Below are 55735 nucleotides of genomic sequence, written 5' to 3' on the forward strand. Positions count from 1 at the left end.
CGTGACCGGAAATCCGGTGGAACGGACGCGCCGGGGCGGGCAGGGTGCGGGGTATGACCACTCCCCTGCCCGCACCCTGGCTGCACCTCGGGATCCGGCGTCCCGGCCCGGACGACCACCTGCCCGTCCTGGCCCTCCTCGACACCTGGTGGGGCGGCCTCGGCGGCGAGGAAGGCATGCGGCAACGGGCCCTCCTCCTGCCGAAGCTGATGTTCCAGCACTTCGGCGACAGCAGTTTCCTGGTGACGTCGGGTGACCGGATCGTCGCGTTCCTGATCGGGTTCCTGTCGCAGTCGCGGCCGGACGAGAGCTACATCCACTTCGTCGGCGTCGACCCCGCCGAGCGCGGGTCCGGCCTGGGCGCGGAACTGTACGAGCGGTTCTTCGCCCACAGCCGGGCGCACGGGCGCTCGGTCGTCCGGGCGATCACGTCGCCGCAGAACGGTGGTTCGCACGCCTTCCACACCAGGATGGGGTTCGTGACCGAACCCGGGCCGAAGGAGTTCGAAGGACGGCCGGTCCAGCCCGACTACGACGGGCCCGGGCTGGACCGGCTCTCGTTCCGGAAGGACCTCAGCCCGACAGGCTGAAGGAGCGCACGCCCAGGCCGGTCTGGCCCTGCCACGGCTCGAAACCGAACTGGACGCTCGTCAGGTACCAGGCGTCGCTGATCTTGCCGCGGCCCACGGCGTCCCGGGTGAAGTCCGTGAGGTTGACGTCGAGGCTGTCGGTCCCGCCGGTCCGGACGTAGGAGATGACGTTCCAGCCGATGTTGCCGAACCAGACGTTCCAGGTCGCCCCGGCGAGCTGCACGGTGCCGATGACGCTGCCGACCGGCTGCGGGGCACCGCGGTGGTTGCCCCAGATCATCACCTCGGCGCCGGTGTTCTGCCCGGCCGGGTTGGGATTCGGGTCGTACCAGACGTCGTAGGAGGCGTCCCACTGTCCGGCTTGGACGGTCGTGTAGTCCACCCGGGACGTCAGCGAGCCGAGCGAACGGACCTGCCGCGGCAGGCCGCTGCCGGTGCTGCAGTTGCCGTAGTGGCAGCCGGCGTAGACCGACGGGTAGCTGCCGGGGGCGCCGTTCGTCGGCCGGTTGTGCGACGCCGTCGTCACGCTGAAGCCGGTGGCCGACACCGAGAGGCACTGGGTCGTGTCGTCACCCCAGTTGTTGTTCTGGACGATGTAGCGGCCACCTTGGATGCGCAGCGAGCCGTACTTGTCGCACAGCTGCGTGTCGGCGGCCGCCGGTGGCGCGGTGAGCACGACACCGCCGGAGAGCAGCACGGCCGTGGCTCCGAACGACGCCAGTGTGGCCCGTAGCCGGTTCTTCATGGGGGTTCCTTCCGGTCGGGGACGGGTGGAAACCCGGGCCGGACGGCGGCTGCGCAGGCACCGCCCGGCCCGGGAGATCGGTTACTGAATGGCCGGGTAGGCGTTCTGGACCAGCTGCTCGAACTGGGCCTGGAACCACTTGCCGGACAGCGGCGAGTTCGGCAGGGCCCCGGTCAGGTTCCCGCCGTTCGCCTGGTCGGTGCCGTGGTAGGTCGGGTCGCACATCCGGTCGAAGCCCTTGCCCTCGTCGTTCGGGATCTGCGAGCTCGCGCCGTCGGACTCACCCGGCGGCTTCACCCAGACGTAGGCGTCGAAGTGCGCCGCGGGCGACGCCGTCGGCCGCGCACCCAGCCCGGCCCCGCTCTGGTTGCACCAGTTGCCGCGGTGCAGCCGCAGGTCGACCCGGCCCGAGTTCACGTAACTGTCCACGGTGGACCCCGAGGCCCCGGTCGGGCGGGCCGCGCCGCCCCAGCCGTTGCGGGAGGTGTCGATCAGCATGCCGATGCTGCTCGGCAGGCCCGCCGCAACGAACGCGTTGTACATCGCGGTGGCGAACGGCGCCTCGGCGAAGTACGGGTTCCACTGGTAGAACGTCGCCGACTTGATCTGCTGGCCGCCGACGGTCAGGTTCGGGTCCGGCAGGTTCGGCTCGGTGGTCGGGGTGTAGTTCGCCGTGTCGCTGATGAAGCCGTCCAGGCTGTTCACCCCGGCCGTCGTCCCCTGCAGCGTCTGCTTGACCAGGTTGACGAACGGGCCGAAGTTGCTGTCCCAGCCCAGCCACGCCGAGTGCGCGATGTCGAGGTAGTTGTAGACGTTCGAGATCGCGTGCAGCTTGTTCAGCGCGTACTGGATGCCCTGGGTGTACGCCCCGCTGGACTGCGCCTCGGCGCACTTCGCCTGCGCGGTGTTGGTGATCAGGTTGGGCAGCGAGTCCGGTTCGACGATCGCGACGACCCGCAGCGGCGCGTACTTCGCGTCGGACAGGATCGAGGCGATCGGGTCGATGTACTCGGACTTGTAGCGGGCCAGGCCGTTGGAGGCGACCTGCAGCTCACCGTTGGACGCCAGCGCCGCGCAGTCGCGGTTGGGCAGGTCGTAGACGACGATCTGGATCGTCACCGGCGTCCCGCCGCTCTGCTGGGCCAGGGCCGCGTCGAGGTGCCCGCGCAGGCCGCGCGCGCTCGACGTGCCCTCGATGGCCGCGATCCGGTCGAGCCAGACGGCGGTCGAGGTGTTCGCCACCTTGGCCATCTGGGTGCCGAGCGTGCCGCCCTTGGCCGCGGCCGCGGCGGTCACCTCCGCCGACCAGTCCGGGTTCACGTACCCCTTGGCCCCGGCGTACGGGTTGTCCACGTGCGATCCCGCCGGCGGCGGGGTGGTCGTCGTGGGCGGGGTGGTGGGCGTCGTCGGGGTGGTCGGGGTCGTCGGGGTGGTGGTCGGGGTGCCCGTGCTGCCGTCGCAGTGGACGCCGTTGAGGGAGAACGAGGCCGGGACGGCGTTGCTGCCGTTGTACGTGCCGTTGAAGCCGAGGCTCGCGGTTGCGTTGGTGGCCAATGTGGGGCCCCAGCTGGGGTTCTTCGCGCTGACGTGCTTGCCGGTCTGGCTGAACGTCGCGCTCCAGCCCTGCGTGACCTGCTGGTTGCCGCCGAAGTCCCATTCGAGGTTCCAGCCGGAGGTGATGGTGTCACCCAGGTTGGTCACCGTGACGTTCGCGGTGAACCCGGGCTCGTACTGGTTGACGGTGTAGGTGACCTTGCAGCCGCTGGCGGCGGCCGCCGGGCTGCCGCCCGCCACCACCAGGCCGGCCACGACGGCCGCGGCCGTCACCGAGGACGCCACGGCGAACCGTGCTTTCCTCTTCGCGGACCAGAATTCACTCTTCATCGAGTGCGCTCCTTCGTGTCGGTGGATCAGGAAGTGCAAGGGGTGGCGCCGACGGCGAAGCCGGACGGCGTCCCGCTCGAGGCGCCGGTCGCCTGGAAGCCGATCGACGTCGAAGCGCCGCCGGCCAGGTCGGGCGCCCAGGTCGGCGCCTTGGCGGTCGCCTGCGTGCCGGACTGGGTGACGGTGGCGCCCCAGCCGCCGGTGATCTGCGTCCCGGACGCCGCGGTCCAGCCGAGCGACCAGGCCTTCAGCGGGGTGGTGCCGGTGTTCTTCAGCGTCACGGAGGCGACGAAGCCGCCCTGCCACGCGTTGTCGACGTGGTAGGTGACCGCGCAGCTCACCGCGGGTGGCGGGTCGGTCGTCCCGCCGCCGCCCGAACCCGTCGGCGGGATCAGGTACGGCTGCAGGATCGCCTGCTTGGCCTGGTTGACCGTGGTCCAGTCGTCGTTGAGGATGCCGCCGGTGTCGCCGGAGTTGGGGTTCCACGACCAGTACGTGAAGCTCATCCCGGTCGCCCCGGTCCCGGCGTACTTCATCAGTTCCTGCAGCCAGACCTTGTCGCGCGGGTCGGCCAGCGTCGTGCCGAACTCACCGAGCAGCACCGGCGCGATGTTCTGCTTCTGCAGGTAGCCGAAGAAGTGGTCCCACAGCGCGGGCAGGTTCGCCGGGAACGCCGGGTCCGAGAACCACGGCTGGGCGAACACGGACGTCGCGTACTCGTGCGCCGAGTAGACCAGCTTGTCCGCTTTGGACAGTCGCACCGGGAACTGCCGCGCGCCGGAGAGGTTGCCGCCCCACCAGCCGCACTGCGGGTCACCGGTGCCGCTGACGCAGTCGACGCCCTCGACGATGACCAGCCAGTCCGGGTTCGCGGCCAGCACGGCGTTCCCGCCGCGTTCGGCCGCGAGCCGCCAGTCGGTCGCGGTGTCCCCGCACCCCCAGCACGCGCCGCCGCCACCCTGGATCGAGTGCGGCTCGTTGTGCAGGTCGGCGCCGATCACCGTGGTGTTGCCCTTGTAGTGCTGGGCGAGCATCGTCCAGTCGGACAGCCAGCGGCTCTCGGGGTAGGCGCTGGTGTACCAAAGCGCCGACTGCGCGCCGGAGTCCGGCCGGTGCTGGTCGAGGATCACGCGCATGCCTTTGGTGCCGGCGTAGGCGATGATCTTGTCGAGCACCTGCAGCCCGGAAAGCCCCTGCAGGTCCGGGTTCTGGACGGCGTCGATGCTGTTCGGCTTGACGCCCGGGTCGAAGAGCTGGTTCGAATACGGCAGCCGCAGCGTGTTGTACCCGAGGCTCGCCATCTGGTCGAGCATGTCCTGGTAGTTGCGGCTCCAGAGGCCGTGCGGCGAGTAGTTGCCGGTCTCGGCGCCGAACCAGTTGACCCCGGTCATCCGGACCGGCGCGCCGGTGGCGTCGACGAGCTGGGAACCGGACGCGTGCCAGTAGCCGGTGCCGGTGCCTTGTGCCACGGCCTGTGTCGTGGCTTGCGGGGCCGCGGTGGCCGGGGACGCCGTGAGAACGGCGCCCCCGACCAGTGCGGCGACCGCGAAGGCGAGCAGTCGCTTCATCGAATGCCTTTCAGCCGAACAGGGCGACGTGCGCGGCGAACGCCGTGGCGATCTCCGACTGCGCCCAGAACCGGTGGTAGGTGAACGTCGGCGCGGCGCCACCGTCCAGATAGGACTGGACCTTCGGCCACTGCGGGTCGCTCTTGTAGAAGGAGCGGATCGAGGTGAACGTCGAGGAGGCGTTGATCGGGTCGCCGTTCGGCATCGTCCCGGTCCAGCCCGACGGGACGTAGAGCCCCTGGTCCGTGGTGGCGTTGTAGGTGTCGTCGAACCGGTTGTAGTCCGTCCGGGTCTCCGGCACCGCGATGCCCTGGGTGTCCGCGTTCGCCGACAGCGCCGTCAGCAGCTGCTCCCCCACGGTCTTGGCCTGGGCGTTGCCCGAGCCGGCGGCGTAGTAGAGCAGCGTCTTCGACAGCGAAGCCGCGACACCGACGTCGGTGCTGTAGTTCTTCACCGTGACGTGCAGGCCGGTGTTGCTCCCCGGGCTGGTGGCGTTCCAGGTGTCCGGCGCGCCGCTCCAGGTCAGGTCGGACGGGACCTGGAAGCTCCCGCCGGCGCCGACCGTGGTGCCCGCGATGGCCCACGGGACCCACTTGTCGAGGATCTTCTTGGCCCGGGCGTCCTTCGTGGCCTGGTAGTACTCGGCGATGCGCTCCATGCCCCAGGTCTGGAACCCGAACCACTGGTTGCTCGGCGGGTCGTGCCAGACCGGCTGCTGGTCGTAGAACATGCCGTAGAACGTCGGCGTGCCCGACGGCGGCGTGCCGTACTGGCCTTCCCAGCTGTTGGTCGCGCCGCCGGCGAGGCCGCCTTCGGACGACTGGAGCCACTGCAGGAACTCCATCTGACGCCCGAGGCTGGTCGCCCAGTCACTCGCGCCGGTCGCCGACGTCACCTTCAGGCCCGGATCGGTCGACAGCGCGTACGCGGCGAGCGGGTTCTGGTAGCCCTGGTGGGCCGCGCCGTCACCGATGCGCCACGCCCAGGCGTTCTGGTCGAGCGAGCCGCCCCAGGCGTAGTACCAGGAGACGAGGTAGTGCTCGCTGTCCTTGCCGGTGCCGGCGGGGCAGCTGCTCGGGTTGACGCAGTTGCCGATCTTCTTGAAGTACTTGTCGAACAGCGAGTACCGCAGGTAGTCGCCCATCTTCGAGGCCTTCTTGACGACGGCCGCGACGTCGGCGCTCTTGCCCTGTTCCTGCGCCCACTTCTCGGCCTGGAAGGCGACCTGCACGGCGCGGGCGTCCGCGTCCGGCGCGTCGGTGTACTTCCACTGCTTGGCGTAGGCCGAGTCGCCGGTGAACAGGTCGAGGTACCCGTTCTTGCCGCCGTACTTGAGGGTGTCACAGCTCGGCTGGGTGACGGTCTCCCAGACCGACTCCTGCGAGCCGCGCTGGAAGGTGTTGATGAACGCGGGCGCGGTGTTCGTGCCGTCCTCGCAGTGGCCGAACTTGTAGATGTTGTCGACGTCGAGCAGCCAGTGCATGCCGTAGACGTCCGGGGAACCGTAGGCCGCCTTGAGCTCGGCCGCGATCGGGTCCTTGCCGACCGACACGCCCGACTGCAGCTGCGACGGGTACGACTTCGGGCTCGGGTACTCCGCCGCGTACGTCGCCGGCTTGCTCGCGTCGTAGCCGGAGTTGCCGCTCTGGTCGGCCGCCGACGGGATCGCGTACGTCTCGATCGACGTCCACGCCGCGTTGAACGGCGCCCAGTCCCCGGTGACCCGGCCGTAGCCCGCTTCCAGCCAGAGGTAGTAGCTGAACGCCTCCGACGTCGTCTCGTGGCCGTGGTCGGGCGCCTCGACGATGAGCGTCTCGATGGAGTGGTAGGGCACCAGGATGTTCCCGAACTTGCGGAAGTAGCCGTTGTTCGGGTCCTTGATCTTGTTGTACTGCTTGAGGAACTCGACCTGGTAGTCCGATGTGGACGGCGAGATCTCGGTGACCGTGACGCTCGCCGCGGTGTAGCCGTTGCTGCTCGCGGTGAAGGTCGCGGTGCCGAGCGCGCCGCCGTTGTCGGCGCTCTGCACCGTGACGTTCTGGGCGGTGCTCCAGTTCGACGGCGTGAAGGTGAGGCTCGCGGGGGTGGCCGTCAGGTCGGCGCTCCCGGTTGTCTTGGCGATCGCCACAGTGACGGGGCTCGTCGGGGCGCCGGCGAGGGTGACGCCGAACGTCGTCGTGCCGCCCTGCTTGACCTGCGCGGTCGCCGGGGCAGCGACGATCGTGGGGCCGGACAGGACCTTGACGCTGACCGGGTTCGAGCTGGTGGAGGCGTTCTTGTTGTCGTAGGCCTTCGCCGTGATCGAGTAGGTCCCGGCCGGGACGTTGCCCCAGCTGCCTTCGAACGGCGCGGAGGTGTCGGTCGCGAGCAGCGTGTCACCGGCGTAGAACTCGACCTTGCTGACGGTGCCGTCGGTGTCGGCGGCGGTCGCGGCGAGCGGGATCGTGGCCGGGGCGTAGTAGGTGCCGGTCGAGGTCGGTGACGTCAGGCTGACGGTCGGGGCCTTGTTGGCGCCGGTGCACGCGGAGCCGTTGACGGAGAAGTCCGCCGGCGGGCGGTTGGCGGATCCCTTGGTGCCGTTGAAGCCGAAGCTGGTGCTGGCCCCCGTCCCGAGGTTGCCGTTGTAGGAGAGGTTCGTCGCCGTGACCGCGGCGCCGGTCTGGGCGAAGGTGGCGCTCCAGCCCTGCTGGACCTTCTGGCCGTCGGGGAAGGTCCAGCCGACCTGCCAGCTGTCGAGGGGTGCACCGTCGTTCCGCAGTGAAACGTTGGCCGTGAACCCGGTGTCCCAGTCGTTGGTGGTGTAGGTGACGGAGCAGGCCACGTCGGCGGCGAGCGCCGGTGGCACGGGGACGAGCAGGGCGGCCAGGACCACCGAACTCGCGACCAGCGGCAGTACGCCGGCCTGGATGGGATGAGGGGAACGCATGGCTGCGGAACTCCTTTGTCCGTAGGGAGCCAGCGATCTGGGAGCGCTTCCAGGCGCAGACGGTAGCCAGCGGGAAACGTGCCTGTAAAGAATCGAGTCAGAAGCACACGCGACACCCGGCCGCAACCGTCAGCGACCCGCGAGTAGCCAGCCCGCTGAACACTCCTGAACGGCGGCGCCCGTCAGTAGCCCCACCACCCGTTCAGCCCAGCGACTCAGTCACCCACCGTGCCCTTGGGTACCCGGCTTGCGCCAAAGGCGTACACCTGAACCAGGAGCGCTCCCAGACCCCGTCGAAGCATTCGACACACACCCACTTCGTGTCGTCCCCCCGGTACGCGAGTCGTCCACCGGTGCACGCGAGTCGTCCATCCCGGCACGTGTCGTCCATCCGGGCACGCGTGTCGTCCCTCCAGGTACGTGTGTCGTCCATCCCGGTACGCGGGTCGTCCATCCCAGTGCGCGTGTCGTCCCCCGGATCACACTTGTCGACCCTCCAGACACACGTGCCGACCTTCCAAGCACGCGAGTCGACCCTCGGATCACACGAGTCGACCTTCCAGACACACGAGTCGACCCTCCAGACACGCATCTCGTCCCCGAATCACGCGAGCCGACCCTTCGAGCACACGAACCGACCCTCCAAGCACGCGCGCCGACCGCCGGGACACGTGGACCGACCCCCTCCAGATGCGCGAGTTCACCCCTTCCCGCCGTGCGGGAAGGGGCATCACCCGTGATCAGCGGGGCATCACGTGTGATTGGGGCGGCATCACTCGTGATTGCGGAGGCATCACTCGTGATCAGAAGGTCGACACACGTGATTGCCGCGACGACACGCGTGCTTGTGGGGTCGACACGCGTACCGGGATGGACGACACGCGCACCCCGGCGGCCGACTCGCGTACCTGGACGGACGACACCCGTACCTCGGCGGCCGACTCGCGTACCCGGACGAACGACTCGCGTACCTGGGTGGACGACACGCGTAACCCGCGGACCGGGGGCGGGGTGTGGGGGGCGGAACCGGGGGTCAGCTGGAGGCGCGGATGGCCAGCGAGACCGGGAGGACCTGCTGGCGGGGCTTGAGACCCTGGTCGTCGAGGAGCTGGAGCATCGTCTCGACCATGGCGTGGACCTGCTCGCGCGGGTCCTGGTGCACCGAGGTCAGGGGCGGGTCCATGGCCGGGGCGAGGGTGGCGTTGTCGTCGAAGCTGACCACCGCGATGTCCTCCGGGATGCGGCGCCCGGCCGCGTCCAGCGTGCGCAGCGCGCCCACCGCCATCATGTCGCTGGCGACGAAGACCGCGTCGAGATCGGCGTGCCGGGCGAGCAGGGCGGACATCGCGTTCGCGCCGCCCGAGAGCGTGAAGTCGGCCTCCGCGGCCAGGTCGGCGGGGTCGAGACCGGCGTCGAGCAGCGTCTTGCGCCAGCCGGCGAGCCGGTCGATCGCGGCGCTCTGGTCCTGCGGGCCGGCGATCGTGCCGATCTTCCGCCGCCCCGCCGCGACCAGGTGTTCCACGGCCAATCGGGCACCGCCCTCGTTGTCGAAGTCGACGACGTGGACGCCGCGGCGGAGGCCGGCCGCCTGGCCGCCGAACACCACCGGGATCCGGAGCAGGCGCAGCGCCTTGGGCAGCGGGTCGGACCGGTGCGGCGCGAACACGAGTGCGCCGTCGACGTGCCCGCCTTCGAGGAACCGGACCGTCCGACTGAGGTCTTCGCGGGTGTCGCTGAAGATCAACACCATCTGACGGCCGATGTCGGCGAGCTCGCGATAACCGGCCCGCATGACGGCCGTCCGGTACGGGTCGTCGAGCAGCCGGGCCTCCGGCTCCGAGAGCACCACCGCGATCGCCCCGGTCCGCCGGGTGACCAGCGACCTGGCCGCCTGGTTCGGGGAATAGCCCAGGTCACGGGCCGCGGCCTGGACCTTCTCCCGCGCCGCCGCGCTGACGTAGGCGTCGTCGTTCAGCGCCCGTGACGCCGTCGACCGCGACACGCCGGCGAACGCCGCGACGTCCTCCAGCGTCGGCCGTTCTTCATCCCCTGCTCGAGGCCCCACGGCACCGCCCTCGCTCCTGCCACCACCCGGACGTCCCCAGCTTAACGTTCAACGATCCTCAGGGGCCCGGGAGCGCTCCTCGCAGGAAACGCTCCGGTTACGCCCCCTTGACACCGCCAGAACCCGCAAGCAGACTCTGCGACACCTGGGAGCGCTCCCAGAACGGCTCCCAGCAGTGAGAGCGCTCATTCCCGTCAACAAGGTGGTTGGACACGTGAGAACGATCCGGAACGGCCTGGTCCTCGCACTGGGCATCACGATGACGGCGCTCGGCGCCACGGCCTGCGGTGGCGGCGGTGACGAAACCCCGGCGGCAGCGGGTCCGAACGAGCACGTGGACCTGACGCTGGCGACGTTCACCGAGTTCGGCTACGAGGCCCTCATCCCGGAATACGAGCGGCTGCACCCCAACATCAAGATCACCCACCGCAAGACCGGCCAGGGCGGGCCCTACCACCAGGACCTGATCACCAAGCTGGCCGCGGGCTCGGGCCTCGCCGACGTCACGGCGGTCGAGGAGGGTCACCTCTCCGACGTGCTCGACAAGGGCTCGAAGTTCAACGACCTCAGCAAGATCGGCCCCGCCGACGCCTCGCCCGACCGCTGGCTCGGCTGGAAGTACGACGCCGCGAAGACCAAGGACGGCAAGGTCATCGGCTACGGCACCGACATCGGGCCGCTCGCCATGTGCTACCGCAAGGACATGTTCGCCGCGGCCGGGCTGCCGACCGACCCCGAGCAGGTCAAGCCCCTGTTCGCCTCCTGGGACAGCTACTTCGCCGCGGGCGCGGACTACGTGTCCAAGACCAAGGGCAAGGCCTGGTTCGACTCGGCCGCGCAGAACTTCAACGCGATGGTCAACCAGCTCCCCCAGGGCTACATCGGCACCGACGACAAGCTCGCCGTCGAGGGCAACCAGGGCATCAAGGACGCCTGGACGAAGGTCACCGACGCCGTCGCCAAGGGCGAGTCGGCCAAGCTCACCGCGTTCAGCAACGAGTGGAACTCCGGCTTCAAGCAGGGCGCGTTCGCCACGAAGGTGTGCCCGGCGTGGATGCTCGGCGTGATCAAGGAGCAGGCCGGCCCGGAGAACTCCGGCAAGTGGGCGGTCACCGCGGCCTTCCCCGGTGGCGGCGGCAACTGGGGCGGTTCGTACCTGACCGTGCCGACGCAGTCGAAGCACCCGAAGGAGGCCGCCGAGCTCGCGGCCTGGCTGACCGCGCCGGAGCAGCAGATCAAGGCGTTCCAGGCCAAGGGCACCTTCCCGAGCCAGGTCAAGGCCCTGACGGACCCCGCGCTGCTGAGCCAGACCGACGCCTACTTCGGCAACGCGAAGGTCGGCGAGCTGTTCGCCGAGCAGGCCAAGAAGGTCCAGAAGCCGCAGTACAAGGGCCCCGGTGACGGCCAGATCCAGGAGAACGCCTCCAGCCCGGCGCTGCAGGCGGTCGAACAGGGCAAGTCGGCGGCGGACGGCTGGCAGCAACTGGTCGACTCGGCGAAGAAGATCACCCGCTGACCTCATGACCGTCATCGACAAGGTCGCGCCGGAAGGGAGTACGGCCGGGGAGCGCAGGTCTCCCCGGCCCACCTTCCGGCACAAGCTGAGCCGGTGGGACGTCAAGGTATCGCCGTACCTCTACGTCGCGCCGTTCTTCATCGTGTTCGGGGTCGTCGGGCTGTTCCCGTTGCTGTACACCGCGTACGTCTCGCTGTTCAAGTGGAAGGCCGGGGACGACGACCCGGACTTCATCGGCGTCGACAACTACAAGGAGCTGTTCGGCGACGGCCAGTTCTGGAACGCGCTGGCCAACACGTTCAGCATCTTCCTGCTCTCCAGCATCCCGCAGCTCATCATCGCGATGGCGCTCGCGGCGCTGCTCGGGAGCCGGCTGCGCGGCGCGACCGGCTGGCGCGTCGGCATCCTGCTGCCGTACGCCGCGAGCCTCGTCGCGATCGGGATCATCTTCGCGAACCTGTTCGGGCCGAAGTACGGCCTGATCAACGGCGTGCTGCAGACCATCGGGCTGGACCCGGTCGACTGGCAGGCCAGCCGGTTCGGCAGCCACGTCGCGATCGCGATCATGGTGAACTGGCGCTGGACCGGGTACAACGCGCTGATCGTGCTGGCCGCGATGCAGGCCATCCCGAAGGAACTGCACGAAGCCGCGCTGATCGACGGCGCCGGGACGTGGCGGCGCTTCTTCAACGTCACGCTGCCGCTGCTGAAACCGACGCTGATCTTCGTCACCATCACCTCGACGATCGGCGGGCTGCAGATCTTCACCGAGCCCAAGCTGTTCGACGCCATGCCCGGGTCGAACAACGGCGGTTCCACCAACCAGTTCCAGACCGTGACGCTGTACCTGTACCAATCTGCGTTCGAGAACTACAACCTGGGTTACGCCTCGGCGATCGCCTGGGTGCTGTTCGTGATCATCGTGGTCATCGCGCTGGTGAACTTCTTCCTCACCGGCCGCCTGGCCCGCACCCCGGCGGTGAAGAAGAAATGACCACCCTCCAGAGTGGACTCCGCAGGAGCGTCGCGACGCTCGGCAAGCCGCGCAAGGCGACCTACTGGGTGCTCGCCATCTTCGTGCTCGGCTCACTGTTCCCGTTCTACTGGTCGTTCCTGGTGGCCAGCCGGGACAACGGGATGCTCACCGAGCGCATCCCGCCGTTCGTCCCCGGCGGCAACTTCTTCGCCAACGCTTCGCGGGTGTTCGACACCGTGCCGTTCTGGAAGGCCTTGGCCAACAGCGTCATCGTGTCCGGCACGGTCACCTTGACGACGGTGTTGTTCTCCTCCCTGGCCGGGTTCGCCTTCGCGAAACTCCGGTTCAAGGGGCGCAACGGGTTGTTCGTGTTCATCGTCATCACGCTCGCGGTGCCCACGCAGCTCGGCATCATCCCGTTGTTCATCGCGATGTCGAAACTGGGCTGGGCCGGCGGGCTGCAGTCGGTGATCGTGCCCAACCTGGTCACCGCGTTCGGCGTGTTCTGGATGCGGCAGTACACAGTGGACGCACTGCCGTACGAGCTGATCGAGGCCGCGCGCGTCGACGGCTGCAGCATGTTCCGGATCTTCTGGAACGTCTGCCTGCCCGCGGTGCGCCCGGCGGCGGCGATCCTGGCGATGTTCACGTTCATGACGTCCTGGAACGACTTCCTGTGGCCGCTGGTGGTGCTGGACGCGGGCAACCCGACCGTCCAGGTGGCCCTGGAGAAGTTGCAGAGCGGTTACTACGTCGACTATTCGCTGGTGCTGGCCGGCACGACCCTGGCCACCATCCCGATCCTCATCGTCTTCCTCCTGCTCGGCCGCCAGATCGTGGCCGGGATCATGCAAGGTGCCGTGAAAGGGTGACCATGTCCGTACATCCCGACAGCGTTCGGGCCGAGACCGCTTTGATGTTCCCGCCCGCCTTCGTCTGGGGCGCCGCCACCGCGGCGTTCCAGGTGGAGGGGGCCACCACGGCCGACGGGCGCACCGACTCGGTCTGGGACGTCTTCGCGCGCCGTCCGGGTGCGGTCAAGCGCGGCGACACCGGCGACCCGGCCGCCGACCACTACCGCCGCTACGGCGAGGACGTCGACCTCATGCGGCGCCTCGGCCTGGGCGCCTACCGGTTCTCGCTGGCCTGGCCGCGCGTGCGCCCGGACGGCGGCGCCCCCAACGCCGCCGGGATCGCGTTCTACGACCGGCTCGTCGACCGGCTGCTGGAGGCCGGGATCGAGCCGTGGGCGACGCTCTACCACTGGGACCTGCCGCAGGCGCTGGAGGAGCAGGGCGGCTGGACGTCGCGGGACACCGCGTACCGCTTCGCCGACTACACCGAGACGGTGCTGGCCCGGCTCGGCGACCGCGTCGCCAGCTGGTCGACGCTCAACGAGCCGTGGTGCGCGGCGATGCTCGGCTACGCGGGCGGCATCCACGCGCCCGGCCGCACCGACCACACCGCCGCCGTCGCCGCGACGCACCACCTGCTGCTGGGGCACGGGCTCGCGATGGACATCATCCGCCGCCACGCCCCGGACGTCCCGGCCGGCATCACGCTCAACCTGTACCCGGTCGCGCCGCACGACCCGGCGAACGCCGCCGACGTCGCCGCGTGCCGCCGGATCGACGGCCTGCAGAACCGGCTGTTCCTCGACCCGGTGCTGCGCGGCGCCTACCCGGACGACCTGCTCGAGGACCTGGCGCCGTTCGGGATCGGCGACGTCGTCCGGCCCGATGACAGCGCTGTCATCGCCGCGCACGTCGACTGGCTCGGCGTGAACTACTACCGCGACTACCGCGTCGCGGGCGGGCCGGTGCCGGGCAGCGAGCCGGCCGGCCCGGAGTGGGTCGGCGCGGGCGACGTCCACTTCGTGCCGGATCCCGCCGCGCCGCGCACCGATTCGGGCTGGGAGGTCCAGCCGGCCGGGCTGACGGAGTCGCTGCTGCAGGTCCACCGCGGCTACCGGCCGGTGCCGCTGTACATCACGGAGAACGGCGCGGCCTACCCCGACGTCGTCTCCGACGGCGGCGAGATCGTCGACACCGACCGCGTCGCGTTCCTCGACTCCCACCTGCGAGCGGCCCACGAGGCCCTCGCCGCCGGGGTCGACCTGCGGGGTTATTTTTATTGGTCGCTGCTGGACAACTTCGAGTGGGCGGAGGGCTACGCGAAGCGGTTCGGCCTGGTCCACGTCGACTACGCAACGCAGGTCCGGACGCCGAAGCGCAGCGCGCACTGGTATTCGAGGGTCATCGGCCTCAACGGCCTCGGCTGACTCCCACGGTGGCTGAGGGGCGGCGTCGACGTGCGCGAGCGGAGGCTCGCCGAGGCCCGCCGGGAAGTCCGTGAATGTCGCATTGAGGGACTCTGAGTCCCTCAATGCGACATCCACGGCTTTCGCCCAACCCCCGCGGAGGGTGCGTTTTCGTAGCAGCATTGACAGACTGGCCGGTATGGGACTGCGCAGCGAAGCTTGGTTCAACAACCCCGCCGACCCCGGGATGACCGCGCTCTACCTCGAGCGGTACATGAACTGGGGCCTGACCAGGGAAGAGCTGCAGTCCGGGAAGCCGATCATCGGGATCGCGCAGACCGGGTCGGACCTCAGCCCGTGCAACCGGCACCACCTGCAGCTGGCGGACCGGACGCGGGAGGGGATCCGCGAGGCGGGCGGGATCGCCATCGAGTTCCCCGTGCACCCCATCCAGGAGACCGGCAAGCGGCCGACCGCCGCGCTGGATCGCAACCTCGCCTACCTCGGGCTCGTCGAGACGCTCTACGGCTACCCGATCGACGGTGTCGTGCTGACCACCGGCTGCGACAAGACGACGCCGGCGTGCCTGATGGCCGCCGCGACCGTCGACATCCCCGCGATCGTGCTCTCCGGCGGCCCGATGCTCAACGGCTGGCACAACGGCGAGCGCACCGGGTCCGGCACGATCGTCTGGAAGGCGCGCGAGCTGCTGGCCGCCGGGGAGATCGACGACGCCGGGTTCATGGAGCTGGTCGCGTCGTCGGCGCCGTCGCCCGGGCACTGCAACACGATGGGCACGGCCTCGACGATGAACGCGCTCGCCGAGGCGCTCGGGATGAGCCTGCCCGGCTGCGCGGCCATCCCGGCGCCGCACCGCGACCGGGCGCGGATGGCCTACCGCACCGGGCTGCGGATCGTCGAGATGGTGCGGGAAGACCTGAAGCCGTCGGACATCCTGACGCGCGAGGCGTTCGAGAACGCCATCGTCGTCAGCTCGGCGATCGGCGGGTCCACCAACGCGCCGATCCACATCGGCGCGATCGCCCGGCACATCGGCGTCGACCTGCCGCTGACCGACTGGCAGCGCCTCGGGTACGCCGTGCCGCTGCTGGTCGACCTGCAGCCGGCCGGCAAGTACCTCGGCGAGGAGTTCCACCGCGCCGGCGGGGTGCCGGCCGTGGTGCACGAGCTGATGGCCCACGGGCTGATCCACGAGGACGCGCCGACCGTCAACGGCCGGAGCGTCGGCGACAACTGCCGCGACGCCGAGGCGGGCGACCGCGACGTCATCCGGACGTTCGGCACGGCGCTGGTGGCCGACGCCGGTTTCCTGGTGCTGCACGGCAACCTGTTCGACGCCGCGATCATGAAGTCCAGCGTGATCTCGCCGGAGTTCCGGCGCCGCTACCTGGCGGGCGGGGTGTACGAGGGCACCGCGGTCGTGTTCGACGGCCCCGAGGACTACCACGCCCGCATCGACGACCCGGACCTCGGCGTCGACGAGGACTCGCTGCTCGTGATGCGCGGCACCGGCCCGCTCGGCTACCCCGGCTCGGCCGAGGTCGTCAACATGCGCCCGCCCGCCGAGCTGATCAAGCGCGGGGTGCGCGAGTTACCGTGCCTGGGTGACGGCCGCCAGTCGGGAACGTCCGGCTCGCCGTCGATCCTCAACGCCTCCCCCGAAGCGGCGGCCGGCGGCGGCCTCGCCGTGCTGCGGACGGGCGACCGGGTGCGCATCGACCTCGGCGAGGGCACCGCGAACGTGCTCATCCCGGACGAAGAGCTCGCGTTGCGCCACAAGGAGCTCGAGGAGGCGGGCGGGTACCAGGTGCCCGCGTCGCAGACGCCGTGGCAGGAGATCCAGCGCTCGATGGTCGACCAGCTCTGCGACGGCATGGTCCTGCGCCCCGCCGTGGCGTTCCAGCGGGTGGCCGCGAAGGGTGTTCCGCGCGACAACCACTGAAGGCCGGAAAACCACCGCTTGGAACCGGCGCCGAACGGGTAACTCCCCGGTAGCCGAGCGAGGAGGACCCCGATGCTGCCGGACCGTGACCGCCAGACCCTGAGCGCGATCGAGGCGGAACTGCTGGCGAGCGATCCCGCGCTCGCGGACGTGTTCAGCGGTCGCGACATGCGGCAGGCCCGGCGCTGGAGCCTCCTGCTCATCCTCTCCGACATAACAGCCGTGGTGATGCTGGTCGTCGGCCTCTTCGCACGCGACGCCGCCCTCGTCCTCTGGGGCACGGTCGCCGCGGGCGGGCTGGTGGCCTGGCACATCGCCCGCGCGGAGTCGACCCGCAAGGCGCCCGCGGACGACTCCGAACCTCCCCTGACGTCGCTGCGCTGAGAGCTTCACCGCGATCTGACAACAGCTCCCCCGAGCGCGGCCTCCGCCGCGCAGGCGTTGTTGTGACCGAGTTCCGCGTGACCGCCCACCGCAGTGAACCGGTCGGCCGCTTCGCACTCCAGACCGCGACAATGCCTATGCGGCTTTCGTCGCCGATCCGACGACAGCTCCCCCGAGCCTCAGCTGAGCGTGGCCAGCGCCGCCTCGGCCGAGCCCGCGTGCTTGCCGATCTCCCGCCACGGGTCGTCCTTGCGGGCCAGCCGCTGCCGCAGCTTCGCCGGGCCCCAGCCGTCCGGCTCTGCCTTGCCCAGCTCCGGCCAGTCCAGCGGCGTCGCCGCGGCCGCACCCGGGCGCGCCCGCAGCGAGTACGGCGCGACGAACGTCTGCGCGTACCCGTTCCGGTTGGCGTCCAGGAAGATCCGGTCGCCGCGCTTGTCCTTGCGCTGGGCCGTCGTCAGGCGGTCCGGGTCGTCGGCGGCGACGCGGTCGGCCAGCGCCCGCGACAGTGCGAGCACGACGTCCGTGTCCGCCTTCGCGTCGAGGGGTGCGACGACGTGGAAGCCGCGGCCGCCGGTCGCCTGGACGAACGGCGTCAGCCCGGCTTCCTCGTAGTGGTCCCGGATCCGCCGCGCGACCTTGCGCAGCTCGGCGACCGACGTACCGTCCGGCGGGTCGAGGTCGAGCACCAGGCGGTCCGGCCGCTCCGGAGCGTCCACTGTGGACAGCCAGACGTGGAACTCGAGCGTCCCCTGGTTCGCCAGGTATTCCAGCGTCTCGGCGTCGTCGCACACGACGTATTCGTCCGTGCCGCCACCCTTGCGGGGGACGCGCTCGACGCGGATCCGGTCCGGGAAGTGCTCCCCCGGGTGCTTCTGGAACCAGCCCTGCCCGGTGATGCCGTCGGGAAACCGCCGCAGCGTCAGCGGGCGGCCGCGCAGGTGCGGCAGCATGACGTCGGCGACCGCGCGGTAGTACTCGACGACGTCACCCTTCGTGATCCCGTCGTCGGGGTAGAACACCTTGTCCGGGTGGGAAACGTTCACGGCCGCTCCCGCACGACGTCCGCCGCCTTCTTGTCCTCGCGCAGCCCGGCGAACCGCGGGTGCCGCAGCCGCCCGTCGCGCGTCCACTCCGAAAAACCGATCTGCGCGACCAGGTCCGGGCGGACCCAGTGCGCCCCGGGCTCCTTGACCGGCCCGCCGAACGGCGACCGCCCGACTTCCCGCTCCTTCAGCTGCGCGTGCAGCGAAGCCAGCAGCTTCTCGTCGAACCCGGTGCCGACCTTGCCGGCGTACTTCAGGGCGCCGTCCTCGTGGTAACCGAGCAGCAGCGCGCCGAAGCCGTGCCGCGCGCCCTGCGGGTCGGTGAACCCGCCGATGACCAGCTCCTGGCCCCGCGCGCACTTGAACTTCAGCCACTCGGGGGTCCGGCCGTGCCGGTACGGCGAGTCCGCCCGCTTCGCGACGACGCCTTCCCAGCCGCGGCGGCACGCCTCCTCGAAGAACTTCTCGCCTTCGGCGTTCCGGTGCGTAGACAGCCGGAGGGGGTCCTCGAAGTCGAAGGCGTCGCGCAGCAGGGCCTTGCGCTGCCGCAGCGGCAGGGCGGTCGTGTCCTGGTCGTCGAAGTACAGCAGGTCGAACAGGTAGTAGTAGACGCGCACGCCGGTGGCCCGGGCCCGGTCCGGGTCGGCCACGTGGATCCGGGGCTGCAGCGCGGCGAAGCTGGTGTTGCCGCTTTCGTCGAACGCGACGATCTCGCCGTCCGCGACGAACCGCGGCCCGCCCTGGGCACCCAGCGCCTCGACGAGCTCGGGGTAGGCCCTGTCCATCACCTTGTGGTTGCGCGAGTACAACGTCGGCGGGCCGTCGTCGCGGACGCAGAGCGCGCGGACGCCGTCCAGCTTGCGCTCGAAGATCCAGCCGTCGTCGGAGAAGCGGCGATCGGTGAGCGTGGCCAGGGTCGGTTCGCGCCAGCCGGGACCGGTCACGACGCCTTCAGCGCTTTTTCCAGCTCCGTCCGTGTCATCTTCGACCGGCCCTTGACCTTCTTCTCGCGCGCCAGCTTCTCGAGCTCGGACTTGGACAGCTCCGCCAGGTCCGGCGCCTTCTTCTTGGCCGGCTTCTTGCGGCTCTTCACGCTGCGTGACAGGGCCTCGAACAGGTCGACGACGTCGGCCGAGGGCTCCGGCTCCTCCTCGTGGGCGATCTCCTTGCCCGCTTCCTTGGCCTTGATCAGTTCCTCGACGCGCTCGGAGTACTCGTCGCGGAAGTCGCCGGGCTTCCACGGCGCGGTCATCTCGTCGACCAGCGAGAGGGCCATGTCGAGCTCCTTGGGCCGCGGTTTCGGCAGCTTGGGCAGCCCGCCCATGACGTCCTTGGGCTTCCGCAGGTCCGCGACGAAGTGCAGGGTGTTGAGGACCATCACGTCCTCGCCGGCGCGGACCGCGCAGAGGTACTCCTTGCCGCGCAGGACGAACTTCGCGACCCCGGCCTTCTCGCTGCGGTCCATCGCCTGCAGCAGCAGGCCGTACGCCTTGGCGAAGTCCTCCTTCGCCGGCTTCAGCCAGTACGTCCGGTCGTAGAACCACGGGTCGATCTCGTCGAGCTCCACGAACTGCTCGATGTCGATCCGCCGCGACCGCTCGGGCGCGATCTCGTCCAGCTCGTCGGGCTCGACGAGCACGTGGTCGCCGCCGCCGACGTCGTAGCCCTTGACGATCTCGTCCTGGGTGACCTCGTCGCCGGTCCGCTCGTTGACCTTGCGGTTGCGGATCCGGTCGGACGTGCCGCGTTCGAACTGGTGGAAGTGGATCGTGTGGTCCGCCACCGCGGGGTACAGCTCCACCGGGACGGTGACCAGCCCCAGGCTCAGCGCACCGCTCCACACCGGTCTGGCCATGATGACCTCCTCACCGCCCTTCGATACCCGTCCGTAGGTATCTCGAAACGGCGCGGCTCAGGCCACTTCGGTGCTCTTGCTCGTGCCGTCTCCGCGGTGCAGGCCCAGCATCTCCAGCAGCAGGGCGCAGTCGTCGGCGTCCTTCGCCCCCGCCGCGACGGCCAGCGCGGCCTTCCGGCGCGTCCGCTCCTGGTCGGGTGAGTCCCCGCCGTCCAGCAGCAGGTCCGCCACCGGGCGCAGGTCGTTCCGCTTGTCCCTCATGTCATTGCTCCCCTCCGGTCTTGCTCCTCTCGAAATCCGCGTACCCCGGATCTCGACCCCCAACACAGGAGTCACCGAACGGCGCACGGGAGACGCCGATCGTTGGGCCGAACGAGTGAATTCGGTGGGCCTGCGGCCGGGAACCGGCAAGGGTTGTGAGACCCACGTCACACCAGGAGGCCGGATGGGCACCCAGATCCGCATCAGCCGCGAGGACGACTCGCTGCCCTGCGAAGTCTGCGGGTTCCCCACGATGCACGTGGCCCAGGTCATCGCCGACGACGGCCGCATACTGGGCCGCACCCTGGTCTGCACGACCTGCTCCCGCAACCGGCCAAGGCCTGAGGCGGTCCCACAGGCGGATGCGCCTCCGGACGAGGTTCCGACCAGCTGAACCCGCGGTCCGGGCCCGCCCGGCAGCGTCGGATGCGGAGCACCTGCCCAGCCGGCGGCTGCCTGCTGGGGCGGGTTCCGGGGCGTTTGCGGAGGACTGGTGAGGGGCCACACACCGCCGGGAGCGGCGCACACACGGCCCGGAGCAGCCATCCCGCTGCCGCGAGCGGCCAGCACACCGCGCAACGGTCACGCACGGCGGCAATCGTCAGCGAGGGCCACTCCAGGCGGCGAGTTGGCCGCTCGGTCGGAGTGTCGGCCACCCCGACCGACTTGTTGGCTACTCCAGTCGGCGAGTTCGCCCTCCGGCTGGCGAGTTGGCCGCTCCAGTCGATGTGTTGCCAGTCCGGCTAGCGAGTTGGCCGCTCCAGCCGGCGTGGCAACCGCTTCAGTCGGCGAGTTAGCCCACTTCGGTCCGCGTGGTAACCGCTCCAACCGGCGAGTTGGCCGCGCCGGGCGGTGTGTTGGCCGCTCCAGTCGGCGCGGTAACCACTCCGGCCGGCGAGCCAGCCGCTTCAGTCGTCGAGCAACTCCGGTCGGTGAGTTGATCAATCCGGCCGAAGCGTCGGCCACCAGTCGGCGCGGCGGCCGCTCCCGGGCATCCGGTCCGGGCGGCACCGCCAGCCCGCAGCAAGCGGGGCAAGGCGCACCGCCGAACCAGGCCTCAAGTCGTCGTTGTGGCCACCGCCGCGACGAACTCTGCTGCCACCTCGTGCAGCTTGCGATTCCCGTCCTGGGAGCGCTTGACCAGGCGCTGGAACGCGTCCTCCGCCGTGATGCGGTGGGCCGCCATCAGAATCCCCTTGGCCTGCTCGATCACCGCTCGCGTCTCCAACGCCCGGTTGAGCTGCTCGATCAGCTCCCGCGCCGCGAAATACCTGCGCGCGCTGCGGAGGCCAAACACCACCGTCGCCGTGTACAGCTCGAGGATCTTCGTGCCCAGCTCGCTGAACCCGTGCTCACCGAAGCCGAAGAGGTTCACCGCTCCCGACATGTCGTCGGCGACCGTCAACGGTGCCGCCAGGAAGCTCGCCACTCCTAGCTGCTCGGCCGACGACACGAACTGCGGCCACAGGTCCCCTACCGCGCCGACGCCGACGCGGACCGGCTGGCCGGTCTCGGCCGCGCGCAGGCACGGGCCGTCGCCGATCCGGTACTGCTCGCGGTCGAAGTTGACCGCCCGCTGGTCGGTGCTGGCCACCGTCTCCGGTTCACCGTCCCGGACCAGGGTGATGCTCGCCATGTCGGCCCCCGGCACCACCTGCACGACGTGGTCGCAGACCGCCTGCAGCATCTGGCCGATGTCCAGCTGGGTGTCCAGCATCGCGGTCAGTGACTCCATCGCGACGGTGACCTCGTCCAACCGTGCGGTGAGCTGCTGCTCCTGGCCGCCCGTCATCCTGGTGACGCCCCTCTACTCGTTCTCAGGGCGCTCTAGACCAGGGAGGACCCGGGCGCGCGCCACAGTGGGCCGCTAGCGCTTTAACGGGTCCAGCGCGAGATTACTGCATCCCCGTGGCGGCGGGCGCAAGCGGCCACCACGTCCGCGCGCCGCGCCGCCATTCGGAGCAATGGCCCGGTCCGTCCGAAGTGGACCTCAGGCCAGGGCCGGCAGCAGCTCCTTTGCGGCGAAGTCGAGGAAGCCGTCCTGCTGGTCCCCGCCGATCTGGATCAGCGCGACGTCGGTGAAGCCCGCCTTCTCGAACTCGCGCACGCCCTCGACGATCGGCTCGACGTCCGGGCCGCACGGGATCGAGCCCGCGACGTCGTCCTCACGGACGAACTGGGTCGCCCCGGCGAAGCCGGCCGGGCCGGGCAGCTCGGCGTTGACCTTCCAGCCGCCGGCGAACCAGCGGAACTGCTCGTGGGCGCGCTTCACCGCGGCGTCGCGGTCGGTGCCCCACGACACCGGCAGCTGCGCGATCTTGCGGGACGCCGGGCCGGGACGGGCGGCGTCCCACTCCCGCGCCAGGTCCGCGTCCGGCTCGACGGCGATCATCGCGTCGGCGACCGGGGCGAACCGCCGGATCGACTGCGCGCCGGACACCGCCACCCCGATCGGGGTGCGGATTTCCGGCAGGTCCCACAGCTTCGCCGAGTCGACGCGGAAGTGCTTGCCCTCGTAGCTGAAGTAACCACCGTCGAAGAGACCGCCGATGATCTGGACGGCCTCGGCGAGCATGTCGTGGCGGACGTTCGCCGGGGGCCAGCCGCGGCCGACGACGTGCTCGTTCAGGTTCTCGCCCGCCCCGAGGCCGAGGGTGAACCGCCCGCCGGACAGCGCCTGCACGGTCGCCGCCTTCTGGGCCACCACCGCCGGGTGGTAGCGCATGGTCGGGCACGTCACGAACGTCATCAGCTCGGCGCGCTCGGTGACCTGCGTGACGGCGCCCAGCACGCTCCACGCGTAGGGCGAGTGGCCCTGTTCGGCCAGCCAGGGCGAGTAGTGGTCGCTCATCACCTCGAAGGCGAAGCCGGCCTGCTCGGCGGCGGCGGCGTACCGCACCAGGTCGTTCGGTCCCGCCTGCTCGGTCATCAGGGTGTAGCCGATCCGCATCGGAACTCCTTCCGTCGACCGGCCGCGTACCCGGCCCCGGTGATGATCAACCGCGACGTTTACCCGGTCGTGGGCCGGGTATTCGGCCGTCATCGAAGGGAGTGGGCATGCCTCAGTCGTGGAGCGGCAAGCGCGAGCGCCAGTACGAGCACATCAAGGACTCGCAGGAAGACCGCGGTGCGAGCCCGAAGCGCGCCAAGGAGATCGCGGCCCGGACGGTGAACAAGAACCGTGCCCGGTCGGGTGAATCGCGCGAAGCGAGCCGGACGTCCCTCGAGGACAAGTCCCCGCAGCAGCGCGGCGGCGAGCGCTCCGGTAACCGCAAGGGACCGGGCGGCCCGACGAAGGACCAGCTCTACAACGAGGCCAGGAAGCGGAACATCGACGGCCGCTCCAAGATGAGCAAGAAAGAGCTCGAGCGGGCACTCGGCCGGTGACGGTCCCCTCGAGTCCGCAACGCGAAGTGTCGGGGTTCCCCCAGATGGGTAGACAGTCCGGTATGGAAGAAACACGAAGTGGCACGTCGGGCGGCCAGCCGTCCGCCGACGGCCTGCTCGACGAAGTCGTGGAGCTGCGGCTGCCCGCCATGGCCGAGCAGATCCCCCTCGTCCGGATGCTCACGCACGGCATGGTCTCGCGCGCCGACTTCGGCCTCGACGCCATCGCCGACGCCAAGATGGCGGTCGACGAAGCGTGCGCGCAGCTGGTCCAGCTCGCGGAGCTCGGCACCCAGCTCCACTGCCGCTTCCGGCAGACCGCCGACGCGCTGCACGTCGTGGTCTCGGCGCGCTCGACCGACCCCCGGCCGCCCAGCGACCGGACGTTCGGCTGGCACGTCCTGACCACCCTGAGCCGCTCGGTGACCGCACACTGTGACGTTCTCCCGGGCGGGGGCGCGGGCATCATCACGATCGAGCTGGAGCTCAATCCGGGAACGAGCGCGTGAGCGCCGAGCGCAGAACGGTGCTGCACCGCCCCGACGAATACGCCCACTGCGAACCGCTGTTCGAGGAGCTGGGCGAACTCCCCGCCGACGACCCGCGGCGGGACGTCGTCCGCGGCAAGCTGGTGACCGAGCTGCTACCGCTGGCCGAGCACATCGCGACCCGGTTCTCCGGCCGCGGCGAGCCGCGCGAGGACCTGGTCCAGGTGGCCCGGATCGGCCTGATCAACGCCGTCGACCGCTTCGACCCGGCCCGCGGCCACGACTTCCTGTCGTTCGCGGTGCCGACGATCATGGGCGAGGTACGACGGCATTTCCGCGACACCGGCTGGTCCGTCCGCGTGCCGCGGCGGCTGAAGGAGCTGCACCTGTCCCTCAGCCAGGGCTCCGCGGCGCTCTCGCAGCGCCTGGGCCGCGCGCCCACGCCCACGGAGCTCGCCGAGCACCTGCAGCTCGACGTCGACGAGGTCCGGGAAGGCCTGCTCGCCGGGAACGCCTACCAGGCCCTTTCGGTCGACAAGCCGGTGCACGACGACGCCGAGGCGCTGTCGCTGGCCGACACCATGGGCGAGCCGGACCACGAGATGGCCATGGTCGAGAACCACGAGGCCCTGCAGCCGCTGCTGCAGGAGCTGCCGCCCCGCGAGCGCGCGATCCTCGTGATGCGGTTCTTCGGCGGCCTGACGCAGACCCAGATCGCCGACCGCGTCGGCATCTCGCAGATGCACGTCTCCCGCCTGCTGTCGCAGACGCTGGAGCAGCTGCGCGGCAAGCTCACCGGCGACGCCTGACGCCCGCCGGGCGGCGGCTCCCGGGAGCCGCCGCCGGCCATCGGCTAGAGCCAGCCGGGGCGCCCGCCCTTGCGGAGGCGCCGCCACTCCCCCGCGAACTCCCCGCGCAGCTGTGCCGCCTTCGCGGCGTCCTGGCCGTGCAGCAGCCCGAACGTGAACGTGTTCTGCCCTTCGCCGTGCCCGTCGACGGCCAGGTGGTGCAGGACGTCCCGGCCGACCACGGTGTCCTGGTGCGCGCCGAGCGTCTGCTGCACGGCCTTCACGTTCTTGCGCCACGCGCGCAGCTTTTTCCCGTACACCGGCTTCACGGTGTCGGCGGCGTAGCGGGCTCGCTTCGCCTTCTTGCGGACGTCGTGCAAGGCGGTCTCGAGTTCGACGCCCTCGAGTCCCCGGGTCGCGGCCTCGGCGCGGCGCAGCTTCTTCGCGGCCTTGCGGACGGGCTTGCGCAGCGCGGCCTTCGCCGGCTTGCGTCCGTGCGCGGTCAGAGCCGGGTCCTCCAGCACGGCGTCGAGCGCCCGCAGCAGGTTCCGGTACCGCTTGCCTTCCAGCGCTTCCACCGCCCGCGCCCGGCCCTGCTGCTCCTCGCGGGCGAAGTACCGGGTCAGGTACTGACGCAAGGGACCGAAGACCAGCTCCAACGGCAGGGCGTCCAGCTGCTCGCCGAGCCGCTCCTGGGTGACCTCGGTGTCGCGCGCCGGAGCCAGCTCGTGGCCGAGCCACTTCAGCTCGGCGGCGACCGGCGCCGTCGCCGATTCGTCCACAATGGACCCGAACGTGCGCAGGGCGCTGCGCAGCTTCCGGCTCGCCACGCGCATCTGGTGCACCGAGTCGGCGACGTCCAGCCGGACACCGACGTCCGCGCGCCGCAGCTGGTCGTAGTGCTCGCGCAGGGACACCAGGACGACGTCGGCGGCCGTCGGCTTCTTGCGGGCCCGACGCGGCGCGGGCACGCGGTCGCCGATCAGGCGCCGCAGCTTCGACGGCCACGGCGACGCGGACAGCCCGGCCTTGGCCAGCGCCCGGTCGAACTCGTCCAGCAGGCCGGGTTCGACGCCGGGGTCGAGTTCCAGCTCCACCTCCCGCCACTCGTCGAGCCGCGCGCTCTCCCCGCCGGCCTCGCCGGTGACGTGGTCGTCGGTGAGGGTCGCGACGGTCCGGCCCTGCCCGTCGGCGAGGCGGTGGGCGAAGCGGTCGGTGCGCAGGTGCGCGATCGGCACCAGCTTCTCCCCCAGCGTGTAGGCCCGCACCAGGCGCTTGAGGCGGCCGGGGACCTTGTGACCGTCACCGCCGAGCGGCAGCTGGATCTCCTGGCGCTCGTCGGCCGAGACCGGCAGCTTGACGTGCCAGCCCGCGTCGTGGCCGCCGACCCGGCGGCGCAGGGTGATGCCGGCCTTGGCGAGCCGGAAGGTCTGCGTGTCGTAGTACGACGCGTCGAGCATCTGCTCCACGGGTTCGTCCTGGCTCGCGACACCGGCCACGCCGAGCAGCCTCGGCACCCCGGTCCCGGGGACGATCTCGTACTTGCGTTCGCGCTCGGTCACCGATGACGGCACGGCCATGGACGTCCTCCCTGTGGTCGGGTTGCTTCCCCTCCGGTTACCCGGCGGGGACGGCGCCACACGGGATTCGACGTCCCGGCAGCGGGTAACCGCAGGAAAAACCGAATCCGGACCATGGAGCGTGCATGAACCGCAGCCAGCCCGCAACCGACCTCACCACCGTGCTCGACGGCGACCACCGGGAGCTGGACCGGCTGTGCACCGAGCTGGAGCTCGGCCAGGGCAGCCCGGAGAACCGCAAGGACCTCGCCGACCACCTCATCTCGGCCCTCGTCCGGCACGCCGTCGCCGAAGAGCCCTACCTCGGCGACGGCGGCGACCTCGCCGAAGCCGACGGGCTGATGCGCCAGCTGGAGGGGGCCGGCCCGCAGGAGCCACGGTTCGAGCGGCTGCTGGGCGGCCTGATCCGTGCCGTCCGGCGGCACGTGCGCGACGAAGGCCCCGACGCGGTGGGGCGGATCCGGCTCGGCGACTCCGCCGCCCGCCGCGAGGAGCTGGGCCGGGAGGTCCTCGACGCCCGCAAGGCCGCGGCCCGGCTGCCGCACCCGGGCCTGGCCGACCGGATGCCCCAGGCCGACCAGCTCCGCCCCGGTCCCGGGTTCGTCGACCGGGTGCGGGCGGCGTTCGTCCCGTCGGCCGGGGGAACCGGTTCCCCCGGTTGACGGTGTGACGCGGCGCGTATCACGTCCGGGTGCACACTGGGATCGGGTTGAATGACCGGTGTCCGTCCCGAGCACGAAGGCAGCGAGAACGATGAGCGTCAGTGAACACGAATGGGCCGGGGAACGCTCCCGGTTCAGCCTGGACGGCACGCCGCCCGTGGCCGGCCCGCTGGTGCGGCAGTTCACCGACCTGACCCGGACCCTGCTCGACACGACCCCGACCGTCGGCGGGGTGCTCAAGCTGGTCGTCGGCGCGGCGGTCGAGATCATCCCCGACGCCGACCTCGTGAGCATCACGCTGCGCGATCCGGACGGCCGGTTCCACACCCCGGTCGAGACGGACCCGATCGCCCTGACGCTCGACGAGCTGCAGTACGAGCACGGCGAGGGCCCGTGCGTCGAGTCCGCCCGCCCGGACGGCCCGGCGATCGGCTGGTCGCAGGACGTCGGCCGGGACCCGCGGTGGCCGTCGTTCGGCCCGGGCACCGCGGCCCACGGCTACCACTCGGTGCTGGCGACCACGCTGCTCCCGGACGCCAAGCCGCCGCGGTTGTCCGGCGCGCTGAACATCTACTCGCGCCGGCCCGGCGCGTTCGACGCCGCCGCCATCGATGCCGCGCTGCTGCTCGCGACCCACGCGTCCCTGGCGCTGGCGCACACCGAGTCCGTCGTGTCCGCCGAGCTCGAAGCCGCCCACCTGCGCAAGGCCGTCGAAAGCCGCGACGTGATCGGGCAGGCGAAGGGCATCCTGATGCAGCGCCGCGGCATCACGGCCGACGAGGCCTTCGACGTCCTGCGCCGGGCCTCGCAGGAGCTGAACGTCAAGCTCGCCGACCTGGCCAGAACCCTGGCCGACCGGCACACCGAGGTGGACCTGCCGGTTCCCGGGCACTGACACGCCGAAGGCGTCACTTTCCCGTGAAAGTGACGCCTTCGGTACGTGCGTGAGCCTTACGGAGTCGTGTAGGGCGGGTGCTGCTCCAGCGACGGGCTGACGTCCGGGTACCGGCCGTCCTGGCTCTGGACGGGCGTGACCGTCGTGACCTGCTGCTCCGGCTCCACCCGCTGCCGGCCGCCACGCTGGACGACGGCCTCGACCTCCTGCTCGCCGCGGATGCGGGCCAGCGCACCCAGCGTGATCGCGTGGGCCAGCGCCAGGATCAGCAGCAGTACGCCGACGCGGGCGATGATGCTCGGCAGGTCGCCGCCGATGTTGATCGTCGACACCAGCGCCAGCACGCCCAGCGTCGCCAGGTGGAACAGCACCGTGACCAGGCGGGACATCGACGCCCCGGCGGCCGGGTCGCCGTAGGAGTTTTCGAGGTAGCGGCGGCCGCTCCGGTAGATGATCTGGCCGTCGGCGACGACCAGCAGCGCGCCGATCAAGAGAAACGCGAGATAGGCGTTCGTGCTCATGCCGGACGCTCCTTCCTGGGGGACCTTCCCGGAAGAGGTACCCGGGTGCTCGCGCGGGGAAACGCGCCGGTCACCCCGTGAAGGTGTCCGGGTCGGGTCCGGTGCGGCGGCCGTCTTCGAGGCCGCCGATCGCGGCCATGTCCTCGTCGTCGAGCTCGAAGCCGAAGACGTCGATGTTCTGGCGGATCCGCTCCGGCGTCGACGACTTGGGGAACACGATGTTCCCGAGCTGGATGTGCCAGCGCAGGACCACCTGCGCGGCGCTGCGGCCGTGCTTTCCGGCGAGGCCGGTCAGCACCGGGTCTTCGAGCACCTCGGCCTGGGCCAGCGGGCTCCACGCCTCGGTCGCGATGCCGTGCGCGCGGTGGTACTCGCGCAGGTCCGCCTGCTGCAGCGCCGGGTGCAGCTCGATCTGGTTGACCGCGGGCACCGTGCCGGTCTCCTCGGCGAGCCGGTCGAGGTGCTCGGGCTGGAAGTTCGAGACGCCGATCGCGCGGGCCTTCCCGGCGCGCAGGATGTCTTCGAAGCCCTGCCACGTCTTGACGTACTTCCCCTTGGCCGGCAACGGCCAGTGGATCAGGTAGAGGTCGACGTAGTCGAGACCGAGCCGCCGCAGGCTGCCCTCCAGCGCGGTGATCGCGTTGTCGTAGCCCTGGGCGTCGTTGGCGAGCTTCGTGGTGACGAACACGTCTTCGCGGGCCAGGCCGGACTCCGCGATGCCGGCGCCGACACCCGCTTCGTTCCGGTACATCTGCGCGGTGTCGAGGTGGCGGTAGCCCGCGTCCAGCGCCGTCCGCACGGTGCCGGCGGTGTCCTCGGGCGGGATCTGGAACACCCCGAACCCGAACTGCGGGATCCGCACGCCGTTGTTCAGTTCCACGGTGGGGACGTTGGCTGTGGTCGTGGTCATGCGATCGGCCTACCCCTGGTACACGGACGCGAAACACGGCGGGACGGTATCCGCCCCGCCGTGTCACTCGTTCGAGTGAGTTCGCCGGTCAGCTCCCCGGCCGGTCCACGTCACCGCGCCAGGCGCCGGTCTCGGTGCCGGTGCGCTCGACGAACTCCTTGAAGCGCTTCATGTCGCCCTTGACGCGGCGGTCGAGCAGGCCGAGCTTGTCGGCCACGTTCTCCGCGAAGCCCTCCGGGTCGATGTCCATCTGGGCGGTCACCCGGGTGTGCGCGTCGCCGAGCCGGTGGAACGTGATCACGCCCGCGTGGTCGGGGCCGGAGTCGGACGTCCACGCCACGCGCTCGTCGGGGTGCTGCTCGGTGATCGTCGCGTCGAACTCGCGCGTCACACCGCCGAACCTGGTCACCCAGTGCGTGTGGGTGGCGTCCACCTGACGGATCTGCTCGACGCCTTCCATGAACTTCGGGAACTCCTCGAACTGCGTCCACTGGTTGTACGCGGTGGACACGGGGACCTCGACGTCCACGCTTTCGGTGATCGTGCTCATGCACTCTCCTCTTCGTTGGCGGCGAACACTTCGGCTACCCGGCGCGGATCCGGTCAAACGCGGCGTGATTACCCGCACGGGAACCCGGGTAGCCCGGCGGCAGGAGGTGTTCCGTGATCGAAGAGGCAAACAAGACGCCCGCGGCCGAGCGCTCGGTCGGCGAGCTGGTTTCGGACCTGTCGGACGAGGTCAAGCGCCTGGTCCGGGACGAGATCCGGCTCGCGGTCTTCGAACTGCAGCACAAGGGCAAGAAAATGGGCCTCGGCGCCGGACTGTTCGGCGCGGCCGGGCTGTTCGCGCTTTTCGGCGTGGGTACGCTCGTCGCCGCCGCGGTACTGGCGCTGGCCCTGGTGGTCCCCGGCTGGCTGGCGGCGGTGATCGTCGCCGTGGTCCTGTTCCTGATCGCCGGGATCGCCGCGCTGACCGGCAAGAAGGAGGTCACGCAGGCGGTGCCGCCGGTGCCGGAGGAAGCCATCACCGGCGTCCGCGAGGACGTGGACACCGTGAAGCAGGGAGTGCATTCATGAGCGGGGACTTCCCGAAGAACGCCGAAGAGGCGCGGCTCGACCGGGACACCACCCGCGAAGAGCTCACCGAGACCCTGAACGCGCTCGGGCAGAAGCTCGACGTGAAGACCCGGGTGACCGAGAACGTCGACGAGAAGCTCGACCAGGCCACCGCGAAGGTCGCCGACCTGACGAACGCGACGGCCGCGGTGAAGTTCCGCCAGGGCGCCGACGCGGTCCGCGCCAACCCGCTGCCGATCTTCGCCGGCGTGCTGGGCCTCGTGCTCGTGATCCGGCTGGTCCAGCGACGGAGGAACTCGTGAACAAGGTCGTCTACAAGCCCCTGAGCTGGGGCGTCGGCGCGCTCGGCGGCCTCCTCGCCGGGCAGGTCTTCAAGCAGGTCTGGAAGCGCGCGGCGGGCGAAGAAGACGCCCCGGACGCGATCGACCGCGACTACACCTGGACCCAGGTGATCATCGCGGCCGCCGTCCAGGGCGCGATCTTCGGCGCCGTCAAGGCCGCCACCGAACGGGCCGGCGCGGTGGGTTACCGCAAGGCGACCGGCGAATGGCCGGACGACTGACCACAGCGGACCGGACCGGGCGCGCTCACGCGTCCGGGCCGGCCTCCCCGGCGTGCGGGGCCACGGCCGTCAGCGCGGCCAGTGCGTCACCCGTGCGGGGGTAGCACCTCAGCAGCAGGTCGGCGCCGGTCGCTTCCAGGGACCGGGTGACCGCGTGGCCACCGACGACGACGGCCAGCTCGGCCCGGTCGTCCGCTTCGAGCAGGGACCGGACGCCGGCGCAGCTGAGGAACTCGACCCGTGAGAGGTCGGCCAGCAGCCGATCGCCGGTGGTGAGGGCTTCGTCGAGGGCCCCGACGGTGGCGGCGTCGATGTCGCCCACCAGGGTGAGGACCCGGATCCCACCAGGGCGTTCGGTGGTCGTGACGGTCAACCCGCAGGGTTCGTCGATCGTGCGGAACAAGTGGTACATGGCGCTCCCATCACAGCTGGCAGGGGCGCTGACCGGAGCACGTGTCTGAACAACAGCCAACCCCCTGACCGTACGCCCCTGTGCCGACAGGTCAACCCCGCGGGTTTCCCCATACCGGCCTGCGGGAAACCGCGCGGCCAAGATCCGTTCCCCGTAAGGAGATCCATGCGTGTCGTGATCGTCGGCGGCGGGTTCGCCGGGTACCACGCGGCCAAGAGCCTGCGGAAGGAAGCCGGCGACATCGAGATCGTCGTGCTGAACCCGACGGACTACTTCCTGTACCTGCCGCTGCTGCCCGAGGTGGCGGCCGGGATCCTCGACCCGCGCCGGGTCACCGTGTCGATCCCGGAGACCCTTCCGGGGGTCCGGCTGCTGCTCGGCAAGGCGACGGCGGTCGACTTCGACGCCCGCGAGGTCGTCTACACCGATCCCGAGGACGAAGAGCACCGGGTCGGGTACGACCGGCTGGTGCTGGCCGCCGGCAGCGTCAACAAGCTGCTGCCGATCCCGGGCGTGCCCGAGTACGCGCACGGCTTCCGCGGGGTGCCCGAGGCGTTGTACCTGCGGGACCACGTCACCCGGCAGATCGAGCTGGCCGCGACGGCCGAGGACCCGGCCGAGCGCGACGCGCGCTGCACGTTCGTCGTCGTCGGCGCGGGCTACACCGGGACGGAGGTCGCCGCGCAGGGCCCGGCCTTCACCGAAGCGCTCGCCGCGCGGCACCCCGAACTGGCCGGGCAGAAGATCCGCTGGCTGCTGGCGGACGTCGCCGAGCGAGTGCTGCCCGAACTCGGCAAGCGGCTCGGGAAAACGGCCGACGAGGTGTTGCGCTCGCGCGGGGTCGAGGTGCTGATGAAGACGTCGGTCGGCCACGCGGACGCCAAGGGCGTCACGCTCACCAACGGCGACCTGGTGCCCACCCGCACCCTCGTGTGGTGCGTCGGCGTGCGGCCCGACCCGCTGGTCTCGGGTCTCGGGCTGGAGACGGCGAAAGGCCGGCTCGTCGTCACGGCGCAGCTGACCGTGCCGGGCCACGACGACGTGTTCGCCTGCGGGGACGCGGCCGCGGTGCCCGACCTCACCCGGCCGGGTCAGTACACCGCGATGACCGCGCAGCACGCCGAACGCCAGGGCCGGCTCGCCGGGCGCAACGTCGCCGCGTCACTCGGGGTCGGCCGCACCCGCACCTACCGCCACCACGACCTCGGCTTCGTCGTCGACCTCGGGGCCGGGGCCGCGGCGGCGAACCCGCTGCACATCCCGCTGTCCGGCCGCCTGGCGAAGGCCGTGACGCGCGCCTACCACCTCATGGCGATGCCGGGCAACCGCGTGCGCACGGTCGCCGACTGGGTCCTGGAGGCCGCGACCGGCCGCCAGACCGTCCAGCTGGGGCTGGTGCGGTCGGGTTCGGTGCCGCTCGACACCGACTCCCCGGAGCTGCCCCGGCGCTGAGTCCACTGTGGACCGCGCCGCCGGCGCGGGTCAGTCGTCGTCGAAGGCGGAGAGGGCTTGGCGGCGGTGCAGCAGCTCGACCGCCGCGTCGAGCTGGCGTTCGAGGTCCTTCAGCTGGACGCGCTGCTCCGGCGTGAGCCCGCCGTGGTGGAGGGCCTCGGAACGCAGCCGGTGCTCTTCGTCGATCAGGTCGGCGATGCGGTCGGTGATCTCGTGGCCTGCCATCGAACACCCTTCAAAAGGCACCCTGCCGGGACGCCCGCGAGCATACCGGGCGGGTAACGTCGCCGGGCGTGATCGACTGGACGGAACCGGGTGACCCCGCGCTGGAGCGGTCCGTGGCCGAGCTGGTGCGCGCCCGCGGGGCCCGGGCGAGCCTGTGCGTGCTGCGGGACGGGCGGGTGCTGCTCGACCGGAGTTTCGGCGTCCCGGCGGACGCGCTGTTCTGGATCTTCTCCGCGAGCAAGCCGTTCGTGGCCCTGCTGGTGCACCAGCTCGCCGTGCGCGGGGCGCTGTCGCTGGACGCGCCGGTCGCCGAGTACTGGCCGGAGTTCGCCCGCGGCGGCAAGGGCGCGATCACCGTCCGGCACGTGCTGCGGCACCGCTCCGGCTTCGCGTCCGCCCGCGGCTTCGCCGGGGACGCGCTCACCATGACCGACTGGGCACGCACCGTGCGGGCGATCGAACGGGTCACCCCGCGCTGGGCGCCCGGCGAAGTCGCCGCTTATCAGCCGATCGTGTACGGCCACCTGCTCGGCGAGGTCGTCCGCCGCGTGACCGGCGAGGACGTCGACGTGCTGCTGCGCAAGGAGTTCCTCGGCCCGCTCGGCCTGGCCGACACCCACCTCGGCCTGCCGGACGAGCTCTGGCCCCGGCACGTGCCGCTGCGCGGCCGCGACGCCGGCGCGCGGCTGACGGCGCGGATGGTGAACCGGCGGGCCGTCCGCCGGGCGGTGATCCCCGCCGCGGGCGTCTCGACGACCGCCCGCGACCTGGCGACGTTCTACCAGGCCCTGCTCGACGGCGACGTCGTCGACGCGGTGGCCGTGCGCGAGGCCCGGCGGCCGTCGGGCGATGCCGTCGTCGACCGGACGATCCGCACCCGGATCCGCTGGGCGCAGGGCTTCCAGCTCGGCGGCGTCGGCCGTCCGATGGGGACGCTCAGCGGCCGGGAAACGTTCGGGCACAACGGGAGCAACTGCTGCGTCGCCTGGGCGGACCCGGCGCGCGGGCTCGTGTTCGCCTACCTCACCGACCGGGTCGTCTCCGGCCACAGCGCGGCCGCGCACCTCGGCGCGGTCGCGGACGCGGTGCTCACCGCCGGTCCCTGACGCTTTCATCACCCGGGCGGGTCATGCCATCATCCGGTCCATGGGGGATGTCGATCGCCGTTCTTTTCTCGCGTGGCTGGGTACCGGGGTGCTGGGCGCGACCCTGCTGACCGCGGGCCGGGCCGAAGCCGCCGGGGACGTCACGGTGCTGACGCACGCGACGCTGTTCGACGGCACGGACGCGCCGCCGCTGCGGGACGCGACCATCGTGCTGGCCGGTGCCCGGATCGCGGCGGTCGGCCGCGGGGTGCCGGCGCCCGCGCTCGCCGGGGTGCGCGTCCTCGACCTGACCGGCAAGCACGTCATCCCCGGGCTGTGGGACGCCCACACCCACGAGACCACGATGGCGCGGACGTTCCCGGCGTTGCACCTGGTCAACGGCGTCACGTCGATCCGCGACATGGACGGCTCCCCCGCGACCCACGACGTGCTGCGCCGCGTCGAGCGCAGCGAGCTGACCGGGCCGCGGATGGTGATCGCCAGCCGGATCCTGGACGGCGGCGGCTCGTTCGTCGACGTGCACCGGCTCGTCGCCACGCCCGCCGACGCGGCGGTGGCGGTCCGCGAGGAGAAGGCGGGCTGCGCCGATCTCGTCAAGGTGTACTCGTTCATGAGCCCGGAGATCCACGCGGCGATCGCGGCCGAGTCCCGGCGCCACGGGCTGCCGTACGGCGGGCACGTCCCGATCCAGCTCTCGGTGCCGGACGTCCTCGCCCGCGGGCAGCACACGGTCGAGCACCTGTACGCCTTCCACGCGTCGACGTCGACGAAGAAGGCCGAGTACTACGCCCAGCTCGCGGCCCTGCCCGCCGACACGGGGTCCTGGCCGGGCGCGCTCGCGGCGATGGACCGCGACGCCGTCACGTCCCACAGCGCGGCGATGACGCGGGAGCTGGCCGGGCGGTTCCGGGCCCGGCGGGCTTGGCACGTGCCGACCTTGGCGGTGCTGGCCCGGACGTCGACACCGCCCGGGGACCTGCCCCAGGACCCGGTGCTGCAGGGGCTCGCCGACCGGTACCTGCCGCGCGCGGTCCGCCAGGAGTGGCTCGACCTGGCGGCGGCGTGGCCGGTCTGGTCACCCGAGCGGGTGGCCCAGGAGGCGGCGTACCTCGAAGCCGAGCTGGCGCTCGTGGGCGAGCTGGCCGCGGCGGGCGCACCGATCGCGGCGGGTACGGACAGCGGGTACCTGTACACGTTCCCGGGCTTCGCCACGCACGACGAGCTGGAGCAGCTGGTGCGAGCGGGCCTGTCCCCGAGGAGGGCGCTGCAGGCGGCGACCCGAGACGCGGCCCGTACCGCCGGACGCCCGTCGTCGGGGACGGTCGAGGTGGGCAAGGACGCCGACCTGGTGGTCCTGGACGCCGACCCCCTGGCGGCGATCACGAACAGCCGTCGCATCCACGCGGTTGTCAGCCGGGGAAAGGTCCTGGGCCCGGCGGAGCGGCAGCGGATCTTCGCGGATGTGGAGCGGGCGGCTCAGGAGGACGTGGTCACGCGGGCCGGCCGATCGAGCTGCTGCCTGCCTCGCTGACCCCGGGTCGCGGCCAGGTCCACGAAAGCCCGAACCACTAACGACACCAAGCCCGGGGCGGCAGAACCTCGCCGAATAAAGCGCGCTACCCAAGAGGAGCAATCACCCGGGTCCGTCAGCGGCCGCGAGGTCTACAAAAGCCCGCACCACCGACCCCACCAAGGCCGCACGGCAGCCGATCCTCGCCGAATCGAGCGCGCCTGGCTCCTCGACGGTTCACGGCATTTTCGCCGCGAGGTCCACGAAAGCCCGCACCACCGGGGGAATCGCGCCGGGCCGCCAGGCCAGACCCAGGTCGATGCGCGGCACCGGGTCCTCCAGCCGGCGCAGCACCACACCTCGGCGTCGCAAGGCCCGCGCTCGGTGTTCCGGGACCGCCGCGATGCCCAAACCCTCCGCCACCGCGCGCATCAGCTGCTCGTCCTCCGGTTCCTCGCGGACGATCGGCGGGACGCCGGCCGGCCAGACCTGGGCGCTGATCGCGTCGTACTGCCCGGGGCCGTTTTCGCGCGGCCAGAACACCACCGGCTCCCCCGCTATCCAGGCGCGCCGCAGGCGGCCGCGGCGGCGGGCGAGGTCGTGGCCCGACGGCAGCGCGATCAGCACCTCCTCCGACCCGACCGCGGCCACCTCGACACCCGGGTGGGTGACCGGCGGGCGTACGAAACCGAGGTCGATCTCGCCCGCGGCCAGGCGGGTCAGGTTGAGGCTCGTCCAGCCCGTCTCCAGGGCCAGCTCGACGCCCGGGAAGCGCGCGCGGTACGCCGCGACCAGGTCACCGGCCAGCGGGCCCGGAGCCGAGCGCGTGTACGCGACCCGGAGCCGTCCCGAGTCGCCGCGGCCGGCCGCGGCGATCACGCCCCGCGCCCGGTCCAGGCGGTCCAGCAGCTCCCGGGCCTCCGTCGCCGCGACGCGGCCGGCGTCCGTCAACGCGAACCGCGGACCTGAGCGGTCCAGCAGCGCGACGCCCAGTTCGGCCTCGAACGCACGGATCTGCTGACTCAGCGACGGCTGCGACACGAACAGCCGGGCGGCCGCCCTGGTGAAGTGCATCTCTTCGGCGAGCACGGCGAAGTAGTGCCAGCGGCGCAGGTCCACCCGGCCATTATAGGCGCGCCCTATGCCTTCATCGGGTCTGCGTCTTGGACCGGCGCGGCCTCGCGCTGCTGTGCTTGGAGCATGACCACGACCAGCGCCTCCCCGGCCCGCACCGACCGCCGGCTGCTCGCCCTCACCGCCGCGGCGGACCGGCGGCTCGTCGACCCGATGGCCGGGTTCGTCGACCTCGCCGGCCTCCGCGCGGCCGTCGAGGAGCTGACCGAGGCCTTCGCCCCGCTCGGGCACGTCCAGCACACCGTCGCCGCCAAGGCGTGCGGGCTCGCTCCCCTGCTGCGGTTCCTCGGCGACCTCGGGATCGACGCCGAGGTCGCCAGCCCGGGTGAGACGGCGGTCGCCGAGGCCGCCGGCCTCCGCGGGCCGCGGCTGGTGCTCGACTCCCCCGCCAAGACCACGGGCGAGCTCGCGCACGCCCTGGCCGAGGGCACCGCCATCAACGCCGACAACTTCCAGGAGCTGGCCCGGCTCGACCGCCTCGTCGGCTCGGCGCCGCCCCGCTCGGTGCTGGGCCTGCGGATCAACCCGCAGGTCGGGGCCGGGCGGATCGGGGACACGAGCACCGCGACGGCGTCGTCGAAGTTCGGCATCCCCCTGCGGGACCACGGGGGTCGCGCGCTGCTGCTCGAGGCGTTCGCGCACCGGCCGTGGCTGACCCGGCTGCACGTCCACGTCGGTTCGCAGGGCTGCCCGCCCGGGCTGATGGCCGACGGGGTCGCCGCCGTGCACGCCCTCGCCGAGGAGATCAACGCCGAAGCCGGCTACCGGCAGGTCACCAGCATCGACCTCGGCGGCGGGCTGCCGGTCGACTTCACCTCGGACGAGCCGGGACCCACCTACGCGGACTACGTCGAGACGCTGCTCGCGCGGGTCCCGGCGCTCGCCGACGGGCGCTACACCTACGTCACCGAGTTCGGCCGGTCCCTGCTGGCGAAGAACGGCTTCCTGGTCAGCGCCGTCGAGTACACGAAGGTCGCAGGCGGGCGGCACATCGCCGTGACGCACGCGGGGGCCCAGGTGGCCGCGCGCACGGTGCTGCAGCCGGAGCTGTGGCCGTTGCGGCTCAGCGCGCACGACGCCGCGGGCACGCCGAAGACCGGACCCGAGGTGCCGCAGGACGTCGCCGGGCCGCTGTGCTTCGCCGGCGACCTCCTCGCCCGGGAACGGCCGCTGCCGCTGCTGGAACCCGGTGACCTCGTGGTCGCGCACGACACCGGCGCGTACTACTTCGGCGCGCACTACGCCTACAACACGCTGCCGCGCCCGGCCGTCCACGGGTTCGACATCGGCGTGGACGGCGAAGTCCGCTTCACGCCGATCCGCCGCGCGCAGTCGCTGGAAGAGCTGGTCGCGGACGCGGGCGGCGAATACGTCGGAGCGCTCCCGAACGGGTGATCCACGGCGTACGCTCCTCGCACGCCGAGGGGAGACTGCCATGGGGGCCGGTCGCGAATCCGGGTCACTGCCACGTTTTGCCGCGTTACCGGTCGGTGTCGTCGTCGCGCTCCAGGCCGTGGTGCTGACCCTGTTGTCGAGCCGCTACGGCTTCCACCGCGACGAGCTGTACTTCCTCGCCGCCGGGAAACGGCCGGCCTGGGGGTACGTCGACCAGCCGCCGATCACGCCGTGGCTCGCGCGGGCGTCGACGGCGCTGTTCGGCGAGACCCCGATGGGGCTGCGGGCCGTCGCGACCCTGCTGGCGATGGCGACCGTCGTGGTCGTCGTGCTCATCACCCGCGAGGGTGGCGGCGGCCGCGGCGCGCAGCTGTTCACCGCGGTGGCGACGGCGCTGTCGACGTACGTGCTGGTCGTCTCGCACATGCTCGCGACCAACACCGCGGACATGCTGCTGTGGTCGCTGATCGCCTTCTTCGGCCTGCGGCTGCTGCGCACCGGCGACGGCCGGTGGTGGCTCGCGGTCGGCGCCGCGGCCGGGCTCGGCATGATGAACAAGTGGCTGGTGCTGCTCCTGCTGTCCGGGCTCGGCATCGGCGTCGCGGTCGCCGGGCCGCGCCGCGTGCTGCGGACCTGGTGGCTCGCCGCGGGCGTCGGCGTCGCCGCCGTGCTGACCGCGCCGGTGGTGCTCTGGCAGGCGTCGCACGGCTGGCCGATGCTCACCGTCGCGAGCGGGATCAGCGAGGACGACGGCGGGCAGAACCGCGTGCTGTTCGTGCCGATGCAGCTGGTCTACCTGTCACCGGTGCTGGTGCCGGTGTGGGTCGCCGGGCTGCTCCGGCCGTGGCGCGACGCCGGGGTGCGCTGGGCCCGGGCCCTGGCCATCGCGTACCCGGTCGTCTGCGTGGAACTGCTGGCGCTGGGCGGGAAGCCGTACTACTCGGTGCCGTTGCTGCTGCCGCTGGTCGCGCTCGGCGCTGTGCCCGCGCTGCGGTGGCTGGCGCGGACCGGGACGGTGGCGCGGGCGCTGACCGGCGTGGCGGCCGCGGTGTGCGTCGTGGTGTCCGTCCTCATCGGACTCCCGGTGCTCCCGGCTCCGGCGCTGGGCCCGGTTTTGGCGGTGAACAAGGAATCCGGCGAACAGGTCGGCTGGCCGGAGTTCGCCGACACGGTCGCGGCGGCGTGGGCGCAGGTGCCGGACAAGGACACCGCGGTCATCCTCGCCGGCAACTACGGCGAAGCCGGGGCGCTCGAGTACTACGGGCCCGAACGCGGGCTGCCGCAGCCGTATTCGCCGCACATGTCCTTCGCCGACTGGGGTCCGCCGCCGGACCGGCTGGTCGGGCCGGTGCTGCTGATCGGCCGGCTCGAGCGCGGCTCCCCCGCGTCGCGGCTGATCACCGGCTGCCGGACGGTGGTCATGAACCACAACGCCGAAGGTCTCGACAACGACGAGGACGGGGTCACCATCTCGTTGTGCGGCACGCTGACCCGGCCGTGGTCGGCCGCGTGGCCGCAGCTGCGGCACTATTACTGATTTGCCCGGTTCGCTACGCTCGGGCGCATGGTGGCGACGCGCACGGCGGTGGTCGTGGTGGGGGCGGGTCCGGCCGGGCTGACGCTGGCGAACCTCCTGCGGCGCGCGGGGATCGCCTGCGTGCTGCTCGAAGAACAGAGCCGCGCGTTCATCGAGCAGCGGCCGCGGGCCGGGTTCATCGAAGAGTGGGCCGTGCGCGGGCTCGAAGAACGCGGCCTCGGCGAACAGCTCGTCGCGAAGGCGCCGCGGCACGAGAAGTTCGAGTTCCGGTTCGCCGGGCGGCGACACACCTTCAACTACGGTCACGTCACCGGGCAGCGGCATTTCGTTTACCCGCAACAACTCCTGGTGACGGATCTCGTCGCGCAGTACACCGGCGAAGCGGTCTTCGAGGTCTCCGACGTCCGGCTGCACGACCTGACGTCGGCCTCGCCGGCGGTGACGTTTCGGACCGCCGGCGGCGAGCACCGCATCGACTGCGACTTCGTCGCCGGGTGCGACGGCGCCCGCGGGGTGACGCAGGGCCACTTCCCGGCGGAATCGACGGTGAAAGCGCACCACGACTACGGGATCGGCTGGCTGGCCCTGCTCGCGGAGGCGCCGCCCTCGGCCGACGGCGTGCTCTTCGGCATCCACCCGCGCGGGTTCGGCGCGCACATGGCCCGCACGCCGGACGTCACGCGGTTCTACCTGCAGACGGCGGAGGGCGAGACCGAGGCCGACTGGCCCGACGAGCGCGTCTGGGAAGAGCTGCAGGCCCGGCTGGCCGTGCCGGACGGCCCGATCACCGAGGGACGGCTGATCGAGAAGCGGATCCTCGACATGCACAACTACGTCGTCGAGCCGATGTCGCACGGCCGGCTGCACCTGGCGGGCGAGTCGGCGCACCTGGTCGCGCCGATCGCGGCGAAGGGCATGAACCTGGCGCTGCACGACGCGTTCCTGCTCGCCGACGCGTTCCAGGCGCACTACGCCGGGGATCCGTCGCGGCTGGCCGGTTACTCGGCGGCCTGCCTGCCCCTGGTCTGGCAGTACCAGGAGTTCTCGCTGTGGCTGTCGGACGTCTTCCACCAGACCGCCGCCACGGCGGAGAACCCGTTCCTGGCGCGCATCGCGGAAGCGCGGATGCGCCGGCTGCTGGGTTCCCCGGCCGCGGCGGCGGCGTTCGCGGAGCTGTACATCGGCAGCAACGCCGATCTTTAGGAAGACACAGCTAGGACCAGGCGATCTTGAACACCCAGGCGAAGCGGCCGGACTGGCGCGCGGCCGCCGGGACGTCGATCACCAGGGAGCCGTTTTCCACGCTCCAGTGCAGGTTCCCGCGGTACCCCAGCAGCGTGACGCGGTCACCGGTGCGGATCGGGACCGGCGCGTCGACCACCAGCCTGCTGCCCGGCGCGGCGAGCGAGTGCACGTAGAACGCGTCGTTCTGCTTGACCGTGAACCGCAGGTCGCCCAGCTGCGCCATCCGTGACCAGTACGTCGTGCCGTAGATCGCCTCGCCGTTGACCTTCAGCCACGCGCCCGCGTCCCGCAGGTGCTGCTGCATGACCGCCGGGATCGTGCCGTCGTAGTCCGGGCCGATGTCGAGCAGGAAGTTGCCGTTCTTCGAGACGATGTCGACGAGCGTGCGGACGACCTCCTCGGCGGTCATGTACTTGTCGTCCGGCGTCGCGCGGTTGTAGCCGTAGGAGAACGGGTCGAGGCCGCGGCTCGCCTCCCACTTCGCCACCACCGTGTTCGGGTAGGTCGTGTACTCGGGCGTGGTGAAGTCGTGGTCCGGGATGCCGCCGCGGTCGTTGTAGGTGACGTCCTTGGGGTGCCGGCGGTTCTTCGCGTGGTTGAAGTACTCCGTCAGCACGGTCCGGCTGTCGTTGTCGCCGCCGATGTCGAACCACAGCACGTCCGGGTCGAACTCCGAGATCAGCTCGAGCACCTGCGGCGCCTGGTAGTCGCGGACGAAGTCCTTGCCCGCGGTGTACCCGGTGTAGGGCAGCGCCGCGCCGGTGTACGGGTTGCGCGGCGCGTGCCCCATCCACGGGTTGTCGGGGTTGAACCACTCCGGCAGCGAGAAGTACAGGCCGTTGCGCAGCTGCGGGGTGTACTTGCGCGAGGCGGCGAACAGCTCGGCGACGACGTTGCGCTTCGGGCCGAGCTTCACGGAGTTGCGGTCGCTGACCTTGGTGTCCCACAAGGCGAAACCGTCGTGGTGCTTCGACGTCAGGACGTAGTACTCGGCGCCCGCGTCCGCGATCAGCTTCAGCCAGGCGCGCGGGTCGAACTTCTTCGCGGTGAACATCGGGATGAAGTCGTCGTAGACGAAGTTCTCGCCGTACTTTTCCCGGTGGTAGGCGTAGGTCGCGCCGCTGGGGTCCTGCTGGTTCTGCCAGTACCACTCGGCGTACTGCTGCCCGACCGGCGCCCACGCCGGCACGGCGTACACGCCCCAGTGGATGAAGATGCCGAACTTGCTGTCGGTGAACCAGTACGGTGCCCGGTGGGTCGACAGCGAAGCGTCGGTGGGCCGGAAGTCCGGGATGCCGAGGGTGACCGGCACCTGCTGGGTGGCGAGGGTGCCGCGCCCGGCCGTGACGCGGAGCTGGCCGTTCGTGGTGGTGCCGGGCGGGACGGACGCGTTCGGCGCGAGGCCGAGCCGGACCGTCGCCTGCTCCCCCGGCGCGAGCGCGCGGATGGTCGCCGGGACCGTCGTGCGGCCGCCGGGGACGTCGAGGGTGACCGAGACGCGGTCGCGGGCGCCGAGCCAGACCGTGCCGGCGTTGACCACGGTCGCCTCGGCGGCCTGCGGACCGCCGTCGGTCAGCAGGTTCGCCGTCGAACGGCCGTCCAGCACCAGCGCCGACCGGCCGACGGCGACGGGCTGCAGGGTGAGCGCGAAGACGTGCAGGCTCGAGACGTTCGGCGCGGGTGCCGCGGTGGTCGGGAGCGTCAAGGCGACGGCGTCGCGGGCCGGGTCGACCCAGACCTGGCCGGTGGCCAGGGAAACCGGGTTGTTGTCGACGACCCCGCCGGGCGCGTAGCGGAACGGCGAGACGAGCGCGCCGCTGCCGGTGTACCAGTCGGGGCCGGACAGGGAGCCGGCGCTGGTGCTTCCATCGGCGTAGTGCACGGTCGCCGTGCCGCCGGTGGTGCCGTAGCTCGCGGCGACCAGGAAGTAGGCGACGAAGTAACGCCCCTTCGGCAGGTCGATCGTCTGGCCGGTGGCGACGACGTTGTTCTTCGCCCCGGCGGCCGCGGACCCGAGCCGGAACGGCACACCGCCGACGGTGGTGGTCTGCCCGGCCGGCAGCCCTTCGGCCGGGAAGGTGTAGCCGGAGCCGTCGAAGTCGCCGCCGGCGGCGGACGCGCTGTCGATGCCGTCGTTGGAGAACCACGTGTCGAGCGGGACCGGGACGGGCGGCGGGGGCGGGACGATCGGGGTGTCGGGCGTGTCGCCGGCGGCGTCGACGGGCACGGCGGCACCGGCGGGCGTCAGGCCGGCCGCACTCAGCGCCACGGCGGCTCCGGCGGCCAGGCCGAGGGCTTGACGGCGGGGGAAGGTCGTCACTGAACCTCCAGGGATCGGATGAGTACGGGCAGACTGGCCCCCCAGTGGGCCAATCTGTGGTCAGTGGAGCTGATTCATCCGATGACTGACCCTGCTCGTCCGCCTTCCCCGTGTCAAGAGGCTCGATCAAAGTGAACCGGGCTCGCGTACTGCGCGTATTCCTCAGTGACGAGCTGCAGCACTCGCACCAGAACCAGCCGGACCGAGAGGCCAGACCATGTCCACCCACCCGAGCGCGCTGAGCCGACGCGCGATCGCCATGCTCAAGGCGGTCGGCGAGGGCCGCGCGGAGCTCCGCTGCAGCTGCGAACCCGACCTCCGCGTCGACGGACTGTCGTGCTGCGACCAGAACACCGCCCACGACCTCGCCCGCGCCGGCCTGGTCCGCGCCGCCGTCGTGGTGGCGCCCGGCCAGTGGTCGCCCGCCGAGCTGACCGACGCCGGCCACCGCGCGCTGGGCGTCTTCCCCGCCGCCGCCTGACACGTTCCGTGAAGGCCACCTTGAGAGACTCTGAGTCCCTCAAGGTGGCCTTCACGGCTTTTCGGGGCGCGCCAGGAGAATTCCGGCCAATACGCTGAACCTCTCGGCGGTGGCAGCCGTGCTTGGGGTGAGGGCGTTCTCGCACACGCCCTCCGGGGTTGCCACGAAGCAACGATCCGGGCCAGCCTCCGCCTCGATCGGGACCGGGCACTCCGGCGAGCGGCCGTCGCGGCAACGGCCACCTCGCACGGACCCGCCCGGCATCCCCAGAATCCCGGGCGGGTCCGTCCCCCACTGTCCGGGATCTTGTCCGGTTTGCTCACCTGATCAGCGGTCCCCGACCCGGCGCGGGCGGGCGACCGTGGGGGCATGCGACGCTTCCTGGCCGTGAGCGCGGCCGTCCTGACGGGATTCGGCCTCCTCACCACGTCCGGCAGCGCGAACCCGGAAAGCGCTGTCCCGGTGCTCGCCCAGCACGCCGTCGGCGGCTGGACCGGCACCTGGGCCGCGGCACCCGCCTCCGGCGTGGCGAACACCCCGGACGGCTACCCCGGTTACTCGATCCGCAACGTCGTGCACACGAGCGTCGGCGGCGGCCGGGCCCGGATCCACCTCTCGAACGCCTTCGGCACCAGCGCCGTGACGTTCGGGCACGTCACCGTCGCGGTCCAGGCGAACGGCCCGGACGCCGTGCCCGGCACGCTGCGGTCGCTGACGTTCGGCGGCGCGGCGAGCGCCGTCGTGCCGAACGGCGCCGAGGTGCTGAGCGACCCGGTGAGCCTGCGGGTCCCCGCGGACGCGAACCTGCTCGTGACGACCTACGTGCCGACGAAGTCCGGGCCGGTCACCTACCACCCGGCCGCGTCGCAGACGTCGTACTTCACCCGCGCCGGCGACTTCACCGCCAGCGAGTCGGGCGCCCCCTACAACGAGCAGACATCGGTGTGGCACTACGTGTCCGGAGTGGACGTCCAGGGCAGCGCCGAGGCGACGGTGGTGACGCTGGGCGACTCGATCACCGACGGCGTCGGCTCGACCGCCGGGGCCAACCACCGCTGGCCGGACTACCTCGCCGACCGGCTGCACGGCCGTTTCGGCGTGCAGAACGCGGGCATCAGCGCCAACCGGCTCCTGCTGGACGTCCCGGGCAGCGGCGCGGGCCAGAACGCGCTGTCCCGCTTCGACCGCGACGTCCTCGGCGTCGGCGGCGTGCGGACGCTGATCGTGCTGGAAGGCATCAACGACATCCAGCAGGACCCGCACCAGACCGACCCGAACGCGATCACGTCGGCCTACCGCCAGCTGGTCGCGCAGGCCCACGCCCGCGGCATCCGCGTCCTGGGCGGCACGTTGACGCCGTTCAAGGGCTGGGCCGTCTACGACGCAACGCTGGAGGCCACCCGTACGGCGGTGAACCAGTTCATCCGCACGAGCGGGGTGTTCGACGCGGTGGTCGACTTCGACGCGGCGGTCCGCGACCCGGCCGACCCGCTGCGCATGCTGCCGGCCTACGACTCGGGCGACCACCTCCACCCAGGCGACGCGGGCTACGAGCGGATGGCGGCGGCGGTCCGGCTGGACCGGCTGTGATCACTCACGCGGGGTAAGGCCCGCACGACCGAACAGCAGCGTTGCCCAACACCCGGCGATGCCAGAACCCCAGAACCACCAACAACTCTGGCGCGGTGGGTCGGCGAACCAGCCAACCCGCCGCGCCAGTCGCGCGACCAGCCGTGATCACTCACGCGGGATGAAGATCACCGCCACCAGGCTCAGTACCGCCACTCCCACCAGATACAACGACACCGACAACGACGTCCCCGTCGAAGTCTGCAATGCCGTCGCGATCAGTGGTGCGAAGCCGCCGCCCAGAACCGCGCCCACCGCGTACGAGAAAGACGCGCCGCTGTAGCGATAACGCGGCTCGAACAGCTCCGCGAACAACGCCGACTGCGGCCCGTAAGTCGCGCCCAGGCCGATGTTCAGCACCACCACCGCGACGATCAGCCAGACCGCCTGGCGGGTGTCGACCAGCAGGAAGAACGGGATCGGCCAGACCACCAGCAGTACGGAACCCCAGAGGTACACCGGTTTTCGCCCGACGCGGTCGGACCACGCGGCCGTCACCAGGATGCTCACCAGCCACGTCACGCTGCCCACGATCACCACCACCAGCAGCGTGGTGCGGTCAATCTTCAGCACCGATGTGCCGTAGGACAACAGGTACGCCAGGAAGATGTAGCCGATCGCGGTGTTCGCGATGAAACTCCCCGACGCCACCAGCAGCGCCCGGGGACGCTCGCGGAAGACGTCGACCATCGGACGGCGGCTGCGTGCCGCCGATTCGCGCAGCACCGCGAACACCGGGCTCTCCTCGATCCGCAGCCGGATCACCAGGCCGACGCCGACCAGCAGGATGCTCAGCAGGAACGGCACCCGCCAGCCCCACGACGCGAACTGGGCGTCGGTCAGCGACTTGCCGAGGATGAAGAACACCAGCTGCGCGAGGATCAGCCCCGCCGGGACGCCGATCTGGGAGAACGCGCCGTACCGGCCGCGACGTCCTTCCGGCGCGTGTTCGACGGCCATCAGCGCCGCCCCACCCCACTCGCCGCCCGCGCTCAGGCCCTGCAGCAAGCGCAGCACCAGCAGCAGGATCGGCGCCCACACACCGATCGCGCTGTACGTCGGGAGCAGGCCGACACCGACCGTCGCCACGCCCATCAGGAGCAGGGACAGCACCAGCATCGCCTTGCGGCCGGCGCGGTCGCCGAAGTGACCCCACAGGATCCCGCCGACCGGGCGCGCCAGGAAGCCGACGCCGAGCGTCGCGAACGAGGCCAGCGTGCCGGACGCGGGCGAGAGCGTCGTGAAGAAGAGCTTGCCGAACACCAGCGCGGCCGCGGTGCTGTAGATGAAGTAGTCGTACCACTCGATCGTGGTCCCGATGGCGCTGGCCACGGCGACCCGCCGCAGCTGCCCGGGCGCGGTGGGCACCGCCTCCGTGCTCACGCGCCGGCCAATGCCGCCACCGGAACCAGGTCTTCGGCCAGCAGGTCCATCAGCAGCCCGTCGTGCCAGCTGCCGTCCGGACCGCGCTCGTAGGAGCGCATCGTGCCGACCGGCCGGAAGCCGAGGGCTTCGTAGAGCTTGATCGCGGCCTTGTTGTCCGCGGCCGGGTCGATCACCAGCCGGTGGTGCCCGCGCACCGTGAACAGGTGCTCGGCCAGCGCCCGGATGGCGTCCGAGCCGAGGCCGTGCCCCTGGAAGTCCGGGTGGACGGCGATGTCGATGCCGGCGTGCCGGTACTGCGGGTCGGCCTCTTCGAACGCCAGTTCGATACCCACGACGACGTCGTCGTGTTCGATCGCGTAGGTCGTGGTGCCCTCGTCGGGGTCCAAGAGGTAGGACACCTGGGCGGCCACCGGCTCCTCGGCGTCGGCCCACCAGCGGGCGACATCGGGATGCGACAGGATCTCCTCGAACCGGGCGGCGTCCGTGACTGCGGCGGGCCGCAGCCGGACACGGCTTCCGGTGATCAGGCCGGTCATCGGCCCAGTGTCGACCTCGGAAAGCCCGCTGTCGACCGCCGAAGGACCGGTAACGGACGTCCTGGCGCGCTTCGGGGGCCGTGTGGCCCCCGAAGCGTCGGCGAATCAGCTCACCAGGGGTTGTTGTCCTGCTCGTCCGGGTCGCTGCCCGGACGCCGGCCCGGCGGCGGTGAAGCCGGCGGGGTCGACGGGGTCGACGACGCCGGCGGGATCCCGGCGCCCCCGGCCGGGGCGGGCGGCACGGGCGGCGGGCCCGCGGCCGGCGGCGCAGCCGGGTCGTCGGGCTCGTCCGGGTCGGGGAACCGGCCGCGGAGCGAGTCGAGCAGGGCCGTGCGGGTGTCACGGTCCTCGTCGCCGAGGTTCTCGGCCATCACGCCGGCCACGCGCTCGGCGATGCCGGACTGCGCGCGGCGCATCGTGGTGAGGATCGCCCGCGACAGCTCCTCCAGCGGGAACGACTTGACTTTGTTCGAGAACGTCAGGTCGGTGACGGTGCCGTCCGCGCCGACGGTGACGCTGACCGCGCCGTCGCCGCTCGTGGCGGTCAGCCGCAGCCGTTCGGTCTCCGCCTGGGCCGCCTGGTAACGCTCGGCCTTCGCCGCGAACCCGGCCGCCCAGTCGTCCATCCGGCGGATCGCCTCGTCGGGGTCCCGGATCAGGTCCCCGAGCCCCGCGTTCGAGCCGTTGGGGCTCGTCATGCCTTCACCTTCGCTTCAGCCTCTCGCGGCGAAGCCGCGAGCTGGCGCTCGAACGGCTGCGCGTTGCCTTCCTCGCCGTCGCGATAGGACTGCGCGGCCGTCCGGACGTTGTCCGACAGCCCGGTCACACCCTCGATCGACGCCTTCAGCGTGTCCTGCGCCTGCTCACCCGTCGGCCGGATGATCGGCGGCAGGAACGCGCACAACAGCCCGTACGCGTGGTCCGACATCGCCGAATCCGACGCGGAGACCGCCGTGTTCAGCCGGTCCACCAGACCGTCGACGTGACTCGCGTGCGCGACCAGGTCATCCGAGTCGACCTCGAAGCCGCCCGCTGTCATGTACTCACTTCCAATCCTGGTTCTTCCAGTCGCCGATCACCGGCGGCGCCACGACCTGCTCGCCGTCGAAGAAGTTCGGGTCGTCGTTCTCGACGTAGTCGGCCGACTTGTGTTCCTTGTCGTCTTCCTTCTTACCGCCCTTGGCCCCGGCGCCCATGCCGCCCATACCCGGGGAGCCCGGCGCACCGGCCTTGCCCGCGCCGGCCGCGGCGTTGCGCGCCGCCAGCGCTTCGGCCTCCGCGGCCGCACCGGACGCGGCGCCGCCGCTCAGGTTGCCGGCCGCACCGCCGCGCAGGCCCGCACCGCCGGCCCCGGCCCCGCCGGTACCGCCGCCGATGCCGCCGAGGGACCCGCCCCCGCCGCCACCGCCGAGCCCGCCGAGGCGGCTCGCGATGCTCTCGCCGTTGATACCGCCGCCGCGGCCGATGGTCGGCATCTTGCCGACGCCGCTGCCGCCGATCCCGCCGGAGCCGCCGAGCCCGCCGGTGCCGGTGGGCAGCCCGGTGATCGGGTCGATGCCGGGCGGGGTGAAGCCGCCGATGCCACCCAGCCCGCCGCCGCCGCGGACGCCGCCGCTGCCGCCCGGGATGTCGGGCACGCTGAACGGCGGCGGGGTGAACCCGCTGCCGCCGCCCGTGCCCCCGCCACCGCCGCCGATGCCGGACGGCGAGAAGCCGGACGACGTCGTCGAGTCGTCGAAGCCCGGCACCGAGGAGCCCGGGATGCCGGCGCCGCTGAAGCTGCCGCCGCCGGGCGTGTTCGGCACGTCGAAGTTCGGCGGGGTGAAGCTCCCGCCGCCACCGCCGGAGCCACCCGCGCCGCTGCCGCCGCCACTGCCGCCGCCCGGGATGCCGCTGCCGGAGAAGCCGGAGCCACCGGCACCGGAGCCGCCGCCGGGGATGCCCGGGCCGCCGTACCCGCCGCTGCCGCCCGCCCCGCTGCCGCCGGCTCCGCCGCCGACCGGCTTTCCGGTGGCCGGGTCGATGGGCAGGCCGGTGGCCGGGTCGATCGGGAAGCCGGTGGCCGGGTCGATGGCGGGCGAGCCGTTGGCCGAGGCCGCCGGGAGCCGCGCCAGCGACGGGTCGGTGCTGCCGTTCGGGGCCAGCTGACCGTCCGCGAGGGTGCGGCCCGTCAGGCCCTGCGCCCCGTCGGCCGACGTGCGGGTACCCATGGTGCGGGCGCTCGCCGTCGCGGTCGGGAGCTTCGGCGGGGCCGGGAACTTCGGCGTCGCGACCGCGGCGCCGATGGTCTGGTCGTACTGGGTCATGATCTGCGCGGCGTGCTCGCGCGCGACCTGCTGGGCCCGGTAGGTCTGGATCGCCTCGCCGGCGGCCGACGCGTACTGCACCGGGTCGGTCATCGCCTGCAGCTTCTGGTTGGTGGCCTGCAGGTCGAACTGCACCGGCGGGTTCGCGGACATCTGCCGCTGCGTCTCGTTCAGCGCCTGCGAGTGGATCTCCTGCTGGCGGCCGGCCAGCGTCGCGCCCTGCGCGGTCGCGCCCAGCCACTTGCCGACCCCGGCGAGGTGCTCGCGGACGGCGTCACCGGCGTCACCCTGCCAGTTGCTCGTGCTCGCGGTGATCGAGTCGCCCAGGTTCTTCTGGTGCGTGCCGAGGTCGCTGCCGACCGACACCCACTCCTCCGACGTCTCCGCGACGGTGGCCGGGTTGGCGTCCAGCGTGATGGCGTCGATCATCTGCTCGTGGCTGGCGTTGTTCCACAGCATGTGCGGCGGTTCGCCGGTGTCACGCATGGACAGGCCCTCGTCGAGCCCGTTCTTCGCGCTGTCCAGGTGCTGCTGGTACAGCTCCTGGATCTTCTTGTCGCGCAGCACCGGGTCGACGGCCGGGCCGAGCCAGCCGGCCCGGATCTCGTCGTCGATCTGCTGGGTGGCCATCTCGCGGATCTCGTCGCCCGACGGCGTGTCGTCGGTCTTCAGCGGCCCGACGTAGTACTTCGACGACGAGTCCGCCGTCGGGTCGTACAGCGGGCTGCGGCGGTTGTAGTCCGGGGACGACGGGTCCGACACGGACTCGGCGGTGGCTGCCACGGTCTCCCTCAGCTCTGGTCGGCGGACGGGAGCGCGACGATCGTGGCCCGCGTCTCCTCTTCCCGTGACTGGTAGTTCTGCTTGGCCAGCTTGATGGCCTCGATGTAGGTCGGGAACTCCTGCCGCGCGGCCTGCAGCTGGGTGACCAGGCCGTGCTCGTCGGCCGCGGTGTTCACCATGTGGCCCGAGACCCACATGCCGACCGCGGTCCGGCTGAGCGCCGGCTTGTCGTTCAGCCGCTGCAACGCCGACCAGCGCGACTCCAGCGACTCGAGCACGCCTTCGAGCGACTCGATCAGCCGGTTGCCCGTGGTGTCGTCGACCGCGAAGCTGCCGCTCTGGGCGAGCCGCTTCAGCTGGGCGCCGGCGAGGCCGACGCGCAGCGCGGACATCGCCTGCAGCTGCGGGGTGTCCGCGGCCGCGAGCTGCTGGGTCGCTTGGAGCGCCTCAGTGGTCGCCGCCGTCGCGTCATCGGTCATCAGGAGGGTTCCTTCCCGGTCAGTAGACCGCAGCGATCGCGTCACGGATGGCGCGGGCCAGCTCGGCGCGGCCCGCGGGGACGTACTCGGCCGTCAGCTCGCCGGCGTCGCCGGTCCTGGTGCGCACGAGGTAGCGGCCGTCGGCGGTGTCGAGCCAGCTCAGCGGTTCGCCCGAGAGGCGCTCCCCGCGGCGGCTCTGCGCGGTGACGGCGATGTGGCCGCCGCCGAGGCGCGGCTCGGCGAGCACGCGCTCCAGCACGGCGACGTCGGACGGCGTCGGGGCCGGCGGGCGGCGGCCCGGCCGCACCACGGCCTTGACCTCGATCATGCCGAAGGCGTCGGTCTCTTCCTCTTCGAACTCCGCGTCGGCGCGCCGCTTGGCGGTCATCGCCGAGACCTCGCGGCCGGCGGCGCGGTGCACGACGTGGCGGCCGGTGGTCGCGGCGGGCGCCGGGGGCAGCACGCCGGTGACGACCTCCACCAGGTCCTCGTCCGCGAAGAGCGAGAACAGCAGCTCGTCGTTGTCCGGGGCCTGCGTGATGCCGAGCGCCTGCGCGCCGTCGGTGACCACGAGGACCGCGACGTCGGCGCCGAGGCCGTCGATCCCGGTCACCGCGACCGAGACGCGGGGCTCCGCGAGCAGCTCGAAAGCCGTGCGCACACCCGGGTGCAGCTCTCCCGAGACCGAAAGACGCCGCTCCTCGAGCGCGTCGTAGACCTGCCGGGCGACGTGCACGAACCGCACCGGGTCCGCCGGGAGGTGCCCGGCCCGCAGTGGGTACCGCCGGACGTCGCCACCGGTCGCCTGCCCGACCACCAGGGCTTCGACGACCTCGAGGACGAACTCGAACCTGTCCGCCATTTCCCCTCGCCCGATTCCACTCAGTAAAAGCTCAAGCGCCGAACATTCAAGACGTCAAACCTTCAAGCAAGTTCCCTTACGAAGAGTAGCAGTGCGGCTTGAGGGGGGTTCGGTGCCGCCACCCGGATGCCCGAAAGACCACGATCCCTGTCCCTGGCGGGCAAACGGCCCAGTGTGGCCGTGTCAGCCGGTCCGGTGGTTGTGCACGCGGAGCTGCAGGGTGACGAGATCCAGCAGGGGCACGGAAAGGCCCAGCTCACGGGCACGCGCGGTGAGATCGCCGAAGATCTGCTCCCCCTCGACCGGGTGACCGCCGAGAAGGTCGCGATAGAGCGAAGAACCACCCGTTCCGGGGTCGGAAACCGTTCGGCGTGTCGCCTCGAGATCCGCGGCGGGCACCGGGTGTCCGGCGGCCTCGGCGACGGCCGCGGCCTCCGCCACGACGGCCTCGGCGAACGCCGCGCCGCCGGGCACCGCGACGACGTCGCCGGTGGTGCCGCGCATCAGCGCGTTCACCCCGCCGATCGACGCGATGAACACCCACTTCGCCCACATGGCACCGGTGATCGCGTCGTCGCGGGCGGCCGGGAACCCGGCGCCGGTCAGCGCGGCGTCCACGTCGGACAGCCGCGGCGGGGCGGGTTCGGCACGGGCGCCGTAGGTCAGGTTCTGCAGGGGACCGAGACGTCGGATGTCCCCGTCGTCGTCCACCGTGGTCACGACCTTGGCCACGCCGCCGAGGACCGCGGCTTCGCCGAAGCGCGCGACGAGGGAATCGATGTGCGCCATTCCGTTCAGGAACGGCAGGACCAGCGTCTCCGTGCCGACCGCGGGCGCGAAATCGTCGATGGCGCCGGTCAGCGCGGTCGCCTTCACCGCGAGCAGCACGAGGTCGTAGGTTTCGTCCAGGGCCCCGGTTTCGACGATCGGCGGGTGCAGCACGGTCTCCTCGCCGAGCCCGACGATCCGCAGGCCGCGCGCCCGCAGCAGTTTCGCCCGCCCCGGCCGGACCAGGAACGTCACGTCCCGGGCCGCCTGCAGCAGCCGCCCGCCGAAGTACCCGCCGGTCGCACCGGCACCCACCACCAGGATCCGCAAGTCGTTCACGCGCTCGACGGTACGCCCGGCGGGTATCCGCCCGCCGCTGTCCCAGCCGCTGGTTCTCCTGTCTCCTCGGCCACAGCGTCCGCACAGCAAGACACAGCCAACCGACAGGTGGAATCCGCCGTCGAATCCGCGGCGCGGGGCGTTGACCAGGCATGGGAAGACCGATCCGGCGCCTGGGCCTCGCCGCCGCGCTCGCCGCGGCCCTGCTCGTCGCGGCCTGCGGGCAGGTGGTCGCGCCCGCCGCGCAGACCACGACGGCGACGTCGGATCCGCCCCAGGACACCGAGGTCGGGCCGCCGACCACCACTGCGGTCCCCTACCCCGACCTGTCCGGCGTCGCCGGAGGTGTCGCGGACGCCGTGGCGGCCGCTTCGCGCGGGACGGACGTCGGATTCGTCCTGTTCGACCGGGAATCCGGGAAGGAACTGGCCTCGCTCGACCGCGACACGCCGTACTACACCGCTTCGGTCGTGAAGCTGCTGATCGCCATCGACGAGGTGCGCGACACCGACGGTGACTGGGCGCTGCCGGACGCCGCGGACGTCGACGACCTGACCGACATGCTCTCGGGCAGCAACGACGCGATCGCCTCGGAACTGTGGGAACGCAACGGCGGCAACGAGATCGTCACCCGCACCGCGGCGCTGATCGGCCTCACGCACACGACCCCGCCGGCCGATCCCACCCAGTGGGGCATGGCGAAGACGAGCGCCGCCGACGTCGTCGCGACCTACGAGTTCCTCGAGGACACCGTGCCCGACGACGTCGCGCAGCCGCTGCTCACCGCGCTCGGCGACGCCCGGAACCCGGCCGACGACGGCTGGGACCAGTACTTCGGCATCCCGGACGGGCTACCGGGGACGTCGTGGCAGATCAAGCAGGGCTGGATGATCCTGCGCGACGCGCTGGTCCTGAACACCACCGGTGTCGTCAACAACCGCTACGTCGTCGTGCTGCTGACGCAGCAACCGCTGGTCAGCTCGGCGAAGGGCCGCGCCGCGGTGACCGCGGGGATCACGACACTCGCTCCCCTGCTGGCGCAGCTGAGCGCGACGTGACGCTGCGGGCGCGGTCGATGTCCGGGCCGCGGTAGAGCCGTTCCGGGATCCGGGCCAGCGTCGAGGGGTGGACCTGCGGGCCGAGGCCGTACAGCTTCTGGAAGCTCATGATCAGCGGCCGCCAGGCGTCCGGGTCGATGCGGTCGTCGCTGCCGGGCAGGCGGATGTCGTCGTGCACGAAGACCCGCTGCACGCGCACCTCGATCGCGACGATCCCGCCGCGCTGCCGCTCGTCGGCGTCCGCGACCGGGTGCACGGCCTCGACGACCGCCTCCATCGCGACCGGGCATTCGGCGACGCGCGGCGGCGCCACGGTCTCCGACGGCACCGGCGTCAGCCCGGCCCGCTCGAACTTCTCCGCGACGTGGAAGTACCCGCGCTTCCGCTTCCCGTCCGGCACGGGGTCCGAACCGGTGGTCATGGCGAGCCGGTCGACGTGCGCGGCGAGGGCGTCCGACGGCAGGTTGAGCACGCACTCGCGGGTGCGCAGGAGGTTGCGGGTGGTGTGCGAACGCGCGCTGAGCCCGAGCATCGCGCGCCAGCCGAGCCAGAACGCCGAGGACATCGGCGCGAGGTTGGCCGAGCCGTCCTCATTGGAGCTGGAGATCAGCACCACCGGGGTGCCGAAGTAGAGGATGCCGGGCTCGATGGCCGAGTGCGCAAGGGTTTCCGTCTTCACGTCACCCATCGTCGCCCGGCACCCGCCCCCCTTGCTGGCGGGAATCGGCCGTCGCGATCACCGGTCCGTGAAGGCCACATCGAGGGACTCTGAGTCCCTCGATGTGGCCTTCACGGACATCAGGAACCGGCGGCCTGGGTGAGCGCGCGGCGGGTCAGGACGCGGGCCAGGTGACGGCGGTACTCCGCGGTCGCGTGGGGCTCGTCCGGCGGGTTCGTGCCCTCGGCCGCCAGGGCCGCCGCGTCCGCGATGGACGCGCCCGACGCCAGCGCCTCCTCGGTGGCCGACGCGCGCAGCGGGACGCCGGCCATGTTGACCAGGCCCACCTTGCCGCCGACCACGGCCACGCCGACCATCGCCCAGTCCAGCGCGCGGCGGGTGAACTTCTCGAAGCCCCAGCCGAGCCCGGCCTGGCCGGGCAGCCGGATCTCGGTCAGCAGCTCGTCCGGCTCCAAGGGCGTCGTGAACGGGCCGAGGAAGAACTCGGACGCCGGGATGCGCCGCTCGCCGGACGGGCCGCGCGCCACCAGCACGGCGTCCGACGCCAGGATCGCCGCCGGGAGGTCGGCCGCGGCGTCGGCGTGCACCAGGGAGCCGCCGAGGGTGCCGCGGTGGCGGACCTGGCGGTCGCCCACCTCCCCCGACGCGTGCGCCAGCAGCGGCGCGTGCTCCCGCAGCACGGGATCCTGCTCCAGGTCGCTGTAGCGGGTGAGGGCGCCGATGACGACCTCGTCGCCGTCCAGCCGGACGTAGCGCAGCTCGTCGACCGGGCCGATGTCCACCAGGTACTCCGGCGCGGCCAGCCGCAGCTTCATCAGCGGCAGCAGGGAATGGCCGCCGGCGAGCACCTTCGCGTCGTCGCCGTGCTCGGCCAGCCGCGCCAGCGCCTCGTCCACTGTGGACACCCGCTCGTAGCGGAACTCGGCGGGGATCACCGGTCCACCTCCTGCCCCGAAGCGTCCATCACGGAGCTGACGATGTTGTGGTAACCCGTGCAGCGGCACAGGTTTCCTTCCAGCCCGGTCCGGACCTCTTCACGCGTCGGCTTCGGGTTGTCCGCGAGCAGCGAGACCGACGCCATGATCATGCCCGGGGTGCAGAACCCGCACTGCAGGCCGTGCTGCTCCCGGAACGCCCGCTGCACCGGGTGCAGCTCACCGTCGGGACCGGACAGCCCTTCGACGGTG

56 protein-coding genes (2 of these 56 cut by a window edge) are annotated in these 55735 nt (G+C 71.5%); 26 read left to right on the forward strand and 30 right to left on the reverse strand.

Annotated elements, in window-relative coordinates; genetic code table 11:
* Both VA596_RS36340 and VA596_RS36345 read left to right on the forward strand, forming a co-directional pair.
* Window positions 1-5 carry the end of an ABC transporter substrate-binding protein gene (locus tag VA596_RS36340; protein WP_410171958.1) on the forward strand. Its footprint begins 1267 nt before the window's first position, so the window shows 5 of its 1272 coding nt (coding positions 1268-1272); the start codon falls outside the window, past its left edge; the stop codon is at window positions 3-5.
* Window positions 6-53: 48 nt separating this feature from the next.
* Window positions 54-590 carry a GNAT family N-acetyltransferase gene (locus VA596_RS36345; RefSeq protein WP_323333277.1) on the forward strand — a complete coding sequence of 179 codons (537 nt, stop codon included), beginning with the start codon at window positions 54-56 and terminating at the stop codon, window positions 588-590.
* Here the strand turns inward: VA596_RS36345 and VA596_RS36350 are convergent.
* The 5 genes from VA596_RS36350 to VA596_RS36370 all read right to left on the reverse strand — a co-directional run bounded on the left by VA596_RS36350 (window position 574) and on the right by VA596_RS36370 (window position 9742).
* Window positions 574-1335, reverse strand: coding sequence for a GH12 family glycosyl hydrolase domain-containing protein (locus VA596_RS36350; RefSeq protein WP_323333279.1), 762 nt, complete (start codon window positions 1333-1335; stop codon window positions 574-576). The genes VA596_RS36345 and VA596_RS36350 overlap by 17 nt on opposite strands.
* Before the next feature lie 81 nt (window positions 1336-1416).
* Entirely contained in the window at window positions 1417-3219 is a 1803-nt protein-coding gene (locus VA596_RS36355; protein WP_323333281.1) for a glycoside hydrolase family 6 protein, read from the reverse strand.
* A 26-nt stretch (window positions 3220-3245) separates the two neighbouring features.
* On the reverse strand, window positions 3246-4787 hold the full coding sequence (locus tag VA596_RS36360; protein WP_323333283.1) for a cellulase family glycosylhydrolase: 1542 nt from the start codon (window positions 4785-4787) through the stop codon (window positions 3246-3248).
* A 10-nt stretch (window positions 4788-4797) separates the two neighbouring features.
* Window positions 4798-7713: a glycoside hydrolase family 48 protein gene (locus VA596_RS36365; RefSeq protein WP_323333285.1), complete on the reverse strand. Its 2916-nt coding sequence runs from the start codon at window positions 7711-7713 to the stop codon at window positions 4798-4800.
* A 1033-nt stretch (window positions 7714-8746) separates the two neighbouring features.
* Window positions 8747-9742, reverse strand: a complete 996-nt coding sequence (locus tag VA596_RS36370; protein WP_323333701.1) for a LacI family DNA-binding transcriptional regulator — start codon at window positions 9740-9742, stop codon at window positions 8747-8749.
* A gap of 250 nt (window positions 9743-9992) precedes the next feature.
* Between VA596_RS36370 and VA596_RS36375 the strand changes: the two genes are divergently transcribed.
* The 6 genes from VA596_RS36375 (at window position 9993) to VA596_RS36400 (ending at window position 16877) form a co-directional block, all read left to right on the forward strand.
* The gene (locus VA596_RS36375; protein WP_323333287.1) at window positions 9993-11294 is read left to right on the forward strand and encodes an ABC transporter substrate-binding protein; all 1302 of its coding nucleotides are present in this window, start codon (window positions 9993-9995) and stop codon (window positions 11292-11294) included.
* A 4-nt stretch (window positions 11295-11298) separates the two neighbouring features.
* Window positions 11299-12288 (forward strand): carbohydrate ABC transporter permease, encoded by a 990-nt coding sequence (locus VA596_RS36380; RefSeq protein ID WP_323333289.1) that lies wholly within the window; start codon window positions 11299-11301, stop codon window positions 12286-12288.
* Window positions 12285-13142 carry a carbohydrate ABC transporter permease gene (locus VA596_RS36385; protein WP_323333290.1) on the forward strand — a complete coding sequence of 286 codons (858 nt, stop codon included), beginning with the start codon at window positions 12285-12287 and terminating at the stop codon, window positions 13140-13142. The genes VA596_RS36380 and VA596_RS36385 overlap by 4 nt, the downstream gene beginning before the upstream one ends.
* A gap of 44 nt (window positions 13143-13186) precedes the next feature.
* Window positions 13187-14551 carry a GH1 family beta-glucosidase gene (locus VA596_RS36390; protein WP_323333292.1) on the forward strand — a complete coding sequence of 455 codons (1365 nt, stop codon included), beginning with the start codon at window positions 13187-13189 and terminating at the stop codon, window positions 14549-14551.
* Window positions 14552-14729: 178 nt separating this feature from the next.
* Window positions 14730-16493: an IlvD/Edd family dehydratase gene (locus tag VA596_RS36395; protein WP_323333294.1), complete on the forward strand. Its 1764-nt coding sequence runs from the start codon at window positions 14730-14732 to the stop codon at window positions 16491-16493.
* A gap of 72 nt (window positions 16494-16565) precedes the next feature.
* Window positions 16566-16877, forward strand: a complete 312-nt coding sequence (locus tag VA596_RS36400; RefSeq protein ID WP_323333296.1) for a DUF3040 domain-containing protein — start codon at window positions 16566-16568, stop codon at window positions 16875-16877.
* A gap of 179 nt (window positions 16878-17056) precedes the next feature.
* Here the strand turns inward: VA596_RS36400 and ligD (VA596_RS36405) are convergent, their stop codons facing one another.
* From ligD (VA596_RS36405) to VA596_RS36420, 4 genes are read right to left on the reverse strand one after another with little or no spacing between them, the layout of a single operon-like run.
* On the reverse strand, window positions 17057-17920 hold the full coding sequence (gene ligD / locus VA596_RS36405) for a non-homologous end-joining DNA ligase (protein ID WP_323333298.1): 864 nt from the start codon (window positions 17918-17920) through the stop codon (window positions 17057-17059).
* On the reverse strand, window positions 17917-18864 hold the full coding sequence (gene ligD, locus VA596_RS36410; RefSeq protein WP_323333300.1) for a non-homologous end-joining DNA ligase: 948 nt from the start codon (window positions 18862-18864) through the stop codon (window positions 17917-17919). The genes ligD (VA596_RS36405) and ligD (VA596_RS36410) overlap by 4 nt, the downstream gene beginning before the upstream one ends.
* Window positions 18861-19775: a non-homologous end joining protein Ku gene (gene ku, locus VA596_RS36415; RefSeq protein WP_323333302.1), complete on the reverse strand. Its 915-nt coding sequence runs from the start codon at window positions 19773-19775 to the stop codon at window positions 18861-18863. The genes ligD (VA596_RS36410) and ku overlap by 4 nt, the downstream gene beginning before the upstream one ends.
* Window positions 19776-19832: 57 nt before the next feature.
* On the reverse strand, window positions 19833-20036 hold the full coding sequence (locus VA596_RS36420; RefSeq protein ID WP_323333304.1) for a hypothetical protein: 204 nt from the start codon (window positions 20034-20036) through the stop codon (window positions 19833-19835).
* A 184-nt stretch (window positions 20037-20220) separates the two neighbouring features.
* Between VA596_RS36420 and VA596_RS36425 the strand changes: the two genes are divergently transcribed.
* Window positions 20221-20430, forward strand: a complete 210-nt coding sequence (locus VA596_RS36425) for a hypothetical protein (RefSeq protein WP_323333305.1) — start codon at window positions 20221-20223, stop codon at window positions 20428-20430.
* Window positions 20431-21093: 663 nt separating this feature from the next.
* Here the strand turns inward: VA596_RS36425 and VA596_RS36430 are convergent.
* Together VA596_RS36430 and VA596_RS36435 are read right to left on the reverse strand one after the other, a co-directional pair.
* Window positions 21094-21828, reverse strand: coding sequence for an ANTAR domain-containing response regulator (locus VA596_RS36430; RefSeq protein ID WP_323333306.1), 735 nt, complete (start codon window positions 21826-21828; stop codon window positions 21094-21096).
* Window positions 21829-22026: 198 nt separating this feature from the next.
* Window positions 22027-22986 carry a TIGR03557 family F420-dependent LLM class oxidoreductase gene (locus tag VA596_RS36435; protein WP_323333307.1) on the reverse strand — a complete coding sequence of 320 codons (960 nt, stop codon included), beginning with the start codon at window positions 22984-22986 and terminating at the stop codon, window positions 22027-22029.
* A gap of 107 nt (window positions 22987-23093) precedes the next feature.
* Between VA596_RS36435 and VA596_RS36440 the strand changes: the two genes are divergently transcribed.
* The 3 genes from VA596_RS36440 (at window position 23094) to VA596_RS36450 (ending at window position 24720) form a co-directional block, all read left to right on the forward strand.
* Window positions 23094-23423 carry a plasmid stabilization protein gene (locus VA596_RS36440; protein ID WP_323333309.1) on the forward strand — a complete coding sequence of 110 codons (330 nt, stop codon included), beginning with the start codon at window positions 23094-23096 and terminating at the stop codon, window positions 23421-23423.
* A 62-nt stretch (window positions 23424-23485) separates the two neighbouring features.
* A complete protein-coding gene (locus tag VA596_RS36445; protein ID WP_323333311.1) occupies window positions 23486-23932 on the forward strand; it encodes an ATP-binding protein in 447 nt (148 codons plus the stop codon).
* Window positions 23929-24720, forward strand: coding sequence for a SigB/SigF/SigG family RNA polymerase sigma factor (locus VA596_RS36450; protein ID WP_323333313.1), 792 nt, complete (start codon window positions 23929-23931; stop codon window positions 24718-24720). Before VA596_RS36445 ends, VA596_RS36450 begins: the two co-directional genes overlap by 4 nt.
* A 44-nt stretch (window positions 24721-24764) precedes the next feature.
* Here VA596_RS36450 and VA596_RS36455 read toward each other — a convergent pair whose 3' ends face one another.
* Window positions 24765-26279 (reverse strand): CYTH and CHAD domain-containing protein, encoded by a 1515-nt coding sequence (locus VA596_RS36455; RefSeq protein WP_323333315.1) that lies wholly within the window; start codon window positions 26277-26279, stop codon window positions 24765-24767.
* 125 nt (window positions 26280-26404) lie between these two features.
* On the opposite strand from VA596_RS36455, the gene VA596_RS36460 reads away from it, so the two are divergent.
* Complete coding sequence (locus VA596_RS36460) at window positions 26405-26941, forward strand: hemerythrin domain-containing protein (protein ID WP_323333316.1); 537 nt, start codon at window positions 26405-26407, stop codon at window positions 26939-26941.
* Window positions 26942-27032: 91 nt separating this feature from the next.
* Window positions 27033-27836, forward strand: coding sequence for an ANTAR domain-containing protein (locus VA596_RS36465; RefSeq protein ID WP_323333318.1), 804 nt, complete (start codon window positions 27033-27035; stop codon window positions 27834-27836).
* A 56-nt stretch (window positions 27837-27892) separates the two neighbouring features.
* Here VA596_RS36465 and VA596_RS36470 read toward each other — a convergent pair whose 3' ends face one another.
* The 3 genes from VA596_RS36470 to VA596_RS36480 all read right to left on the reverse strand — a co-directional run bounded on the left by VA596_RS36470 (window position 27893) and on the right by VA596_RS36480 (window position 29817).
* Window positions 27893-28357 (reverse strand): hypothetical protein, encoded by a 465-nt coding sequence (locus VA596_RS36470; protein ID WP_323333320.1) that lies wholly within the window; start codon window positions 28355-28357, stop codon window positions 27893-27895.
* Between the two features lie 70 nt (window positions 28358-28427).
* Window positions 28428-29267: an aldo/keto reductase gene (locus VA596_RS36475; protein WP_323333321.1), complete on the reverse strand. Its 840-nt coding sequence runs from the start codon at window positions 29265-29267 to the stop codon at window positions 28428-28430.
* Between the two features lie 88 nt (window positions 29268-29355).
* Window positions 29356-29817, reverse strand: coding sequence for an SRPBCC family protein (locus tag VA596_RS36480; RefSeq protein ID WP_323333322.1), 462 nt, complete (start codon window positions 29815-29817; stop codon window positions 29356-29358).
* 113 nt (window positions 29818-29930) lie between these two features.
* On the opposite strand from VA596_RS36480, the gene VA596_RS36485 reads away from it, so the two are divergent.
* From VA596_RS36485 to VA596_RS36495, 3 genes are read left to right on the forward strand one after another with little or no spacing between them, the layout of a single operon-like run.
* Window positions 29931-30344 carry a phage holin family protein gene (locus VA596_RS36485; RefSeq protein ID WP_323333324.1) on the forward strand — a complete coding sequence of 138 codons (414 nt, stop codon included), beginning with the start codon at window positions 29931-29933 and terminating at the stop codon, window positions 30342-30344.
* On the forward strand, window positions 30341-30646 hold the full coding sequence (locus VA596_RS36490) for a DUF3618 domain-containing protein (protein ID WP_323333326.1): 306 nt from the start codon (window positions 30341-30343) through the stop codon (window positions 30644-30646). The genes VA596_RS36485 and VA596_RS36490 overlap by 4 nt, the downstream gene beginning before the upstream one ends.
* Complete coding sequence (locus VA596_RS36495) at window positions 30643-30906, forward strand: DUF4235 domain-containing protein (RefSeq protein WP_323333328.1); 264 nt, start codon at window positions 30643-30645, stop codon at window positions 30904-30906. Before VA596_RS36490 ends, VA596_RS36495 begins: the two co-directional genes overlap by 4 nt.
* Before the next feature lie 25 nt (window positions 30907-30931).
* Here the strand turns inward: VA596_RS36495 and VA596_RS36500 are convergent, their stop codons facing one another.
* Window positions 30932-31318, reverse strand: coding sequence for an STAS domain-containing protein (locus VA596_RS36500; RefSeq protein ID WP_323333330.1), 387 nt, complete (start codon window positions 31316-31318; stop codon window positions 30932-30934).
* Between the two features lie 165 nt (window positions 31319-31483).
* Here VA596_RS36500 and VA596_RS36505 point away from each other — a divergent pair, with 165 nt between their 5' ends.
* Entirely contained in the window at window positions 31484-32770 is a 1287-nt protein-coding gene (locus tag VA596_RS36505) for an NAD(P)/FAD-dependent oxidoreductase (RefSeq protein ID WP_323333332.1), read from the forward strand.
* A 30-nt stretch (window positions 32771-32800) separates the two neighbouring features.
* Here VA596_RS36505 and VA596_RS36510 read toward each other — a convergent pair whose 3' ends face one another.
* The gene (locus tag VA596_RS36510) at window positions 32801-32995 is read right to left on the reverse strand and encodes a DUF2630 family protein (RefSeq protein ID WP_323333334.1); all 195 of its coding nucleotides are present in this window, start codon (window positions 32993-32995) and stop codon (window positions 32801-32803) included.
* 68 nt (window positions 32996-33063) lie between these two features.
* On the opposite strand from VA596_RS36510, the gene VA596_RS36515 reads away from it, so the two are divergent.
* Window positions 33064-34101 (forward strand): serine hydrolase domain-containing protein, encoded by a 1038-nt coding sequence (locus VA596_RS36515; protein WP_323333336.1) that lies wholly within the window; start codon window positions 33064-33066, stop codon window positions 34099-34101.
* A gap of 40 nt (window positions 34102-34141) precedes the next feature.
* Window positions 34142-35632, forward strand: a complete 1491-nt coding sequence (locus VA596_RS36520) for an amidohydrolase family protein (RefSeq protein WP_323333338.1) — start codon at window positions 34142-34144, stop codon at window positions 35630-35632.
* A 216-nt stretch (window positions 35633-35848) separates the two neighbouring features.
* Here VA596_RS36520 and VA596_RS36525 read toward each other — a convergent pair whose 3' ends face one another.
* Entirely contained in the window at window positions 35849-36730 is an 882-nt protein-coding gene (locus VA596_RS36525) for a LysR family transcriptional regulator (RefSeq protein WP_323333340.1), read from the reverse strand.
* An 81-nt stretch (window positions 36731-36811) separates the two neighbouring features.
* Between VA596_RS36525 and VA596_RS36530 the strand changes: the two genes are divergently transcribed.
* From VA596_RS36530 to VA596_RS36540, 3 genes are read left to right on the forward strand one after another with little or no spacing between them, the layout of a single operon-like run.
* The gene (locus VA596_RS36530; protein WP_323333342.1) at window positions 36812-38140 is read left to right on the forward strand and encodes a type III PLP-dependent enzyme domain-containing protein; all 1329 of its coding nucleotides are present in this window, start codon (window positions 36812-36814) and stop codon (window positions 38138-38140) included.
* Window positions 38141-38180: 40 nt separating this feature from the next.
* Entirely contained in the window at window positions 38181-39677 is a 1497-nt protein-coding gene (locus VA596_RS36535) for a glycosyltransferase family 39 protein (protein WP_323333344.1), read from the forward strand.
* A 27-nt stretch (window positions 39678-39704) separates the two neighbouring features.
* Window positions 39705-40880, forward strand: a complete 1176-nt coding sequence (locus VA596_RS36540) for a 4-hydroxybenzoate 3-monooxygenase (RefSeq protein WP_323333346.1) — start codon at window positions 39705-39707, stop codon at window positions 40878-40880.
* Window positions 40881-40890: 10 nt separating this feature from the next.
* Here the strand turns inward: VA596_RS36540 and VA596_RS36545 are convergent, their stop codons facing one another.
* Window positions 40891-43242, reverse strand: a complete 2352-nt coding sequence (locus VA596_RS36545; protein ID WP_323333347.1) for an alpha-L-fucosidase — start codon at window positions 43240-43242, stop codon at window positions 40891-40893.
* Window positions 43243-43459: 217 nt separating this feature from the next.
* On the opposite strand from VA596_RS36545, the gene VA596_RS36550 reads away from it, so the two are divergent.
* Window positions 43460-43723: a hypothetical protein gene (locus VA596_RS36550; protein WP_323333349.1), complete on the forward strand. Its 264-nt coding sequence runs from the start codon at window positions 43460-43462 to the stop codon at window positions 43721-43723.
* Window positions 43724-44092: 369 nt separating this feature from the next.
* Window positions 44093-45313 (forward strand): SGNH/GDSL hydrolase family protein, encoded by a 1221-nt coding sequence (locus VA596_RS36555; RefSeq protein ID WP_323333351.1) that lies wholly within the window; start codon window positions 44093-44095, stop codon window positions 45311-45313.
* Between the two features lie 147 nt (window positions 45314-45460).
* Here VA596_RS36555 and VA596_RS36560 read toward each other — a convergent pair whose 3' ends face one another.
* The 8 genes from VA596_RS36560 to VA596_RS36595 form a co-directional block, all read right to left on the reverse strand.
* Window positions 45461-46735 carry an MFS transporter gene (locus VA596_RS36560; RefSeq protein ID WP_323333353.1) on the reverse strand — a complete coding sequence of 425 codons (1275 nt, stop codon included), beginning with the start codon at window positions 46733-46735 and terminating at the stop codon, window positions 45461-45463.
* Window positions 46732-47274, reverse strand: coding sequence for a GNAT family N-acetyltransferase (locus VA596_RS36565; protein WP_323333355.1), 543 nt, complete (start codon window positions 47272-47274; stop codon window positions 46732-46734). Before VA596_RS36565 ends, VA596_RS36560 begins: the two co-directional genes overlap by 4 nt.
* Window positions 47275-47384: 110 nt before the next feature.
* Window positions 47385-47972 (reverse strand): YbaB/EbfC family nucleoid-associated protein, encoded by a 588-nt coding sequence (locus VA596_RS36570; RefSeq protein ID WP_323333356.1) that lies wholly within the window; start codon window positions 47970-47972, stop codon window positions 47385-47387.
* On the reverse strand, window positions 47969-48313 hold the full coding sequence (locus VA596_RS36575; RefSeq protein ID WP_323333358.1) for a type VII secretion target: 345 nt from the start codon (window positions 48311-48313) through the stop codon (window positions 47969-47971). Before VA596_RS36575 ends, VA596_RS36570 begins: the two co-directional genes overlap by 4 nt.
* Before the next feature lie 4 nt (window positions 48314-48317).
* Complete coding sequence (locus VA596_RS36580) at window positions 48318-50363, reverse strand: hypothetical protein (RefSeq protein ID WP_323333360.1); 2046 nt, start codon at window positions 50361-50363, stop codon at window positions 48318-48320.
* 8 nt (window positions 50364-50371) lie between these two features.
* Entirely contained in the window at window positions 50372-50842 is a 471-nt protein-coding gene (locus VA596_RS36585; protein WP_323333362.1) for a hypothetical protein, read from the reverse strand.
* A gap of 19 nt (window positions 50843-50861) precedes the next feature.
* Entirely contained in the window at window positions 50862-51704 is an 843-nt protein-coding gene (locus VA596_RS36590) for an ESX secretion-associated protein EspG (protein ID WP_323333364.1), read from the reverse strand.
* 183 nt (window positions 51705-51887) lie between these two features.
* Window positions 51888-52811: a ketopantoate reductase family protein gene (locus VA596_RS36595; protein ID WP_323333365.1), complete on the reverse strand. Its 924-nt coding sequence runs from the start codon at window positions 52809-52811 to the stop codon at window positions 51888-51890.
* A gap of 152 nt (window positions 52812-52963) precedes the next feature.
* On the opposite strand from VA596_RS36595, the gene VA596_RS36600 reads away from it, so the two are divergent.
* Window positions 52964-53869 carry a serine hydrolase gene (locus VA596_RS36600; protein ID WP_323333366.1) on the forward strand — a complete coding sequence of 302 codons (906 nt, stop codon included), beginning with the start codon at window positions 52964-52966 and terminating at the stop codon, window positions 53867-53869.
* Here the strand turns inward: VA596_RS36600 and VA596_RS36605 are convergent.
* From VA596_RS36605 to VA596_RS36615, 3 genes are all read right to left on the reverse strand, one after another.
* Window positions 53826-54548, reverse strand: a complete 723-nt coding sequence (locus VA596_RS36605) for a flavin reductase family protein (protein ID WP_323333367.1) — start codon at window positions 54546-54548, stop codon at window positions 53826-53828. The genes VA596_RS36600 and VA596_RS36605 overlap by 44 nt on opposite strands.
* 119 nt (window positions 54549-54667) lie before the next feature.
* Entirely contained in the window at window positions 54668-55483 is an 816-nt protein-coding gene (locus VA596_RS36610; RefSeq protein WP_323333368.1) for an FAD binding domain-containing protein, read from the reverse strand.
* A protein-coding gene (locus VA596_RS36615) for a (2Fe-2S)-binding protein (protein WP_323333370.1) crosses the window boundary here: on the reverse strand, window positions 55480-55735 show its 3' portion. Its footprint extends 215 nt past the window's final position; the window shows 256 of its 471 coding nt (coding positions 216-471); its start codon lies beyond the right edge, outside the window; the stop codon is at window positions 55480-55482. The genes VA596_RS36610 and VA596_RS36615 overlap by 4 nt, the downstream gene beginning before the upstream one ends.

It is taken from the genome of Amycolatopsis heterodermiae, from assembly GCF_034929455.1.
In the GTDB taxonomy this organism is placed as follows: domain Bacteria; phylum Actinomycetota; class Actinomycetes; order Mycobacteriales; family Pseudonocardiaceae; genus Amycolatopsis; species Amycolatopsis heterodermiae.

Coding starts and splice junctions, on each gene's coding strand:
- VA596_RS36540 (WP_323333346.1), top strand. CDS start 39,705: ATGGTGGCGACGCGCACGGCGGTGGTCGTGGTGGGGGCGGGTCCGGCC.
- VA596_RS36600 (WP_323333366.1), top strand. CDS start 52,964: ATGGGAAGACCGATCCGGCGCCTGGGCCTCGCCGCCGCGCTCGCCGCG.
- VA596_RS36445 (WP_323333311.1), top strand. CDS start 23,486: ATGGAAGAAACACGAAGTGGCACGTCGGGCGGCCAGCCGTCCGCCGAC.
- VA596_RS36390 (WP_323333292.1), top strand. CDS start 13,187: ATGTTCCCGCCCGCCTTCGTCTGGGGCGCCGCCACCGCGGCGTTCCAG.
- VA596_RS36465 (WP_323333318.1), top strand. CDS start 27,033: ATGAGCGTCAGTGAACACGAATGGGCCGGGGAACGCTCCCGGTTCAGC.
- VA596_RS36395 (WP_323333294.1), top strand. CDS start 14,730: ATGGGACTGCGCAGCGAAGCTTGGTTCAACAACCCCGCCGACCCCGGG.
- VA596_RS36380 (WP_323333289.1), top strand. CDS start 11,299: ATGACCGTCATCGACAAGGTCGCGCCGGAAGGGAGTACGGCCGGGGAG.
- VA596_RS36355 (WP_323333281.1), bottom strand. CDS start 3,219: ATGAAGAGTGAATTCTGGTCCGCGAAGAGGAAAGCACGGTTCGCCGTG.
- VA596_RS36480 (WP_323333322.1), bottom strand. CDS start 29,817: ATGAGCACGATCACCGAAAGCGTGGACGTCGAGGTCCCCGTGTCCACC.
- VA596_RS36510 (WP_323333334.1), bottom strand. CDS start 32,995: ATGGCAGGCCACGAGATCACCGACCGCATCGCCGACCTGATCGACGAA.
- VA596_RS36345 (WP_323333277.1), top strand. CDS start 54: ATGACCACTCCCCTGCCCGCACCCTGGCTGCACCTCGGGATCCGGCGT.
- VA596_RS36585 (WP_323333362.1), bottom strand. CDS start 50,842: ATGACCGATGACGCGACGGCGGCGACCACTGAGGCGCTCCAAGCGACC.
- VA596_RS36555 (WP_323333351.1), top strand. CDS start 44,093: ATGCGACGCTTCCTGGCCGTGAGCGCGGCCGTCCTGACGGGATTCGGC.
- VA596_RS36590 (WP_323333364.1), bottom strand. CDS start 51,704: ATGGCGGACAGGTTCGAGTTCGTCCTCGAGGTCGTCGAAGCCCTGGTG.
- VA596_RS36535 (WP_323333344.1), top strand. CDS start 38,181: ATGGGGGCCGGTCGCGAATCCGGGTCACTGCCACGTTTTGCCGCGTTA.
- VA596_RS36455 (WP_323333315.1), bottom strand. CDS start 26,279: ATGGCCGTGCCGTCATCGGTGACCGAGCGCGAACGCAAGTACGAGATC.
- VA596_RS36460 (WP_323333316.1), top strand. CDS start 26,405: ATGAACCGCAGCCAGCCCGCAACCGACCTCACCACCGTGCTCGACGGC.
- VA596_RS36520 (WP_323333338.1), top strand. CDS start 34,142: ATGGGGGATGTCGATCGCCGTTCTTTTCTCGCGTGGCTGGGTACCGGG.
- VA596_RS36350 (WP_323333279.1), bottom strand. CDS start 1,335: ATGAAGAACCGGCTACGGGCCACACTGGCGTCGTTCGGAGCCACGGCC.
- VA596_RS36500 (WP_323333330.1), bottom strand. CDS start 31,318: ATGTACCACTTGTTCCGCACGATCGACGAACCCTGCGGGTTGACCGTC.
- VA596_RS36470 (WP_323333320.1), bottom strand. CDS start 28,357: ATGAGCACGAACGCCTATCTCGCGTTTCTCTTGATCGGCGCGCTGCTG.
- VA596_RS36430 (WP_323333306.1), bottom strand. CDS start 21,828: ATGACGGGCGGCCAGGAGCAGCAGCTCACCGCACGGTTGGACGAGGTC.
- VA596_RS36570 (WP_323333356.1), bottom strand. CDS start 47,972: ATGACGAGCCCCAACGGCTCGAACGCGGGGCTCGGGGACCTGATCCGG.
- VA596_RS36435 (WP_323333307.1), bottom strand. CDS start 22,986: ATGCGGATCGGCTACACCCTGATGACCGAGCAGGCGGGACCGAACGAC.
- VA596_RS36420 (WP_323333304.1), bottom strand. CDS start 20,036: ATGAGGGACAAGCGGAACGACCTGCGCCCGGTGGCGGACCTGCTGCTG.
- VA596_RS36400 (WP_323333296.1), top strand. CDS start 16,566: ATGCTGCCGGACCGTGACCGCCAGACCCTGAGCGCGATCGAGGCGGAA.
- VA596_RS36575 (WP_323333358.1), bottom strand. CDS start 48,313: ATGACAGCGGGCGGCTTCGAGGTCGACTCGGATGACCTGGTCGCGCAC.
- VA596_RS36475 (WP_323333321.1), bottom strand. CDS start 29,267: ATGACCACGACCACAGCCAACGTCCCCACCGTGGAACTGAACAACGGC.
- VA596_RS36565 (WP_323333355.1), bottom strand. CDS start 47,274: ATGACCGGCCTGATCACCGGAAGCCGTGTCCGGCTGCGGCCCGCCGCA.
- VA596_RS36505 (WP_323333332.1), top strand. CDS start 31,484: ATGCGTGTCGTGATCGTCGGCGGCGGGTTCGCCGGGTACCACGCGGCC.
- VA596_RS36365 (WP_323333285.1), bottom strand. CDS start 7,713: ATGCGTTCCCCTCATCCCATCCAGGCCGGCGTACTGCCGCTGGTCGCG.
- VA596_RS36360 (WP_323333283.1), bottom strand. CDS start 4,787: ATGAAGCGACTGCTCGCCTTCGCGGTCGCCGCACTGGTCGGGGGCGCC.
- VA596_RS36385 (WP_323333290.1), top strand. CDS start 12,285: ATGACCACCCTCCAGAGTGGACTCCGCAGGAGCGTCGCGACGCTCGGC.
- VA596_RS36440 (WP_323333309.1), top strand. CDS start 23,094: ATGCCTCAGTCGTGGAGCGGCAAGCGCGAGCGCCAGTACGAGCACATC.
- VA596_RS36550 (WP_323333349.1), top strand. CDS start 43,460: ATGTCCACCCACCCGAGCGCGCTGAGCCGACGCGCGATCGCCATGCTC.
- VA596_RS36425 (WP_323333305.1), top strand. CDS start 20,221: ATGGGCACCCAGATCCGCATCAGCCGCGAGGACGACTCGCTGCCCTGC.
- VA596_RS36490 (WP_323333326.1), top strand. CDS start 30,341: ATGAGCGGGGACTTCCCGAAGAACGCCGAAGAGGCGCGGCTCGACCGG.
- VA596_RS36530 (WP_323333342.1), top strand. CDS start 36,812: ATGACCACGACCAGCGCCTCCCCGGCCCGCACCGACCGCCGGCTGCTC.
- ku (WP_323333302.1), bottom strand. CDS start 19,775: ATGGCCAGACCGGTGTGGAGCGGTGCGCTGAGCCTGGGGCTGGTCACC.